This window comes from Azospirillum cavernae, from assembly GCF_003590795.1.
GTDB classification, from domain to species: Bacteria; Pseudomonadota; Alphaproteobacteria; order Azospirillales; family Azospirillaceae; genus Azospirillum; species Azospirillum cavernae.
The window spans coordinates 227,749-284,800 of record NZ_QYUL01000002.1; the positions used below are offsets into that span (position 1 = coordinate 227,749).

Annotated in this window: 50 protein-coding genes (2 of these 50 running past the window's edge); 27 read left to right on the plus strand and 23 right to left on the minus strand. The window is 67.9% G+C overall.

From position 1 onward, the window contains the following. From D3877_RS12465 to D3877_RS12490, 6 genes are all read left to right on the plus strand, one after another. Positions 1-692: the 3' portion of a hypothetical protein gene (locus tag D3877_RS12465; protein ID WP_119831128.1), read on the plus strand. 16 nt of this gene lie to the left of the window's left edge; only the last 692 of its 708 coding nucleotides appear in the window; its start codon lies beyond the left edge, outside the window; the stop codon is at positions 690-692. A gap of 76 nt (positions 693-768) precedes the next feature. Further along, positions 769-963 (plus strand): twin transmembrane helix small protein, encoded by a 195-nt coding sequence (locus D3877_RS12470; RefSeq protein ID WP_119831129.1) that lies wholly within the window; start codon positions 769-771, stop codon positions 961-963. Between the two features lie 7 nt (positions 964-970). After that, entirely contained in the window at positions 971-1,540 is a 570-nt protein-coding gene (locus tag D3877_RS12475; RefSeq protein WP_119831130.1) for a cob(I)yrinic acid a,c-diamide adenosyltransferase, read from the plus strand. Between the two features lie 130 nt (positions 1,541-1,670). Then, positions 1,671-2,420, plus strand: a complete 750-nt coding sequence (locus D3877_RS12480) for an electron transfer flavoprotein subunit beta/FixA family protein (RefSeq protein ID WP_119831131.1) — start codon at positions 1,671-1,673, stop codon at positions 2,418-2,420. A 2-nt stretch (positions 2,421-2,422) separates the two neighbouring features. Then, entirely contained in the window at positions 2,423-3,364 is a 942-nt protein-coding gene (locus D3877_RS12485; protein WP_119831132.1) for an electron transfer flavoprotein subunit alpha/FixB family protein, read from the plus strand. 58 nt (positions 3,365-3,422) lie between these two features. Next, on the plus strand, positions 3,423-4,301 hold the full coding sequence (locus D3877_RS12490; RefSeq protein ID WP_119831133.1) for a 3-hydroxybutyryl-CoA dehydrogenase: 879 nt from the start codon (positions 3,423-3,425) through the stop codon (positions 4,299-4,301). A 238-nt stretch (positions 4,302-4,539) separates the two neighbouring features. On the opposite strand, the gene D3877_RS12495 is transcribed toward D3877_RS12490, so the two are convergent. The 4 genes from D3877_RS12495 to D3877_RS12510 all read right to left on the minus strand — a co-directional run bounded on the left by D3877_RS12495 (position 4,540) and on the right by D3877_RS12510 (position 9,536). Continuing rightward, positions 4,540-5,682: a porin gene (locus D3877_RS12495; protein ID WP_119831134.1), complete on the minus strand. Its 1,143-nt coding sequence runs from the start codon at positions 5,680-5,682 to the stop codon at positions 4,540-4,542. A 262-nt stretch (positions 5,683-5,944) separates the two neighbouring features. After that, positions 5,945-7,540 (minus strand): aldehyde dehydrogenase (NADP(+)), encoded by a 1,596-nt coding sequence (locus tag D3877_RS12500; protein WP_119831135.1) that lies wholly within the window; start codon positions 7,538-7,540, stop codon positions 5,945-5,947. A 90-nt stretch (positions 7,541-7,630) separates the two neighbouring features. Continuing rightward, positions 7,631-8,620 (minus strand): AraD1 family protein, encoded by a 990-nt coding sequence (gene araD1, locus D3877_RS12505; RefSeq protein WP_119831136.1) that lies wholly within the window; start codon positions 8,618-8,620, stop codon positions 7,631-7,633. A 16-nt stretch (positions 8,621-8,636) separates the two neighbouring features. After that, entirely contained in the window at positions 8,637-9,536 is a 900-nt protein-coding gene (locus D3877_RS12510) for an SMP-30/gluconolactonase/LRE family protein (protein WP_238474869.1), read from the minus strand. 166 nt (positions 9,537-9,702) lie between these two features. Here D3877_RS12510 and D3877_RS12515 point away from each other — a divergent pair, with 166 nt between their 5' ends. The 3 genes from D3877_RS12515 to D3877_RS12525 all read left to right on the plus strand — a co-directional run bounded on the left by D3877_RS12515 (position 9,703) and on the right by D3877_RS12525 (position 14,557). Continuing rightward, positions 9,703-10,683, plus strand: a complete 981-nt coding sequence (locus tag D3877_RS12515) for a LysR family transcriptional regulator (RefSeq protein ID WP_119831137.1) — start codon at positions 9,703-9,705, stop codon at positions 10,681-10,683. A 243-nt stretch (positions 10,684-10,926) separates the two neighbouring features. Further along, on the plus strand, positions 10,927-13,986 hold the full coding sequence (locus D3877_RS12520) for a response regulator (protein WP_158599907.1): 3,060 nt from the start codon (positions 10,927-10,929) through the stop codon (positions 13,984-13,986). Between the two features lie 292 nt (positions 13,987-14,278). Then, positions 14,279-14,557, plus strand: a complete 279-nt coding sequence (locus D3877_RS12525) for a hypothetical protein (RefSeq protein ID WP_147395182.1) — start codon at positions 14,279-14,281, stop codon at positions 14,555-14,557. A 19-nt stretch (positions 14,558-14,576) separates the two neighbouring features. Here the strand turns inward: D3877_RS12525 and D3877_RS12530 are convergent, their stop codons facing one another. The 9 genes from D3877_RS12530 to D3877_RS12565 form a co-directional block, all read right to left on the minus strand. Then, a complete protein-coding gene (locus tag D3877_RS12530) occupies positions 14,577-15,554 on the minus strand; it encodes a DMT family transporter (RefSeq protein ID WP_119831140.1) in 978 nt (325 codons plus the stop codon). 140 nt (positions 15,555-15,694) lie between these two features. After that, entirely contained in the window at positions 15,695-17,539 is a 1,845-nt protein-coding gene (locus D3877_RS12535; RefSeq protein ID WP_119832412.1) for an IlvD/Edd family dehydratase, read from the minus strand. Between the two features lie 104 nt (positions 17,540-17,643). Beyond that, the gene (locus D3877_RS12540; RefSeq protein WP_119831141.1) at positions 17,644-19,653 is read right to left on the minus strand and encodes a methyl-accepting chemotaxis protein; all 2,010 of its coding nucleotides are present in this window, start codon (positions 19,651-19,653) and stop codon (positions 17,644-17,646) included. 33 nt (positions 19,654-19,686) lie between these two features. Then, positions 19,687-20,628, minus strand: coding sequence for a Gfo/Idh/MocA family protein (locus D3877_RS12545; protein ID WP_119831142.1), 942 nt, complete (start codon positions 20,626-20,628; stop codon positions 19,687-19,689). A gap of 66 nt (positions 20,629-20,694) precedes the next feature. Beyond that, positions 20,695-21,891: a multiple monosaccharide ABC transporter permease gene (mmsB, locus tag D3877_RS12550; RefSeq protein WP_119831143.1), complete on the minus strand. Its 1,197-nt coding sequence runs from the start codon at positions 21,889-21,891 to the stop codon at positions 20,695-20,697. Beyond that, on the minus strand, positions 21,888-23,453 hold the full coding sequence (mmsA, locus tag D3877_RS12555) for a multiple monosaccharide ABC transporter ATP-binding protein (RefSeq protein ID WP_119831144.1): 1,566 nt from the start codon (positions 23,451-23,453) through the stop codon (positions 21,888-21,890). Before mmsA ends, mmsB begins: the two co-directional genes overlap by 4 nt. A gap of 97 nt (positions 23,454-23,550) precedes the next feature. After that, complete coding sequence (gene chvE / locus D3877_RS12560) at positions 23,551-24,627, minus strand: multiple monosaccharide ABC transporter substrate-binding protein (RefSeq protein WP_119831145.1); 1,077 nt, start codon at positions 24,625-24,627, stop codon at positions 23,551-23,553. Between the two features lie 161 nt (positions 24,628-24,788). Continuing rightward, the gene (locus D3877_RS29410) at positions 24,789-24,992 is read right to left on the minus strand and encodes a hypothetical protein (protein WP_147395183.1); all 204 of its coding nucleotides are present in this window, start codon (positions 24,990-24,992) and stop codon (positions 24,789-24,791) included. 197 nt (positions 24,993-25,189) lie between these two features. Beyond that, positions 25,190-26,836: an electron transfer flavoprotein-ubiquinone oxidoreductase gene (locus tag D3877_RS12565; RefSeq protein WP_119831146.1), complete on the minus strand. Its 1,647-nt coding sequence runs from the start codon at positions 26,834-26,836 to the stop codon at positions 25,190-25,192. 156 nt (positions 26,837-26,992) lie between these two features. Between D3877_RS12565 and D3877_RS12570 the strand changes: the two genes are divergently transcribed. The 6 genes from D3877_RS12570 (at position 26,993) to D3877_RS12595 (ending at position 34,373) form a co-directional block, all read left to right on the plus strand. Further along, positions 26,993-27,871, plus strand: a complete 879-nt coding sequence (locus tag D3877_RS12570; protein ID WP_119831147.1) for a uracil-DNA glycosylase — start codon at positions 26,993-26,995, stop codon at positions 27,869-27,871. A 420-nt stretch (positions 27,872-28,291) separates the two neighbouring features. After that, entirely contained in the window at positions 28,292-30,148 is a 1,857-nt protein-coding gene (locus D3877_RS12575) for a lytic transglycosylase domain-containing protein (protein ID WP_238474870.1), read from the plus strand. Positions 30,149-30,194: 46 nt separating this feature from the next. Then, entirely contained in the window at positions 30,195-30,731 is a 537-nt protein-coding gene (moaB, locus tag D3877_RS12580; RefSeq protein WP_119831149.1) for a molybdenum cofactor biosynthesis protein B, read from the plus strand. 1 nt (position 30,732) lies between these two features. Beyond that, entirely contained in the window at positions 30,733-31,740 is a 1,008-nt protein-coding gene (locus D3877_RS12585) for a phosphotransferase family protein (protein WP_119831150.1), read from the plus strand. A gap of 73 nt (positions 31,741-31,813) precedes the next feature. Then, positions 31,814-33,520, plus strand: a complete 1,707-nt coding sequence (locus D3877_RS12590) for a tetratricopeptide repeat protein (protein WP_119831151.1) — start codon at positions 31,814-31,816, stop codon at positions 33,518-33,520. A gap of 31 nt (positions 33,521-33,551) precedes the next feature. Further along, positions 33,552-34,373 (plus strand): arginase family protein, encoded by an 822-nt coding sequence (locus D3877_RS12595; protein WP_119831152.1) that lies wholly within the window; start codon positions 33,552-33,554, stop codon positions 34,371-34,373. A gap of 4 nt (positions 34,374-34,377) precedes the next feature. On the opposite strand, the gene D3877_RS12600 is transcribed toward D3877_RS12595, so the two are convergent. Continuing rightward, entirely contained in the window at positions 34,378-35,121 is a 744-nt protein-coding gene (locus tag D3877_RS12600) for an AraC family transcriptional regulator (RefSeq protein WP_119831153.1), read from the minus strand. 159 nt (positions 35,122-35,280) lie between these two features. Between D3877_RS12600 and yddG the strand changes: the two genes are divergently transcribed. The 3 genes from yddG to D3877_RS12615 all read left to right on the plus strand — a co-directional run bounded on the left by yddG (position 35,281) and on the right by D3877_RS12615 (position 37,757). Next, on the plus strand, positions 35,281-36,255 hold the full coding sequence (yddG, locus tag D3877_RS12605) for an aromatic amino acid exporter YddG (RefSeq protein ID WP_420796896.1): 975 nt from the start codon (positions 35,281-35,283) through the stop codon (positions 36,253-36,255). An 82-nt stretch (positions 36,256-36,337) separates the two neighbouring features. Continuing rightward, positions 36,338-36,676: a hypothetical protein gene (locus tag D3877_RS12610; RefSeq protein WP_119832414.1), complete on the plus strand. Its 339-nt coding sequence runs from the start codon at positions 36,338-36,340 to the stop codon at positions 36,674-36,676. 166 nt (positions 36,677-36,842) lie between these two features. Beyond that, positions 36,843-37,757: a LysR family transcriptional regulator gene (locus D3877_RS12615; protein WP_119831154.1), complete on the plus strand. Its 915-nt coding sequence runs from the start codon at positions 36,843-36,845 to the stop codon at positions 37,755-37,757. A gap of 9 nt (positions 37,758-37,766) precedes the next feature. Here D3877_RS12615 and D3877_RS12620 read toward each other — a convergent pair whose 3' ends face one another. Next, positions 37,767-39,404, minus strand: a complete 1,638-nt coding sequence (locus D3877_RS12620; RefSeq protein WP_119831155.1) for a GMC family oxidoreductase — start codon at positions 39,402-39,404, stop codon at positions 37,767-37,769. Between the two features lie 108 nt (positions 39,405-39,512). Between D3877_RS12620 and D3877_RS12625 the strand changes: the two genes are divergently transcribed. Beyond that, a complete protein-coding gene (locus D3877_RS12625) occupies positions 39,513-40,433 on the plus strand; it encodes a LysR family transcriptional regulator (RefSeq protein WP_199720789.1) in 921 nt (306 codons plus the stop codon). 206 nt (positions 40,434-40,639) lie between these two features. Continuing rightward, on the plus strand, positions 40,640-41,152 hold the full coding sequence (locus D3877_RS12630; RefSeq protein WP_199720790.1) for a septal ring lytic transglycosylase RlpA family protein: 513 nt from the start codon (positions 40,640-40,642) through the stop codon (positions 41,150-41,152). A 116-nt stretch (positions 41,153-41,268) separates the two neighbouring features. On the opposite strand, the gene hutU is transcribed toward D3877_RS12630, so the two are convergent. From hutU to hutI, 3 genes are all read right to left on the minus strand, one after another. After that, a complete protein-coding gene (gene hutU / locus D3877_RS12635) occupies positions 41,269-42,954 on the minus strand; it encodes a urocanate hydratase (protein WP_119831158.1) in 1,686 nt (561 codons plus the stop codon). Between the two features lie 176 nt (positions 42,955-43,130). Beyond that, complete coding sequence (hutC, locus tag D3877_RS12640) at positions 43,131-43,856, minus strand: histidine utilization repressor (protein ID WP_119831159.1); 726 nt, start codon at positions 43,854-43,856, stop codon at positions 43,131-43,133. A gap of 11 nt (positions 43,857-43,867) precedes the next feature. Then, on the minus strand, positions 43,868-45,118 hold the full coding sequence (gene hutI, locus D3877_RS12645) for an imidazolonepropionase (RefSeq protein ID WP_119831160.1): 1,251 nt from the start codon (positions 45,116-45,118) through the stop codon (positions 43,868-43,870). Between the two features lie 104 nt (positions 45,119-45,222). Between hutI and D3877_RS12650 the strand changes: the two genes are divergently transcribed. From D3877_RS12650 to hutG, 3 genes are read left to right on the plus strand one after another with little or no spacing between them, the layout of a single operon-like run. Continuing rightward, positions 45,223-46,587, plus strand: coding sequence for a formimidoylglutamate deiminase (locus D3877_RS12650; RefSeq protein WP_119831161.1), 1,365 nt, complete (start codon positions 45,223-45,225; stop codon positions 46,585-46,587). After that, positions 46,584-48,137, plus strand: coding sequence for a histidine ammonia-lyase (hutH, locus tag D3877_RS12655; RefSeq protein ID WP_119831162.1), 1,554 nt, complete (start codon positions 46,584-46,586; stop codon positions 48,135-48,137). Before D3877_RS12650 ends, hutH begins: the two co-directional genes overlap by 4 nt. After that, positions 48,137-48,946: an N-formylglutamate deformylase gene (hutG, locus tag D3877_RS12660; protein ID WP_199720791.1), complete on the plus strand. Its 810-nt coding sequence runs from the start codon at positions 48,137-48,139 to the stop codon at positions 48,944-48,946. The genes hutH and hutG overlap by 1 nt, the downstream gene beginning before the upstream one ends. Here the strand turns inward: hutG and D3877_RS12665 are convergent. The 3 genes from D3877_RS12665 to D3877_RS12675 all read right to left on the minus strand — a co-directional run bounded on the left by D3877_RS12665 (position 48,943) and on the right by D3877_RS12675 (position 52,453). After that, the gene (locus tag D3877_RS12665) at positions 48,943-49,302 is read right to left on the minus strand and encodes a DOPA 4,5-dioxygenase family protein (protein WP_119831164.1); all 360 of its coding nucleotides are present in this window, start codon (positions 49,300-49,302) and stop codon (positions 48,943-48,945) included. The two genes, hutG and D3877_RS12665, sit on opposite strands and share 4 nt — an antisense overlap. Further along, a complete protein-coding gene (gene rbsK, locus D3877_RS12670) occupies positions 49,299-50,231 on the minus strand; it encodes a ribokinase (protein WP_119831165.1) in 933 nt (310 codons plus the stop codon). Before rbsK ends, D3877_RS12665 begins: the two co-directional genes overlap by 4 nt. 125 nt (positions 50,232-50,356) lie before the next feature. Further along, positions 50,357-52,453 (minus strand): PhoX family protein, encoded by a 2,097-nt coding sequence (locus tag D3877_RS12675; RefSeq protein ID WP_119831166.1) that lies wholly within the window; start codon positions 52,451-52,453, stop codon positions 50,357-50,359. A gap of 244 nt (positions 52,454-52,697) precedes the next feature. Between D3877_RS12675 and D3877_RS12680 the strand changes: the two genes are divergently transcribed. After that, positions 52,698-53,387 carry an outer membrane protein gene (locus tag D3877_RS12680; protein WP_119831167.1) on the plus strand — a complete coding sequence of 230 codons (690 nt, stop codon included), beginning with the start codon at positions 52,698-52,700 and terminating at the stop codon, positions 53,385-53,387. 185 nt (positions 53,388-53,572) lie between these two features. Then, on the plus strand, positions 53,573-54,058 hold the full coding sequence (locus D3877_RS12685) for an acyl-CoA thioesterase (protein WP_119831168.1): 486 nt from the start codon (positions 53,573-53,575) through the stop codon (positions 54,056-54,058). A 6-nt stretch (positions 54,059-54,064) separates the two neighbouring features. Here the strand turns inward: D3877_RS12685 and D3877_RS12690 are convergent, their stop codons facing one another. Together D3877_RS12690 and D3877_RS12695 are read right to left on the minus strand one after the other, a co-directional pair. After that, complete coding sequence (locus tag D3877_RS12690) at positions 54,065-54,748, minus strand: ChrR family anti-sigma-E factor (protein WP_119831169.1); 684 nt, start codon at positions 54,746-54,748, stop codon at positions 54,065-54,067. Then, positions 54,745-55,296 carry a sigma-70 family RNA polymerase sigma factor gene (locus D3877_RS12695; protein WP_238474871.1) on the minus strand — a complete coding sequence of 184 codons (552 nt, stop codon included), beginning with the start codon at positions 55,294-55,296 and terminating at the stop codon, positions 54,745-54,747. Before D3877_RS12695 ends, D3877_RS12690 begins: the two co-directional genes overlap by 4 nt. Positions 55,297-55,505: 209 nt before the next feature. Between D3877_RS12695 and D3877_RS12700 the strand changes: the two genes are divergently transcribed. Both D3877_RS12700 and D3877_RS12705 read left to right on the plus strand, forming a co-directional pair. Continuing rightward, positions 55,506-56,900 (plus strand): NAD(P)/FAD-dependent oxidoreductase, encoded by a 1,395-nt coding sequence (locus tag D3877_RS12700; protein WP_119831171.1) that lies wholly within the window; start codon positions 55,506-55,508, stop codon positions 56,898-56,900. Next, positions 56,900-57,052, plus strand: partial view of a DUF1365 domain-containing protein gene (locus D3877_RS12705; protein ID WP_119831172.1) — the beginning only. The gene runs 711 nt beyond the window's last position; the window shows 153 of its 864 coding nt (coding positions 1-153); the start codon lies at positions 56,900-56,902; the stop codon falls past the right edge of the window. The genes D3877_RS12700 and D3877_RS12705 overlap by 1 nt, the downstream gene beginning before the upstream one ends.

The window sequence follows — 57,052 nt, forward strand, 5'->3', positions numbered from 1 at the left end:
TCAGCCAGCTTCCCACCAGCGCCGCCCTGACCGGCGTTGAACTGCTTCCCGCCGTGCAGGACGGCGCCACCGTGCGCGCCACCGTGGCGCAACTGCGCGCCGGTCTGGCCGAGGTCGCCCACGGCCACGCGCTGGCCGACGTCAGCGGCCTGCCCGCCGCGCTGGCCAGCAAACGCGCGGTCGGTCGGCGCAGCCTGTGGCTTCCCGCCGCCACGCTCAACGCCCCGGCCAGCGGCGGCGCGGTCGCCGGATCGACGGACAGCCCGTCCCACGGAGTGGTCCTGCGCACGCTCGACTTCGCCGCCGACGCGGTGACGACGGCCCAGGCTCTGATCGCTCTGCCAAAAGCCTGGAACCGGGGAAGCCTCACCGTTCAACCCCTGTGGACCGCCAGCGGCGGCGGTGGGTCCGTGGTCTGGTCAGTCGGCGGCGTGGCGCTTGGCGACGGCGACGGGTTGGACGCGGCGGGCGGCGCGCCTGTGACGTTGACCGACGCGCTGACCACCGCCGACGCCCTGCACGCCGCCCCGGAAAGCCCGGCGATCACGCTGGCCGGAACCCCGACGGCGGACGGGTTGACGCTGTTGACCATCGCCCGCGCGGCCGAGGACGCCGCCGACACGCTGGACGCCCCGGCCCGGCTGCTGGGGCTGCGCGTTTTCTACCTGGTGGACGCGGCCAGCGACGATTGAACCGTGTGATGATGATCGACGCCGACGCTCGCCGTCGCCATAGGCGGCGTCCGTCCGCTGCGGTATAGTCGCGTTCATGAACGGACTTTTCCCTATCCTCATGATCGTGGCGATGCTGGCGGTGGTCGGCTCGCTCTTCGTCGGTCTCTTCTTTATGGCGCGCGGCGGCGGGGGCGACCCGCAACGCTCCAACAAGGTCATGCGCGTGCGCGTGGCCTTGCAGGGGCTGGCCCTGCTGCTGTTCGTCATCGCCATGCTGACCCAAGGATAAACCAACCATGGTCAGTCTGACCCGCATCTACACACGCGGCGGCGACGCCGGGGAAACCTCGCTCGGCGACGGCTCCCGCGTGCCCAAACACGACCGCCGCGTCGCCGCCTATGGCACGGTGGACGAGGCGAACGCCGCCATCGGCCTCGCCCGCCTCCACACCAAGGACCAACCCGCCATCGACGCGATGCTGGGCCGCATCCAGAACGACCTGTTCGACCTGGGCGCCGACCTCTGCACCCCGGAGGAGCCGGAGCCGAAATACCCCCCCTTGCGCGTCCTTCAGTCGCAGGTGGATCGGCTGGAGGCGGAGATCGACGCGATGAACGCCGATCTCGCCCCGCTGAAATCCTTCATCCTGCCCGGAGGCTCTCCCGCCGCCGCGCATCTGCATCTGGCCCGCACCATCGCCCGCCGGGCCGAGCGGCTGATGACCGATCTGGCGCGGCACGAGCCGGTGACGCCCGCCGCCCTGAAATACGTCAACCGGCTGTCCGACCACCTGTTCGTGCTGGGGCGGGTGGTGAACGACAACGGCGCCAGCGACGTGCTGTGGGTTCCCGGCGCCAACCGTTGAGGCGGCGCGCGCCCAACGCTTGGGCGACATTGACAGTGGAAACGGCAAATCCTATGGTCCGTTCGCAACCACAGCAATTTTTCGCGGTGTTCGCCCCAAAAGGCGCGCGCATAACCAGTCAGGGTGGGTTATGAAAGTTCTCGTTCCCGTCAAGCGAGTGGTCGATTACAACGTCAAGATCCGCGTCAAGGCGGACGGCAGCGGCGTTGAAACCGCCAACGTGAAGATGAGCATGAACCCCTTCGACGAAATCGCCGTCGAAGAAGCCGTTCGTCTGAAGGAAGCCGGGAAGGCGACCGAAATCATTGCTGTGTCGGTCGGCCCCACCACCGCCCAGGAAACCCTGCGCACCGCGCTGGCCATGGGCGCGGACCGCGCCATTCTGGTCCAGACCGACGCGGAAACCCAGCCGCTGGGCGTCGCCAAGGTGCTGAAGGCTTTGGTTGATCGGGAAGGCCCGACGCTGGTCATCCTCGGCAAGCAGGCCATCGACGATGATTGCAACCAGACCGGCCAGATGCTGGCCGCGCTGCTCGGTTGGGGCCAGGGCACCTTCGCCTCCAAAATCGTTCCCGGCGAGGGCAGCGTCGCCGTCACCCGCGAGATCGACGGCGGTCTGGAAACGGTGGACCTCAAGCTTCCGGCCATCGTCACCGCCGATTTGCGCCTGAACGAGCCGCGCTACGCCTCGCTGCCCAACATCATGAAGGCGAAGAAGAAGCCGCTGGAAACCGTCACGCCGGACGCCCTGGGCGTGGACGTGACGCCGCGACTGACCACGCTGAAGGTGGTGGAACCGGCCAAGCGCAGCGCCGGCGTGAAGGTGGCTGACGTCGCCGCCCTGGTTGACAAGTTGAAGAACGAAGCGCGGGTGATCTGATCATGGCCATTCTCGTCATTGCCGACCACGACAACGCGGTCCTCAAGCCCGCAACCCTCAACGCCGTCACCGCCGCCGCCAAAATCGGTGGAGACGTCCACATCCTGGTCGCAGGTCATGGGGCGCAGAGCGTCGCGGACGCCGCCGCCGCCGTCGCCGGGGTGAGCAAGGTCCTGCTGGCCGACGACGCGGCCTATGCGCACCAGTTGCCCGAAGACGTCGCCCCGCTGGTCGTCTCGCTCGCCAAAGCTGGGTACGGCCATGTGCTGGCCGCCGCGACCTCGGTCGGCAAGAACCTGCTGCCGCGCGTCGCCGCCTTGCTGGACGTCGCCGCCATCTCCGACATCACCGGCGTGGTTTCGGCGGACAGCTTTGAACGCCCGATCTACGCGGGCAACGCCATCGCCACCGTCCAGTCCAAGGATTCGGTGAAGATCATCACCGTGCGCGGCACGGCCTTTGACAGCGCCGCCGCCACCGGCGGTTCGGCGTCGGTCGAATCCGTCGCCTCGGTCGGGGCCGTCGGTCTCTCCAGCTTCGTCTCGGCGGAGTTGACCAAGTCGGAGCGTCCCGAACTGACCGCCGCCCGCGTGGTGGTGTCGGGTGGTCGCGGCATGCAGTCGGGCGAGAATTTCCCGCTGCTGGAGGCGCTGGCCGACACGTTGGGCGCCGCCGTCGGCGCCAGCCGCGCCGCCGTGGACGCCGGGTTCGTTCCCAACGACTATCAGGTCGGCCAGACCGGCAAGATCGTCGCGCCGGATCTCTACATCGCCGTCGGCATTTCCGGCGCGATCCAGCATTTGGCCGGGATGAAGGACAGCAAGGTCATCGTCGCGATCAACAAGGATGAGGAAGCGCCGATCTTCCAGGTCGCCGATTACGGTCTGGTCGCCGACCTGTTCAAGGCGGTGCCGGAGCTGACGGCGGCGCTGAAAGCGTCCTAACCGGCGCGGTCTCCGTCGATCCTCGGTCCACCCACCCTCATCCCTTCGGGAAAGCCCAATGTCCACGATCAAGAAGATTGGTATCATCGGCGCCGGCCAGATGGGCAGCGGCATCGCCCAAGTCTGCGCGCAGGCGGGCTATGATGTGAGCGTTTCCGATCTGAACGAACAGGTTCTGGAAAAATCCCTCGCCGGGATCGCCCGCAACCTCGACCGTCAGGTTCAGAAGGGCAAGATCAGCGAGGCCGACAAGGCTGCCGCGCTGGGCCACATCAAAACCGCCACCGACCTGTCGATCTTCGCCGATTCCGATCTGGTGATCGAGGCCGCGACCGAAAATGAAGCGCTCAAGCGCGACATTCTCAAGAAGCTGGTGCCCCACCTGAAGCCCGAGGCGCTGATCGCGACGAACACCTCGTCGATCTCGATCACGCGGTTGGCCGCGTCCACCGACCGTCCGGCCAAGTTCATCGGCATGCATTTCATGAACCCGGTGCCGGTCATGCAGTTGGTCGAACTCATCCGTGGCATCGCCACGGATGAGCCGACCTTCAACGCGGTGATGGAACTGACCGAAGCCATCGGCAAAACCGCCGCCGTGGCCGAAGATTTCCCCGCCTTCATCGTCAACCGCATCCTGCTGCCGATGATCAACGAGGCCGTCTACACCCTGTATGAGGGCGTTGGCGGCGTCGAGGCCATCGACACCGCGCTGAAGCTGGGGGCCAACCACCCGATGGGACCGCTGGAACTGGCGGATTTCATTGGTCTGGACACCTGCCTGGCCGTCATGCAGGTGCTCTATGAAGGTTTGGCCGACAGCAAATACCGCCCCTGCCCGCTGCTGGTGAAGTATGTCGAGGCGGGTTGGATCGGCAAGAAGTTCGGTCGTGGGTTCTACGACTACTCGCAGACCCCGCCGGTTCCGACGCGCTGATCGGACGAGAACCAACAAAAGCCCGCTCCGGCATCTCCGGAGCGGGCTTTTTTATTTGGAGTCCCCAAAAATAAGGAAGCGGCCAAGCGGGGAGCCGCTTGGCCGCGAGTTAGCCTCTGCCAGGAGAGCATAAGAGGCGGACGCACTCGGGGGAACGAGCACGCCGGGACGCCCCATCGCGGCGGGATGGACGAACGCCGCGACGGAGCGAAGTCAAACCACCAGGAAAAACCGCCGCTTAGAAAGCGAGATCGGTGCGGGCGATGAAGATGTTGCCCTTGTCGTTGGCGCCAGCGACGTCGGACGTGATCTTGAAATGGTTGAATTCCGGCCCGACCGAGAAGCCGGGGGCGATGACGTAACGGGCGCCCAGCGTGATGAGTTCGGTCTTGGCCTTGCCCGCCGCCGTCAAGCTGCCCGCGTCCTGGGCGTCGAGGTAAGCCGCGCCGATCGTGGTCGCGCCGAAGGTGTATTGCGCGCCGACGGTCCAGACGCTCTGCTTCTCGCGGCTGGTCGCCGTGGCGAGGCTGGAACGCTTGACGTAGCCGCTGTCGCCCGACCAGGCGTAGCTGCCCGCCACCTTCAAGCCGCCATAGCCGACCGACAGACCGGCCATGGTCGAGGACAGATCCTCGTAGGTCGCCGTCGAGGTCGAGGAGTTCTTCGACTTGCCGCCCGAATAATAGAGGCTGGCGCCCAGCGTCACGTCGCCGAAGGCCCCGGCGTAGTTGCCGCCCACCTCATAGATGTCGCGGTAGGCGCCCGTGATGTTGCCGTTCGGGGCGGCGGTCTTCAGACGGTTGATGTCGGTGTTCACGCTGTCGGAGTTCGGCTGATAGGTCACGCCGAACTGGAAGCCGGAGAATTTCGGCGTCAGATAGGTGAGGCGGGTCGAGCTGTTGCCGGAAATCAGCGTGCGCAGATTGCCGGTGGTGCCGGGCGAGGAGGTGTTGCCGAAATAGGCCGGGAAGGAGCCGTCGACACCGCCGGTGCCCCAATCGGACGGGGCGATGATGGCGTATTCGTCGGACAGGCCGTTCTGCATGCCGGCGCTGACGGTGCCGAAGCTGCCGTTGGCGAAGATGTACGCGCGGTCGGCGACGGTGGCGCGGTTGGCGTTCGGCGTGTCGGTGCCGAACCGGATGCGGGCGCCATATTCCAGACCGTTGTCGGCCTTGGCGATCGGGGTGACGACCAGACGCAGACGGTTGCGGAAGTCGGTGGAGCGCAGACCGGCGTCGCGGTCCTGGCCGACGAAACCGGCTTCAAAATAGGCGTCGCCGCCGACGGTGATGTCGAACTTCGACTTGGATTGCGCCATGGCCGAACCGGACGCGAGCGCGACCGTGGCTGCGCCGAGCAGCAGTGCAAAACGTGACATGTGCGTGTCCTCACTGATGATGAAGAGGTTGTTGTTCTTCTTGGGTGATGGGTGCCCGCACCGGCGACAAGACGGTGCGGGCGGTGGAAAGCCAAGCGCGTGACGCCGGTCGGATCGGTTTCGGGGTGATCGGCCCCAGCCTGACCCGTCGGCGCTCGTCGTCAGTCCGTTTCGTCGCAGCAAGCCGCCCGAACCGCGTTCTCTTCGAACAATCTTGCACACGAACTATAGGCGGTCAATAAATAAGTCACAGTGATGTATTTTATCCGCCAACTCCGCCAGCCGCCGCCAGAACGCCGTCAACGCGCCGCCACAAACCCAGCGGGTTGCCGTCGCGCAACGCCTCGGGCAGCAGGGAATCGGGGATGTCCTGGTAACAAACCGGGCGCAGAAAGCGGCGAATCGCCAGCGTGCCGACCGACGTCGTCCGGCTGTCGGAGGTCGCCGGGAAGGGACCGCCATGCACCATCGCGTCGCACACCTCGACGCCCGTTGGCCACCCGTTCGCCAGGATCCGCCCGGCCTTGCGCTCCAGCACCGGCAGCAGGGCGCGGACGGCGTCGGCGTCGGCGGCATCCATATGCAGGGTGGCGGTCAACTGGCCCTCAAGCCGCTCCAGCACCGCGCGCAGCGCCGCCACATCCGGGCAGCGGATCACCAGCGACGCCGCGCCGAAAATCTCCTCATGCAAGGCCGGGTCGCTCAGGAACGCCTCAGCGCTGCTGGTGAACAGACCGGGGCGGCACTGGTGCGGCCCAACGGTCTGTTGACCGCGCGCCAGCACCTCAACCGCCGGGTTGGCGGCGATCCGCGCCACCCCCTCGACATAGGCGGCGTGAATGCCCGGCGTCAGCATGGTGGAGGGGGCAGCCCCGCCCAACGTCTCCGCCGCCGCCGTGAGAAACCGCTCCAAATCCGGTCCATCAAGCGCCAGCACCAGACCGGGGTTGGTGCAGAACTGCCCCGCCCCCATGGTCAGCGAGCCGACGAAGCCCGCGCCCAACGCCTCGGCCCGCGCCGCCAGCGCGGCCGACAACAGGATCACCGGGTTGATGCTGCTCATCTCGGCGTAAACCGGGATGGGTTCGGCCCGCGCCGCCGCCACCTGCGTCAACGACACCCCGCCCCGGCGCGATCCGGTGAAGCCCACCGCCTTGACGCGCGGATCGGCGACCAGAGCCGCGCCGATGCGGCTGCCCGAGCCGAACAGCAGCGAAAACACCCCCTCCGGCAAGCCGCAGGAGGCCACCGCCGCCTGCACCGCCCGCCCGATCAGTTCGGACGTGCCGGGATGGGCGGAATGCGCCTTGACCACCACCGGGCAACCGGCGGCCAGCGCCGACGCGGTGTCGCCGCCAGCGACCGAGAAGGCCAAGGGAAAATTGCTGGCCCCGAACACGGCGACCGGCCCCAGCGCGATGTGGCGTTGGCGCAAATCGGCGCGCGGCAGCGGCGCGCGGGTCGGTTGCGCCGGGTCGATGCGGGCCTCCAGCCAACTTCCCTCACGCACCGTGCGGGCGAACAGGCGAAGCTGGCCGACAGTGCGCCCACGCTCCCCCTCCAATCGGGGGCGCGGCAGGCCGCTTTCCGCCATGGCGCGGACGATCAACTCATCGCCGATGGCCAGAATGTTGGCGGCGATGGTTTCCAGGAAGACGGCGCGCGCCTCCAACCCGGTTTCGCGGTAGAGGTCGAACGCCTCCCAGGCCAGCGCGCAGGCGCGCTCCACCTCGGCGGCCCCGCCGCCGCCAAAGCCCGGCTCCAACGCCGCTCCGGTCGCCGGATCGATGGCGTGGAATTCAGTCTCGGCGCCGCGCAAGGCGGTCGCGCCGATCAGCATCTCGCCACGGATGGTCATGGTCGCAATCCCAAAGCTGTCCCGTGGCGCGAGCCGGGGACCAACTCCCCAGCGCGCGCGAACGGGTGAAACAGAGTGAAACAAACGGTCTTAAAGCGGTTTGACGGCCCGGTAAGGCGTGTCCGCCGTTCCCAACGGGTTGCGCAGAGGCCGACCGAAATCGGCGACCTCGATCTCCATCACGTCGCCCTCGGCGATGCGCAGCCCGTCGCTGAAGCTGAGCGTCGCGGTGCCGAAGCAATGGACATGCACGTCGCCCGGACGGCAGAACAGCGGGTATTTGAAGTGGTGGGCTTCCAGATTGGCGATGCTGTGGCACATGTTGGATTCGCCCGACAGGAAGGGCTTCTCCCAGATCACCGCGCCATCCCGCAGCACCCGCGAGGCCCCGCGCAGATCGGTCGGCAGCGCCCCGGTCAGCAGCTCCGGCCCGACCGCGCAGGCGCGCAGCTTGGAATGGGCGAGGTAGAGGTAGTTCTGCCGCTCCGTCACATGATCGGAAAACTCGTTGGCGAGCGCGAAGCCCAGCCGGTGCGGCGTGCCATCCGGGCCGATCACATAGATGCCCGCGATCTCCGGCTCCTCGCCGCCGTCCAGCGCGAAGGAGGGCGAGGCCAGCGCCGCGCCCGGCGCGGTCAGGATGGAGCCGTCGCCCTTGTAGAACCATTCCGGCTGAACGCCAAACTCGCCGGGTTCCGGGCGACCGCCCTCCACGCCCAGGCGGAACATCTTCATCGAATCGGTCTGCTTGGCCGGGTCGGCCAGATCCTTGTGCATCTTGTCGCGCCCTTCGGCGCTGCCCAGATGGGTCAGACCTGTGCCGGTGACGAACAGATGCGCCGGATCGGGATGGTCGATGGGCGACAAGAGACGACCATCGGCCTCGACCGCCGCCAGATCCACGACGTCGCCCAAGCCGTGACGCTCCACGACCACCGCCAGCCCGACGCCGTCGGCGATGGCCTCTTGCGCCAAGGCGAAGGTGGACGCGGCGTCGTTGACCAAGCGGGCCACGCCGTCATCCCCAGTTGCGGCCACCACGCGCGCGCCAGCGGCGTCGAGACATTGCACCAGCCTCATCAATCCTGTCCTCTTCTCAAACGATGCTCGGCGCCCCGAAACGACCCGGGGGCAAGCCCGTGACGCCGGGGGAGCAGACAAACACGCCACCGGCCAACGGCTCATGCGTCCGTTCATGGGCGGCGGTGGTGATGACCAATTGGTCCAGAGCCGGACCGGCGAAAACGCAGGAGGTGACGCGCGAGGCCGCCACGCGAACGACGCGGTCCAGCGTTCCATTGGGCTGGAAGCGGCTGACCCGTCCGCCGTCCCAATGGGCGACCCACAACCCGCCCTCGGCGTCGCAGGTCATGCCGTCGGGGTAGCCGTCGGCCTCGGTGAAGCGGATGTGGACGCGCTTGCCGGTCAGGCCGCCGTCGGCGGCGACGTCGAAGGCGTAGATCCGCCGGGCGGCGCTGTCGGTGTGGTACAGAACGCGCCCGTCCGGCGACAGGGCGGGGCCGTTGGCCACAACATAGCCCTCGTCCACCCGCGTGACGTCACCGTTGGGATCCAGACGGAACAGGGAGCCGGTCGCCACGCTTTCGGCATCGTCCATGCTGCCGATCCACAGGCGGCCCAGCGAATCGGCCTTGGCGTCGTTCAGGCGGTTGCCCGGCGCGTCGGGATCGAGCCGCGCCAACTCCGCGACGATCTCCACCTGCGGGCCATTGAGGCGCAGATGGACGACCCGGCGGGAGCGCAGACCGGCGACGAAACCATCGCCGTCAGCGCGCTGAACCAGCCAGCAGGCCGCGTCCTCCAGCGCCCAATCCCGACCCGTTTCGCCGACCATGTCCCAACGCAAGATGCGGGCGCCGCGAATGTCCACCGCGTAGACCGCGTTCTCGTCGGGCGCCCACAGCGGTCCTTCGCCCAACACGGCGCGGGCGGGCCAAACGCAGCGCGCCTCAATCGTCATCCCGCCGATGGTCATCCGCTCGCGCCCTCCCCCGCCTTGCGCCGCCTTTTGCAGGCCGCGTTGCTTTGTTTACGAGACAAACGATAAAGCCCGATCCGATAACCGTCCAATATGAATGTTTGCTATAACGATACCTGTTTGGCTATCATGACGCCGCCTTCCCCGACCGGAGTCTCCGCCCTTGGCCCCGCCGCGTTTCCCCGCCGACTGGTTCCAACGGGTGCGGCTGAAGCTGCGCCATCTCCAGCTTTTCATGGCGCTGGAGGAGCACCGCAACCTGCACCGCGCCGCCGCCAGCCTGAACATGTCGCAACCCGCCGCGTCCAAGCTGCTGGGCGATCTGGAAGACATGTTGGGGATCGAGCTGTTCGACCGCCATGGCCGGGGAATTGAGCCGAACTGGTACGGCAGTTTGATGATCCGCCACGCCCGAATGATCCTCAGCGAGCTGAAGGAAGCCGGGGAGGAGTTGAACGCGCTCCAGGCCGGGCACAGCGGACGGGTGTCGATCGGCACGGTGATGGCCCCCGCCGTCGAGCTGGTGGTGCCGGTCGTCAGCGCGATGACGCAGGAGCATCCCGGTCTGAAAATCGCCGTCGGCGTCGAATCGAGCGACGTGCTGGCCGAGCGGGTCCATCAAGGCACCATGGATTTCGCCATCGGCCGCCTGCCCGGCGGCATGGATCCGCTGACCTTCGTCTATGAGGAGATCGGCGACGAGGAGCTGTGCTTCGTCTGCCGCGACGATCACCCGCTGCTGGATCTGGGCCGCGACGTGGTGGTCGAGGATCTGGTCGGGGCCACCTGGATGCTGCAACCCGTCGGCACGCTGCTGCGCGAACGGGTGGACGCTCTGTTCCGCTCGCGCGGCCTGCCGCCGCCGCAACGGGTGATCGAAAGCGCCTCTCCGGTCATGTCGATGGCGATGATCGCGCAAACCGACTCGCTGACCGTCTTCGCCCGCGCTTTGGCCGAGCTGTACTCCACGCCGGGCCGCTACGCCATCGTGCCCTTTTACAAGCGCTTCAGCGTTGAACCTTATGGGATTTTTCGACTGCGCGAACGCCCGCTGTCGCCCGGCGCGCAAACCCTGCTGACCGCGCTGCGCGCCGCCGCCATCGGCAAGGGGCTGGGCCGGGGGCCGACGCCGACGGATCTGTGACGCTCTTTTCCCGACTGTGAAAAGACGCGAGCGCTCGCTTTGATTTTCATGGGCATCACCTTCGCCCTGACTGGCTTTGCCCGCGTCGATTCTTGCCCGCCGCCAGAGCGGAGCCATCTCCTCTTATTATAAGGAACTGTTTTACCGCCTGGGGTTCCCACGTTAATCTTTGTCCGCAGAGACGCAACCCGCGCCCTTCGGCGCGCGTTCACCAGCCTGGCGCGGATGAGCGAAGCATTGGGAATGTCGATGGACACAGGCCCCTACGCCCTGATGGCCGACCTGCTCGACAGCGTCAATGTCGGGCTGTGTCTGTTCGACGACGGCGATCACGCCCTGCTGTGGAATCGCACCTTCCTCGCCCTCTTTCCCGAACATGATGGGCACATTCGGGTGGGCGAGCATTATTCGGCCAATCTGCGCCGCTTCTACATGGGGCGACTCGACGCCGACGAGTTGCCGATGATCGACCGATACATCGCCGAAGGGATCGCCCGCCACCGCAGCCAGAGCCAACCCTTCGTCTTCGTCCATCGCGGGCAATGGGTGCGGGTCGCCTCGCTCCCCATCGACGGGCAGGGCCGCATCCGGGTGTGGACGCCGTTGGCCTCGCCCACCGGCGGCACGCAATGGGAACGCCCGACCGGCGGTCAAGCCGCCAGCCCCGAAAACAGCTTTATGGAGCATGTCGCCGATGGCGTCATGCTGTTGGACAGTCAGGGTCTCATCACGGCGGTGAACGAGCCGATTCTGTTTCTCTACAACCTGCCGCACAAGGCCGACGCCATCGGGCTGCGGTACGAGGAGTTGCTGAGCCGGGTGTGGAACGGCGACGCGGCCCGACTGTCGGCGACGCTGGTGGAGCGCCAACGCTTCCCCGGCGCTCCGTTCGAGGTGGAGTTGCCGCACAATCGGTGGCTGCGCGTGGTCGAGCAGCGAGGGGTGGAGGGCCGCGCCTACAGCAGCCATGTCGACATCACCGAGATGAAGCGGCTGCAAAGCGCGGCGAACGCCGCCCGCGAAGAGGCGGATCGGGCCAACGCGGCGAAATCGCATTTCCTGGCGATGATAAGCCATGAAATCCGCACGCCGATGAACGCCATCATCGGCATTGGTCGAATCGCTCTGAAATCCGCCCAGGAGCCGGCCCAGCGCGGCTATTTGGAAACCATCAACAATTCCGCCGGGCGGCTGTTGGGCATCATCAGCGATCTGCTCGATTTCTCGAAGATCGAAGCGGGCAAGGTGCAGATCCTCACCCAACCCTTCGCCTTGGACGAAGCGCTGGAACCGCTGTGCGATCTGATCCTGGGCAGCCCTGGAGCCGAACACGTCGAGGTGACGATTCGCGTCAAGCCGGGAACGCCCGACCGGCTGATTGGCGACCCGCTGCGCCTCAGCCAGATTTTGGCGAATCTGACCAGCAACGCGCTGAAATTCACCGAACGCGGCGACATTCTGATCGAGGTGGAAGAGATCGCGCGGAGCGGCGACCGCGCCACACTGCGCTTTTCCGTCACCGACACCGGCATTGGCGTCGATCCGGCCCAACAGGCCACCCTGTTCCAACCCTTCGTCCAGGCCGATGATTCAACCACCCGCCGCTATGGCGGCACCGGGCTTGGCCTGTCGATCTGCAAACAACTGGTCGATCTGATGGGCGGCTCCATCGCCCTGTCCAGCGCGCCGGGCAAGGGCAGCCGCTTTTCCTTCGAGGTGACGTTGGGGGTCGACGCCGCCGCCAACGTCCCCACCCCCGACCGGGGAGCCGCGCGGATTTTGGTGGTCGACGATCACCCCGCCGCGCGCGCCGCGCTGGTCGAGATGGTCAACGCGCTGGGCTATCAGGCGACCGCCGCCAATTCCGGCCCGGCGGCGTTGCTGGCGGTCGATCAAGCCGCCAGACAGAACGCGCCCATTCACGCCGTTCTGCTGGATTGGACGATGCCCGGTTGGGACGGCGCGTTGACCGCCGAACGGCTGCGCACCAGCCGCCGGGCGGCGGGGGTTCCCGTCATCCCGATGATCGCCGCCACCGCCCGCCACACCCTGTTTTGGCCCGCGCGCGGCGGTGGGCAGACCGACGTCCTGTTCAAGCCGGTTGTTCCGGGGCGGCTGCGCGCCCGCTTGGCGGAGATTTTGCGCCCGCTGGGCGGCCCCGCTCCTGACGCCGTTTCCCCCATCCGTCCCGATCTCAGCCGCCTGCACGGCGCCCGCGTGCTGTTGGTGGACGACAACGCCCTGAACCGCGAGGTCGCCCTGCATCTGCTGGCCGAGGCCAAGGTCACGGTCGATGTCGCGGAAGACGGCGTTCAGGCGGTGGAACGCGTGTCCGGCGGCGATTATGATCTGGTCCTGATGGACATCCAGATGCCGGAAATGGACGGGCTGGAAGCCACGCGGCGCATCCGCCAGATGGAGCGTCACCGTCATCTGCCCATCGTCGCCATGACCGCGCACGCCATGTCCGACCATCGACAGGCCAGCCATCAGGCCGGGATGAACGACCATCTGACCAAACCAATCGACCCGGATCTGCTGCACAAAACGATGATCCGCCTGATCGACCCGACGCGATTGGCGAGCCGCCAAAAATTCGGCGCGGCGTCGGGAACTGACGCCCAGCCCCAAGAGCGGGCCTTGGCGCCGACGTCCAGCGACGACTCGGGCCAAGCACAACCGCCGTCGTTGGACGTCGGCGCCAAGGCCCGCCGGATAGGGCTGGATTGGGACGCGGCTTTGCGGCGGGTGGATGGCGACGTCGCCATCTTACAAAAGCTGATTCGCAGCTTCTGCAAGGACATGGCCAGCTATGGTCAGGAGTTGAAGGCGGCGGCGGCGGCGGACCAAACCGAACGGATTCGCTTTCTATCGCACGCCCTGCGCTCGTCCGCCGCCTACATCGGGGCGATGGCGCTCTCTTCGCTGGCAAGCCGGACCGACGAAACGGCTCGGACCGGACATCGCCCGCTGGCGAACAGTCTTGCCGACGAATTGGCGACGGAACTGGAACAGGCGCTGGCCACGCTGCCAACTCTGTTCGCCGCCCCCACGCAGACGGAAACCGGCGACGGCGCCAATCTGGAACCGGCGATTCGCCACTTGGTCGACCGGCTTGAAAACGCCGATCTGCGGGCCGAGGATGCGTGGAACAAACTGCGCGCGCTGCTCACCCCCGCGCACCGGGATTTCGCCGAGGCGTTTCCCGTGCTGCTTGACGATCTGCGCTACGCCGAGGCGCTGGACCGCCTGCGCCGTTTCGCCGCCAGCCAGGGCGTTGATTTGCTCTCCCACCCCCAATGATGGCAACGCTCCATCACAACACGACTTTCTTGGGCGATTTTTCTGGAAAACCGCGCCCGAACACCCGACCTTGGCGGGAAGCGGACTCAAGCGCGCAGGGGACATCATGAAAGCGGCGGACATCCGAACGACATCCAAACCCTGGTTGCGATCCAGCGCGCTGGCCTTGGTCTTGACCGCCGGGATGCTGGGACACGCCCTCGCCCAAACGCCGGTCCCCCCGCCTGCCCCAACACCGGCTGAACCATCCAGCGAAGCGCCCGCCGCAGCCCCCGGCTCCCTGATGGCCCCGATGTCCGAGACCGAGACCGCCAGCATGGGATGCGCGCTGGCGGCGGGCGCCGTCGGTCTGGCGACCTTGACGGCGGGCGGCGTCGCCTTCATCGCGGCGGAGGCCGGAGCCGGGGCCGGCGTCACCAGCACGGCGGTGGCGGTTCCCGTCGTCGTCGCGACCATGGCCGCCGGGTGCAATCTGGGCGCCTTGGCGACCCCCGCCTTTTTGTGGCTGAAGCACCAGGGCCACACGCTGGGCAGCGCGGCGACGGCCCTATGGACGGGCGGCGGCCCCTAACCGAAATTGCGACGCGGCGTCAGCCCTTGCTCTTCCACAGGGTGATGATCATCACACCGGCGACGGTCAGCGCCGCGCCCACCACTTGCAGCCATCCCAACGGTTCGGCCAGCACCAGATAGCCGAAGATCGCGGCGCTGACCGGCCCCAAGGCCCCGGACAGCGCCACCAGCGTCGCGCCCACCCGGCGCAACGCCTCGGCGGTCAGGAACACCGGCAGGACGGTGCACAGCGCCGCCATCACCGCCGACAGCCCAAACACCTCCTGCGGCAAGGCCAGCGCCGACAACGGGCGCAGGACCAGAAACTGCGCGATGCAGCACAGGCACGCCGCCGTCATGGCGTAAGCGGTGAAACGCATCGACCCGACCCGCTGCACCACCTGCGAACTGCCGACCAAATAAACCGAATAGAGAAAGGCCCCGCCGAAGACCAGGGCCGCGCCGACGGCGAAATCGGGATTGCCGGTTCCCACCTCCGACCAGACGACCAACCCGACGCCCGCATAGGACACCAGCAGCGAAACGACCTCGCGCAAACCGATTCGTTTGCCGAGGAACAGCGCCGACAGAAGGACGACGATGGTCGGGTAGAGGAACAGCAGCAGCCGTCCCATTCCGGCGCTGACGTAACGCAAGCCGAGAAAATCGCAGAAACTCGCCGCGTAATAGCCGGTGACGCCCAAGCCGATGGTCAAGGCCAGATCACGGCCCGACACCCGCCCCCGCCCGCCGCGCCAGCTCTGCCACGCCGCCACCCCGAGGAAAAAGGGCAAGGCGAAGACCATGCGCAGCATAATCAGCGTCACCGGATCGACGCCGTAACCATAGGCCAGCTTGATGATGACCGGGCGCAGGGAAAAGGACAGCACCCCGCCGACGGCGAAGGCCACCCCGATCCATTGGTGCAGCGACAGAGCCGACCTTGCGGCGACGGCGGACGGCAAGGCGGAGGAGGACGACACGGCTTTCAGCGCTCCAGAAACAGGGAGGGCCATTCAACCACCCCACGACGCGCTTGGCTTGCGCCATGAGCGTCGCGGGGCATGACGCCACCCGGTCCCTGGATTGCGTGGGCCGCGTGTTGGGGCGGTCGCCCCAACACGTCAATGCCCAACCCCATCAATGCCCAACCTGGTCAATGATTGTCGCGCGGGATCCCCATGGTCTGGGCGACGCGCTGGTACTTGACCGCCGGTTTCAGCACCATGCCCTCGTCGAGCTGATCGACGATGCCGCGCTGGATCTCCTGCCACGGCGTTTGCGAGGCCGGAACCTTGTAGCCGCCCGCCGCGTCGAGCGCGGCGCGACGTTCCGCCAGCTCCTCATCGCTCACCAGAATGTCGGCGCTGCCGCGCCGCAGATCCAGCCGCACGATGTCGCCGCTGCGCAGGATCCCCAGATTGCCGCCCGCCGCCGCTTCCGGCGAGGCGTTCAGCACCGACGGCGACCCCGACGTTCCGGACTGCCGCCCGTCGCCGATGCAGGGCAACGAATGGATCCCCTGCTTGATGAGGTAGGCGGGGGGCCGCATGTTCACCACTTCAGCCGCGCCCGGATAGCCAAGCGGCCCGGTCCCGCGAATGACCAGGATGGTGTAGGCGTCGATCGCCAGCGCCGGATCGTCGATGCGGTGGTGGTAATCCTCCGGCCCGTCGAACACCACGACCTTGGCCTCGAAGGCTTCCGGGTCGGCGGGGTTGGACAGGTAGCGGTCGCGGAATTCCGGCGAAATGACGCTGGTCTTCATGATGGCGCTGCCGAACAGATTGCCGCGCAGCACGACAAACCCGGCGTTGTCCTTCAACGGCGCGTCGAACGGCCAGATCACCCGGCTGTCCAGGATCTCTTGATCGCGGCAATTGTCGCCGATGGTCTTGCCGTTGACGGTCATCGCGTCTTCGCGAATCAAGCCCTTGGTCATCAACTGGGCGACGACGGCGGGAACGCCGCCCGCCCGGTGGAAATCCTCGCCCAGATATTCGCCAGCGGGCTGGAGATTGACCAGCAGCGGGATTTCATGCCCCTCCGTCTGCCAATCATCGACGTTCAGCTCCACGCCGATGTGCTTGGCGATGGCGTTGATGTGGATCGGCGCGTTGGTGGAGCCGCCAATCGCCGAATTGACGACGATGGCGTTGTGAAAGGCGTCGCGGGTCAGAATGTCCGACGGCTTGATGTCCTGGCGGACCATCTCGACGATGCGCTTGCCGGTTTCATAGGCCGCCTGCTGGCGTTCGCGGTAGGGGGCGGGGATCGCCGCCGAACCGGGAAGCTGCATGCCCAGCACCTCCGCCAACGAGTTCATCGTCGAGGCGGTGCCCATGGTGTTGCAATAGCCGGTGGAGGGGGCCGACGAGGCGACCAGCTCCAGAAAACCCTTATAGTCGATCTCGCCCGCCGCCATCATCTGGCGGGCCTTCCACACGATGGTGCCGGACCCCGTGCGCTCGCCCCGGAACCAGCCGTTCAGCATCGGGCCGACCGACAGCGCGATGGCCGGGATGTTGACGGTGGCCGCCGCCATCAGACAGGCGGGGGTGGTCTTGTCGCAGCCGATGGTCAGCACCACGCCGTCGAGCGGGTAGCCGTACAGCACCTCGACCAGCCCGAGATAGGCCAGATTGCGGTCCAGCGAGGCGGTGGGGCGCTTGCCGGTTTCCTGAATCGGGTGGACGGGAAACTCAATGGCGATGCCGCCCGCCGTGCGGATGCCCTCGCGCAGCCGTTCGGCCAGAACCAGATGATGACGGTTGCAGGGGCTGAGGTCGGAACCCGTCTGGGCGATGCCGATGATCGGCGCGCCCGATTGCAGCTCTTCCCGCGTCAGGCCGAAATTCAGATAGCGTTCGAGGTAGAGCGCCGTCATGTCGGGGTTGTCGGGGTTGTCGAACCACGCGCGGGACCGCAGCCGCTTTCCCTCGGTCGCCGTGGACCCGTCGCCAAAGGCGGATGCGGGGTTGGCGTTGGTGGGGTGGGACATGGGGTGCTCCTTGTCGGACATCGCGAATTGCCAGTGTCGTCGTTGTTGGGCGTCGCTCTTGGGAGCAAGCGCCGATGGATGGGAAACAGGCCGGATGCCGGGCGTCAGGCCGCCCGCATCTCGGCCAGGAAATGGGACACGCGGCCCCGCAGTTCGGTCGCCTCGCTCGACAGCCCGTCCGCCGCCTGCCACACCCGTTGCGAGGCGTCGCCGGTGGCGGAAAAGGCGCCGGTCACACCGGCAATGTTGTCGCGGACGTCCTGGGTGCCGCGCGCGGCGCGCTGGATGTTGCTGCTGATCTCCTGCGTCGCCGCGCGCTGTTCGTTGATCGCGGCGGCGATGCTGGTGGAGATGTCGTTGACCTGGGCGATGACCCGGCCAATTTCGGTGATCGCCCCCGCCGCCTCAGCGCTGACGCGCTGGATGGCGCCGATCTGGCTGCTGATGTCTTCGGTCGCCTTGGCGGTCTGGGCGGCCAAGCTTTTGACCTCGCCCGCCACCACGGCGAATCCCTTGCCCGCGTCGCCCGCCCGCGCCGCCTCGATGGTGGCGTTCAGCGCCAGCAGGTTGGTTTGCGCGGCGATGCCGCTGATGAGCTGCACCACGTCGCCGATCTGGCGGGCGGCGTCGGTCAGGCCGCGCACCGTGTTGTCAGTGACGCGGGCGATGGACACCGCCTGTTCGGCCACCTGCGTGCTCTGGGCGACCTGCTGGCCGATCTGGGCGATGGAGACGGACAATTCCTCGGCGGCGGCGGCGACGGTTTCGACGTTGCCGGTCGCCTCGCTCGACGCCTTGGCCACCGCGTCGGCCTGTTGGGTGGTCTGGCGGGTTGCGGTGAGGATGCCGTCCGCCGTCGCCTGCAACTGACCGGCGGCGTCCGACACGCGGCCCAGCGATTCCACCGCCAGCCGGTCGAACTCCTGCGCCAAACGGTCGATCCGCTCGCCCCGGCGGCGGCTGGCCTCGTGCTGGCTTTCCTGTTCGGCGGCCAGACGGTCGGCCTCGATCAGCTTGGCCTTGAAGACCGCCACCGCCTTGGCCATGCCGCCGATCTCGTCGCCGCGCTCCAGGCCGGGCACGGGGATGGCCCGGTCGCCGTCGGCCAAGCGGGTCATCGCGTCGGTCATCGCCACCACCGGGCGGGACAAGCTGCGCCCGATCAGCAGCGCCGCCAGAAAGCCCAGCAGCAAGCCGCCCGCCGAGGCCCCGATCAGCGTCCGCCGCGACGCCGCGATGAATTCCATGGTGTCGTCGCGCAGCGTGCGCACCCGCTCCACCCCCTGGTCGGTCAGCGCGCGCGCCTGTTCGCCCACCGAGGATCCCAGCGGCAGCAGGGCGGTTTCCACCAGCTCGTCGCGCCGGGTGGTCGCCGCCACCACCTTGTCGAACTCCACGCCATAGCTGGCCAGCGCCTTCAGAAAGACGGTGGCCAGACCGCGCCGACCGGGATCGGTCAGGGTCGCCACCATCGCCTCTCCCTTCTGGGTGGCGTTCTTCAGCTCCGCGCGGGTGGCCGAGGCCAGCCCGGACGAGCCTTCGCCCAGATAGCGCGCGCCAACGATGCGGGCCGACAGGAAATGCCCCATCGACAGGCTGGCCAAATGCAGCGCCTCAAGATCGCCGCTGGTCTTGGCCCCGTTGACGATGGTGTTGAGCGTGGTTTGCAGGCGCGAGCCGATCTTGGCCACCTCCGCCGCCGCCGCGACCCGTTCGGCGTGCGCCTCTTGGACCGAGGCGAAGGCGGCGCGGTAGCGCGTCATCTCGTCGTTCATCTTGGCCGCCGTCTCGCGCAACGCCGGATCGCCGCCCGTCGCGACCGACTGGCCGATGAGGTCCGTCGCCTCCGTCGCCAGCGCCTGGACCGCCGTCGCGTCCTCCTCCCGCCCGTTCAGAAGGAAGGCGGTGGCCTTCAACCGCATGTCGAGCATCAGCGTCTGCATCCGACCCAGATCGTTGGTGCGCTTGCCCAGCGCGCTGTAGGTGTCCACGACCTCCCCGGTTTCCGACAGGCTGGAAATCCCGATCCCGGCGACCACCACCAGGAACAGCAGGATTCCAGCGCTACCGGCGGCGATCCGAGGACCAACCCGCAATCCGTTGACGAGGTTCATGGCTCCGCTTCCTTATCCTCAGAACATCCCGCTCTACCAGTCGAACGCCGCGACCGACCGGCGGCGGCCGACCGAATAGGCGTCGGCGATCAAATGCAGCGGCGTCGCGTCCACGTCGCTGACGCCCCGGTCGATCAGGTCGCGGAAATGGCGGTAGATGCGGCGGTATTCGGTGTCGGGTTCGGCGACCGTCACCACCCCGTCCACCGCCAGACTGGCCCCGCCGCGCGTCAGATCCAGCCGACGCCCGTCGGCCATCTCCACGACGATGCTCCAGGTCTGTTCGCCCAGTTGGAGAAAATCAAAATGCGCCGTCACCGGGCCGCTCACCGCGTCCGAAGCCGGGCGGAAATCCAACCGCGCCTCAATCGGCGTGTCGCGGTTCTCCGGGACCAGCAGCTCGGCGGCCTGGACGAAGACCGGAACCGGCAGGATGCGGGTCAGGATCGACAGGGCGTTGATGCCGGGGTCGAAGACGCCGAAGCCGCCCGCCGCGAAGATCCAATCCTGCCCCGGATGCCAGCGCCGCACATCCTCCCGCCACGTCACCGCGACCGAACGGATCCCGCCCCCGGCCAGCAGCGCCCGCGTCGCGTCCACGGCGGGGTTGAACTGGGAATGCCACGCGGTGAACAGCGTGCGCCCGGCCCGTTCGGCCTCGCCCGCCAGATCATGCAGCTCCGACACCGTGGCGGCGGGGGGCTTTTCGATCAGCGCGTGCTTGCCCGCCCGCAGCGCCTCGACCGTCAGGCCGTGGCGGACGCCAGGCGGCGTGCAGATCGCCACCGCGTCCAGGTCCGGCAGGGCCGCCAGCATCTCGGCCTGGCTGCGGAAGGTCGGCACGCCCGGCAGAGTGACGCCTTCCGGGCTGACCAGCGCGGCCAGATCGAAGCGCGCGGTTTCGGCGATGGAGGGCAAATGCTGGTCGCGGGCGATCTTGCCCACGCCAACAAGGCCGAGGGTCGGGTTGCTCATGTGGCGTATCCTGGAAACGGCGCGCGGGAATGGAACGGGGCGGCGGCGAGGCCGCCCGTCCCGCTTTTACGACTTGCTCTTGTTGTAGACGTCGAAGAACACGGCGGCGAGCAGCACCAGACCCTTGATGACCTGCTGCCAATCAATGCCGATGCCGATGATCGACATGCCGTTGTTCATCACGCCCATGATGAAGGCGCCGATCACCGCGCCCGTCACCCGACCGACGCCGCCCGAGGCCGAGGCACCGCCGATGAAGCAGGCGGCGATGACGTCCAGCTCGAAGGAGACGCCCGCCTTGGGCGTGGCGGTGTTGAGACGCGCGGCGAAGATCAAACCGGCCAGCGCCGCCAAAACGCCCATGTTCACAAAGGTGTAGAAGGTCAACCGACGGGTGTCGATGCCCGACAGCTTGGCCGCCTTCTCGTTGCCGCCCAGCGCGTAGACGCGCCGCCCGATGGTGGTGTCGCGGGTGACGAAGGCGTAAAGGCCGATCAACACGACCATGATGATGAGGACGTTGGGCAAGCCCTTGTAGGTCGCCAGCAGCGAGCCGATGTAGGCCATCGCCGCGAACAGGCCGAGATTCTTGACGATGAAGAGCGGCAACGGCTCCTGATCGATGGCGAAGCGGTGGCGGCGGATTCGGGCGGCGACGTTCAGACCGATCATCGCCAGCGGGGTGACGACGCACAGCAGCAGCGTCGTCAGGTGATAGCCCTCCATCCCGAAAACGTCGGGGATGAAGCCGGAGCTGAGGCGCTGGAACTCCACCGGGAAGGGACCGACCGACTGACCGGCCAACAGGGCGAGGCTCAGGCCCCGGAAGACCAGCATGCCCGCCAGCGTCACGATGAAGGACGGAATGCGGAAATAGGCCACCCAATAGCCTTGGGCCGCGCCAATCGCGCCGCCCGCCAGCAGACAAATGATGGTGGTGGGGATGAAATGCAGATGGTACTGCACCATCAAGATGGCGGCGAGCGCGCCGATGAAGCCGACGATGGACCCCACCGACAAATCAATGTGCCCGGCGACGATGACCAGCAGCATGCCCAGCGCCATGATGACGATGTAGCTGTTCTGAAGCACCAGGTTGGTCAGGTTCAGCGGGCGCAGCAGCGTGCCGTCGGTCATGTATTGGAAGAATGCGACGATGGCCAGCAGCGAAATCAGCATGCCGTAATCGCGCATGTGACTTTTGAAGAACTGCGCCATCGAGGCGTGCTTGGCCGGAGCCGGCAGGTTCACTTCTGCGCTCATTGCAACTTCTCCCGAGACGGCGTGCTGGCGGAGGGTCTGCCCGTCGAGGACATGATCGCTCCCATGATCTTTTCCTGGCTGGCGTCGGAGGCGGGCATTTCGGCCACCATCGCGCCCTCGTTCATCACATAGATGCGGTCGGCGATGCCCAGCAGTTCGGGCATTTCCGACGAAATCAGGATGACGCCGCGCCCTTCGGCGACCAGTTGGTTGACGATGGTGTAGATTTCATACTTCGCGCCGACGTCGATGCCGCGCGTCGGCTCGTCCAGGATCAACACCTGCGGGTCAGAGAACAGCCATTTGCTGAGCACGACCTTTTGCTGGTTGCCGCCGGACAGGTTCACGGTTTCCTGAAACACGCTGGAACAGCGGATGCGCAGGCGCCGCCGGTATTCGTTGGCGACCTCGATCTCGCGCTCGTGATGGATCACGCCCTTTTTCGAGACTCCGGTCAGATTGGCCAGCGAGACGTTGTGGCGGATGTCGTTGTCGAGCACGAGGCCGTAATGCTTGCGGTCTTCGGTGGCGTAGGCCAACCCGCTGTTCATCGCCCGGCGGATGGTGGAAACGTCGATCTCCCGCCCATGCAGATAGGCCTTGCCGCTGATGTTCTGGCCATAGGCGCCGCCGAACAGGCTCATGGCGAATTCGGTGCGCCCGGCCCCCATCAACCCGGCGATGCCGACCACCTCGCCCCGGCGAACGCTGATGCTGACGTCCTTGACCATGCGGCGTCCGGCGTGGATCGGGTGATCGGCGTTCCAGCCCTTCACCTCGAACAGCAATTCGCCCGGCGTGGTGGTGCGTTTGGGGTAGCGGTCGGCGATCTCGCGCCCGACCATGCCCTTGATGATGCGTTCTTGACGAATCGGCGCTTCGTGGCAATCCAGCGTTTCCACGGTGGAGCCGTCGCGCAGGATGGTGACGCGGTCGGCGACCTTGGCGATTTCGTTCAGCTTGTGGGAAATCAGGATGGAGGCGATGCCCCGCGCCTTGAACTCCAGCAGCAGCGCCAGCAGGGCGTCGCTGTCGCTTTCGTTCAGGCTGGCGGTCGGCTCGTCGAGAATCAGGAGCTTGACCTCCTTCGACAGCGCCTTGGCGATTTCGACAAGCTGTTGCTTGCCGACGCCGATGTTGGTGACGAGGGTTTCCGGCGAATCGGACAGGCCGACCATGCGCAGCAACTCGCGCGCCTTCACCGTGGCCGCCGACCAGTCGATGACGCCCTTTTTCGCCCGCTCGTTGCCGAGAAACAGATTCTCGGTGATCGACAGCAGGGGAACCAGCGCCAGTTCCTGGTGAATGATGATGATGCCCAGCTTTTCGCTGTCGGTGATGCCGCGAAACGTCGCCTCTTGATCCTGGAAGCGGATTTCGCCGCTGTAGGAGCCGTGCGGATAGACGCCGCTCAACACCTTCATCAGGGTGGATTTCCCGGCCCCGTTCTCGCCGATCAGAGCGTGGATTTCACCGGCGCGAACCGACAGGTTGACGTTGTCCAGAGCCTTCACGCCCGGAAACGTCTTGGTGATGCCGCGCATTTCGAGAAGTGGTTTCATCGGATGACCTTGATCCGGCGGGTCGTCAGCGACCCGGCGTTCACCAGCAGACCAGCGGCGGGGCCGCGTCGGAACGACGCGGCCCCGCCCCCGTCACTCAACGAATCTGGCTTTCCTTGTAATAGCCGCCGCCAACCAGAATGTCCTTCCAGTTGGACGCGTCCACGCTGACCGGCTTCAGCAGAAAGGCCGGGACGACCTTCTTGCCGTTGTCGTAGGTCTTGGTGTCGTTGATCTGCGGCGTGCCGCCCGCCAGCAGGGCGTCGACCATGCCGACCGTGACCTTGGCCAGCTCACGGGTGTCCTTGTAGACGGTGGAGCGCTGCTCGCCCGCCAGGATCGACTTGACCGACTGGACTTCGGCGTCCTGGCCCGTCACCACCGGCATCGGCAGCGACGCCGAGCCATAGCCCACGCCCTTCAGCGAGGAGATGATGCCGATGCTCAGACCGTCATAGGGGGAGAGAACAGCGTCGACGCGGGCCTTGGTGTAGTAGGCGCTCAGCAGATTGTCCATGCGGGCCTGGGCCACGGCGCCGTCCCAACGCAGGGTGGCCACCTTGTCCATGCCCATCTGGCCGCTGCCGACCTTCAGCTTGCCGCTGTCGATGTAGGGCTGAAGCACCGACATGGCGCCGTTGTAGAAGAAGAAGGCGTTGTTGTCGTCGGCGGAGCCGCCGAACAGCTCGATGTTGAACGGACCCTTGCCCTCTTTCAGGCCCAGCGCCTTTTCGATGTAGGAGGCCTGGAGCACGCCGACCTGGAAATTGTCGAAGGTGGCGTAATAGCTGACGTCGGCCGACCCACGGATCAGACGGTCATAGGCGATGACCTTCACGCCCTTTTCCGCCGCCTTGTGCAGCACGTCGGTCAGCGTCGTGCCGTCGATCGCCGCGATCACCAGAACCTTGGCGTTCTTCGTGACCATGTTCTCGATCTGGGCGAGCTGGTTGGGGATGTCGTCATCGGCGTATTGCAGATCGGTCTTGTAGCCCTTTTCCTGGGCGTATTTGACCATGTTGGCGCCGTCGTCGATCCAGCGGGCCGACGATTTGGTCGGCATCGAAATGCCGATGGTGCCCTTGTCCTGCGCCACCGCCGTGGTCGCGAAGGGGGCGGCCAGCGCGAACAGGCCAACGGCGACACCGGCCAGTGCGGACGTGAACGACTTCATCAGTTTCTTCCTCCCAGTTGCTTGACGCCGCCTCTCGCCGATGGAGAGGGGGGTGTGTTCCCATATCGAAACCGCCACGCCGGGCGCTCAATTGATCGTCAGACGGACTGTCCGTTGAGCGCCGGATTGTCGCCGTAGATTCGGTTTGTTTGAGATAACTGTCAAATGCGTATATTGCTTTTTTCGATATCTATTTTGATATCGAACAGACCGCAGAGGGGGACTGTCTCCGTCAAAGGGAAATCATCAGCGCCACGAACAAAATGAACGCTACCGGAGTTTCGGCAAGCCTTCCAGCCATTGATTTTTTCGCCGGATCCCACCGGGCCGGGCCGCAACGAAAAACGGCGGATGGTAAGGTCCATCCGCCGTTTTTCGTTCGGTGTGATCGTTAAGAAGGGACGTCAAGGCTCAACCCGCGCGCCCCCTCCCCGACCCTCCCCCGCGTTGCGGGAGAGGGGGCCTGGAACTTTGGCGATTTGCAGCGGAGTTCCCTCTCCCGCGCCAGCGGGGGAGGGTTAGGGAGGGGGCAAGACTCCGCAACCCACACGCAAGCTACTGCTTACATCCCGCCGGGGTAGTTCGGCCCGCCGCTGCCTTCCGGCACCACCCAGTTGATGTTTTGGGTCGGATCCTTGATGTCGCAGGTCTTGCAGTGCAGGCAGTTCTGCGCGTTGATCTGCAAGCGCGGGCTGGTTCCGTCCTCGTTGCGGACGATTTCATAGACGCCCGCCGGGCAATAGCGGGTTTCCGGCGCGTCGTAGAGCGCCAGATTGACGCTGATCGGCACCAAGGAATCCTTCAGCGTCAGATGCGCCGGTTGGTTTTCCTCGTGGTTGGTGTTGGACAGATAGACCGACGACAGGCGGTCGAAGCTGATTTTCCCGTCCGGCTTGGGATAGGCGATCTTCGGCGCCTCGCTGGCGCGGACCAGCGACAGATTGTCGGCGTGGTGCTTGAGCGTCCAGGGGGCCTTGCCCTTGGTGACGGTCTCGAACCCGGCGTTGAGCAGGCCGAACCACAGGCCCTTCTGGAAGCCCGGACGGATGTTGCGCACCGCCTGGAGTTCCGGCCACACCCAGGACTCCTTCAGGCGCAGCGGGTATTCCGTCGCCTCGCGCGAGGTCGCGCCGCTGGTCAGATGCTCGAACACCGCTTCCGCCGCGACCATGCCCGACTTCATGGCGGTGTGGTTGCCCTTGATCTTCGGCACGTTCAGGAAGCCCGCCGCGTCGCCGATGATGACGCCGCCGGGGAAGGTCAGCTTCGGGATCGACTGGAAACCGCCCTCGCTGAGCGCGCGCGCGCCATAGGACAGGCGCCGCCCGCCCTCGAAGGTCGGGCGGATCGCCGGGTGGGTCTTGTAGCGCTGGAACTCTTCGAACGGGCTGAGATGCGGGTTGGCGTAATCCAGGCCGACGACGAAGCCGACCGACACCAGATTGCCTTCCATATGGTAGAGCCACGACCCGCCATAGGTCTTGGGATCCATCGGCCAGCCGATGGTGTGGACGATCAGGCCGGGCTTGGATTTGGCCGGGTCGATCTCCCACAATTCCTTGATGCCCAGGCCATAGGTCTGGTGGTCGCAATCGCGGCGCAGGTCGAACCGCTCGAACAACGTCTTGGTCAGCGAGCCACGACAGCCTTCGGCGAAGATGGTCTGCTTGGCGTGCAACTCCATGCCGGCTGTGTAGTTGCCGGTCTTTTCACCGTCCTTGCCGATGCCCATGTCGCCGGTGGCCACGCCCTTGACGGCGCCATCCTCGTCATACAGCACTTCAGCGGCGGCGAAGCCGGGGTAAATCTCCACGCCCAGCTCTTCGGCTTGGGCGCCCATCCAACGGGCGAGGTTGCCGAGAGAGATGATGTAGTTGCCGTGATTGTTCATCTGCGGCGGGGCGACGGGCGACTTGAACGCCTTCGTCTCGGTCAGGAACAGGAAATGATCTTCCCGCGCCGGGGTGGTCAGCGGCGCGCCCTTCTCTTTCCAGTCGGGGATCAGTTCGGCCAGCGCGTGCGGCTCGAACACGGCGCCGGACAGCAGATGCGCGCCGACCTCCGAGCCTTTTTCGATGACGCAGACGCTGATGTCCTGCCCGGTTTCGGCGGCGCGCTGCCTCAGGCGGATCGCCGCGCTGAGACCGGCCGGCCCGGCGCCGACGATCAGGACATCATATTCCATGACTTCGCGCGGTTCGCGTTCCATGTCCTAAACTCCCCCACCTTCTTGTTTTGGCGCTTGCGCTGTTCTCGTCTGTCCCCCCCGCCTCTCCTGCGGGTCGCTGCTTGTAGCACAGGATGCGGTGCAACCAAATCCGGCAAGGATCATGTAAGACCACACGATCTGTGGTAAGGTCAAACGATGATTGACGTATGCGACATCCTCGACGCGCTGCGCTGGCACGCCGACATCGGCTGCGACGAAGCCATCGGCGACACGCCAACCGATTGGGCCGCCTTGACGGCCCGCGCGCCCATGCGCCCGGCGACGCAAACGGGTTTCGCCCCGAACGGCGGCGCGACTCGGGACGGCGGAACGCGGGCCGCGCCCGCGACCGGCATGCCCCGCCCGGCCCCGCGCCCGGCGGCGGCAATGGTCAGCGCCGACCAGCCGCTGGGGGCGAGCGAGGCCGGAATCAGCGCCCGCGCGCGCGCCGCCGAGGCGAAGACTCTGGCCGAACTGGAAGCCGCCTTGCGCGATTTCGACGGCTGCCCGCTGAAGGCCACGGCGATGAACACGGTCTTCGCCGACGGCGCCGACGACGCCCCGATCCTGCTGATCGGCGAAGCCCCCGGCGAGGACGAGGACCGGCAGGGCAAGCCCTTCGTCGGGGTCAGCGGCAAGCTGCTGGACCGCATGTTGGCGCAGGTCGGGCTGGACCGCAGCCATGTGCGCATCACCAACATCCTGCCCTGGCGCCCGCCCGGCAACCGCAGCCCGACCGCCGCCGAGGTCGCCGCCTGCCTGCCCTTTCTGGAGCGTCACGTCGCCTTGGTGAAGCCCAAGATCCTGGTGGCGCTGGGCGGCGTGTCGGCCAAGACCCTGCTGGACCGGCCCGACGGCATCACCCGCCTGCGCGGTCAATGGCGCGACTACCCGACGGCGGACGGCCCGCTGCCGCTTCTGCCGATGCTCCACCCCGCCTATCTGCTGCGCAACCCCATCGCCAAGCGCGAGGCGTGGCGCGACATGCTGGCCTTGCGGCAAAGAATCGACGAAGTCGGCATCACATTTCAGTAAATAAATATGAACCAAAACCAACACCGACAAATTGTTTCCAGGCTGATGGAGCAAACAGGCCGTTTTCACCGATGACGTCGCGTCCGGCCCATCTTCCGCACGATCTAATCCCATTGTCCAGATCCGCATAACCCGTTGGCCGCGCAGCCGATTACCCGACGGGGCGCAGGGCGCGTGAATCCTTTGCTTGCGGTTCGGTCCAAACTGGGTTAATTGGATCGAATGCTCTGGAAATTGTGCAGTGCAGCATACAGGGCCGCGCACGCGGTCCGGCTGCGACGCAACCTTCTGGGCGTTCTGGGAACAACGGCGGTCGTCGCTGTGGTTCTCGCCGGATCGGGCGCTCCGCGCCCGGCTCGCGCCGCCCTTGTCATTCACGCCCCGGATGGGCAAACCGTCGTTCCGTCCGGCGCCGAGACCATGCCCGAACCGCTGCTTTTGGCCTCGGACCTAGAGGCGCGCGCCGTCCAACTGACGCAAGACGACGCGGCCCGCTACGTCCGCGTTTTCACCTTGCAGGAACGCGCCGACTGGGACGCCGCCGACGCCGAAATGCAGGGGCTGAAGGACCGGCGGCTGCTCGGCTACGTTCTGCGCCAACGCTATCTGCACCCCGACCGCAAGGCCAACTTTGACGAGTTGGCGCTGTGGATGCAGAAATACGGCGATCTCGCCGGGGCCGAGCGCGTCCACAGCCTCGCCCAGCGCCGCCAGCCCTCGGGCGACCGCAGCCTGAAGCCGCCGCGCGGCGACGACGCGGTGCGGCTGAACGGCTCGCTGGAGCAGTTGGGCGGCCTGCGCACCGTGTCGGCCAAGGCCGAATCGTTGGCCGAGGAAACCGGCGCCGCCGACGGCCCGGACAGCGTCACCGTCGCCCCGCGCAGCCGCACCGTCACCCGCGCCCGCGCCGACCGCGCCGCCGTGGCGCGGGTGGAGGACCTGTTGCGGGCGGGCCGCGCCGGGGCGGCGCTGGCCCTGCTGGGGCAGGACGACTTCTCGCGCAATCTGGATTCGGTCCAGTATGACGACGCCCGCGCCCGCATCGCCGCCTCTCTCTATTACAATGGCGAAATCACCCAGGCCCTGGCGCTCGCCTCGGCCAGCGCCGCAAGGTCGGGCGACGCCCTGCCGGAAGCCCATTGGATCGCCGGGTTGGCCGCGTGGCGGCTGAAGCAGGTGGACCGCGCCTCGCGCCATTTCGACGGCATGGCGGCGTCCGGACCGCGTTCGCCCTGGCTGGCCGCCGCCGCCGATTACTGGGCCGCCCGCGCCCACACCCGCCGGGGCCACGCCGCCGAGGCGTTGACCCACCTCGCCGCCGCCGCCCGTTACCCGCACACGTTTTACGGCCTGCTCGCCCGCCGGGCGTTGGGCGGGGTCGATCAGGTGGAATGGCGGGCGCCCGAACTGACCGGGGTGCAGTTGGCATCTCTGGCCCGCAAACCGGCGGGCGCCCGCGCCATCGCCCTGCTGCAAACCGGCCAGCGCGATCTCGCCGAGTTGGAGTTGCAGCGCGTTCACCCGCAGGGCAACCCGCTGGTCGAACAGGCCCTTGTGAGTCTGGCCGACCGGGCCGGGCTGCCGACGCTGTCGCTGCGCCTGGGCAACGCGGTCGCCGGGCCGGATGGCTCGGCCTACGCCGCCGCGCTCTACCCGCTGCCCTATTGGAAGCCGCGCGACGGCTTCACCCTCGACCCCGCGCTGGTCTTCGCGGTGATGCGGCAGGAATCGCGCTTCGACACTCGGCTGGTCAGTTCCGCCGGGGCCACCGGGCTGATGCAGATCCTGCCCAGCACCGCCCAGCATGTGCAGGAGCGCAACCCCGACCTGACCAGCGCCGACGCCGACCGCGCCGCGCTTGTCGATCCCGCCCGCAACATGGAGCTGGGGCAGCGCTATCTGAACGAGCTGTTGGCGATGCCCGACGTCGGCGGCAACCTGTTCCTCGCCACCGCCGCCTACAACGCCGGGCCGGGCACGCTGTCGCGCTGGCGGCGCGAGATGAGCGACGTCGCCGACCCCCTGCTGTTCATCGAAAGCCTTCCCTTCGCCGAGACTCGCGACTATGTGGAGAAGGTGATGGCGAATTACTGGATTTACCGTCTGCGGATGGGCCAGGAAAGCGCCTCGCTGGCTGCCGTCGCCGCTGGCAAATGGCCGGTCTACACCGCTCCGGCCTATGCCGAGGGCGCTCCCGCCCCGGCGCAGGTCGCTTCGCGGCCCGCGCCGATGGTCGAACAGGTCGCCGAACAATCGTCGGGCAGCCCGATCCAGTGATGGAGCGGGTGGCCCGCTGGCCGCCCATCCCTTGATCGGAACCCGCATGCCGAAGATTGACGAAAACCGCCCCTTCCTGCCCGTCAACATCGCGGTCGTCACCGTGTCCGACACCCGCGTCGCCGCCGACGACCGATCCGGCGACGCGCTGGTCGAACGGCTGACCGCCGCCGGGCATCGGCCGGCGGCGCGCGCCATCGTCAAGGACGACGTCGCCGCCATCCGGGCGCTGGTCCAGGCCCACATCGCCGACCCGCAGATCGACGTCGTGCTGACCACCGGCGGCACCGGCGTGACCGGGCGCGACGTCACCCCCGAAGCGGTCGAAGCGCTCTATGAAAAAGCGATCCCCGGCTTTGGCGAATTGTTCCGCCAGCTCAGCTACGCCAAGGTCGGCACCTCGACCATCCAGAGCCGGGCGACCGGCGGCGTCGCCAACGGCACTTACATCTTCGCCCTGCCCGGCTCGCCCAGCGCCTGCCGCGACGCCTGGGACGACATTCTGGTCTGGCAGCTCGACAACCGGCACCGCCCCTGCAATCTGGTCGAGCTGATGCCCCGCCTGCGCGAGCATCAGATCTGACATGACCGACCTGCGCCTTCTGTTGGAAAGCGGAGCGGTGATCGACGCCCTGCGGCGGCTGCCAAACCTCGACGCGCTCAATCTCGACGCGCTGGAGCCGCTGCCGCTGAAGGGCGTCGCCCACGACCATGTCCGCCTGCGCGACTGCGCCCTGGTCCTGCGGATTCCGCGCTGGAGCCAGATGGGGCTGGTTCCCGCCGCCGCGCTCGCCCATCAGGCCGCCGCCTTTCAACGGGCCGAAGCCTCGGGCCACACCCCCCGGCTGGTCGCCACGTTGCCGCCGGGGGAGGCGTTGCCGATGGGCGCGCTGCTGGTGACGGAAATCGTCGGGCGCACCCCACTCCTGCCCGCCGACATGGCGAGCATCGCCCGCGCGCTGGCCGCCTTGCACCGCATGCCGCCGCCCGCCGATCCGGCCCCGCTGCCCTGCCCCGCCGACCCCGCCGCCGCCCTGCTGGCGCAGGTCGAACGGCAAGCCGCCTGGTTCGACGCCGCCCGCCTGACGCCGGAGGCCCGAGGGCTGATCGCCGAGGAGCTGGACGCCGCCCGCCGCGACCGGGTGGCGTCGCCGATGCCCATCGCCACGGTCGGGGTGGACGTCCACCCCGGCAATTTCCTGATCGACGACACAGGCAAGGCGTGGTTCACCGATCTGGAAAAGCTGCAATACGGCCATCCCGCCATGGATCTGGCCCACGCCAGCCTCTACAGCTCGACCAAATGGGATCCGGCGGTCAACGCGGCGCTGAGCGCCGCCGAAATCGCCGCCTTTCACGCCGCGTGGGTTGCGGCGGTCCCGCCCGCCTTGGCCGAGGCGACGCGCCCGGCGTTGGGGCCGCTGCGCCGTCTGACGTGGCTGCGCACCCTGTCCTGGATGGCCCGCTGGTCCACCGAGGGCGCGGCGCTGTCGCCCGGCATGCCCGACGCGCTGCGCGCCCATATGGACGCCCACGCCGCCGACATCCTGCGGGCCGAGCGGATCGAACGGATTCGCCGCGATTGGCTCTAGACCTTTGCCGCCGATTGCGCGGTTAATAGGGATGGTTGAGACAAACATGACAGCGCGCAAGGCGAGGCACAGCATGACGAGATTCCAAAACAGGGCGCGTCTGGGATCGGCCCTGCTGTTGTCCGGCCTGCTGTTCGCGCTTCCCCCCAGCCCAGCCCAAGCGGTCGAACCGCCCGGCCCGGCGATCGGCAGCTATCTGGCCGGGCGCTTCGCCCAGCATCAGGATGATTGGACCGCCGCCGCGCTCTACATGGCCCAGGCGCTCGCCGCCGACCCCGGCGACCTCGCCCTGCTGCGCCGCACCTTCCTGCTGAAGCTGGGGGAGGGCAAGATCGACAGCGCGCTGGAACTGGCCCAACGGGTTCTGCAATCGGACAGCGACCCGCAAATGGCCTTGGCCCTGCTCGCCGCCGACGGGTTGGCCAACGGGCGGTTGGGCGACGCCGAGGCGCTGGCCGCCCGCATCCCCGCCGACGGGTTGGGAAAATTCATCGGTCCGCTCACCAAGGCGTGGCTGGCCCAGGCGCGCGGCCAAACCGACAACGCGCTCGCCGCGCTGGAGCCGTTGACCCAAATCAGCGGTTTCGCCGCCCTGCACAATCTGCACGCCGCGTTGATCCTTGATCTGGCTGGGCGCACCGAACAGGCGGCGGCGCGTTACGCCAGCGTGACGGAAAGCGCCGCGCCGTTGCGCGTGGTGCAGATCGTCGGCAATTTCATGGAGCGCACCGGGCGCGTGGCCGAAGCCCGCAAACTCTACGAAACCTTCCGGGCGGGGGCCGCCGACAGCCTGCTGGTCGAACCGGCGGTCGACGCGCTGGGCGGCGGCGCGACCACGGCCCGCACCGTCCGCGATTCCCGCGATGGTCTGGCCGAGGCGATGTTCGATCTGGCCAGCGCCCTGCACCACGAGAACGCCGACGAAACCGCCCTGCTGTTCGGGCGGCTCGCCCTGCATCTGCGGGCCGATCTGCCGCTGGCCCGCCTGATGATCGGCGACATCATGACCATGCGCGACCATCACGAGGAGGCGTTGGCCGAATACGGCTTTTTGGCCAAGAACCCAATTCTCGGTTGGTCGGCCCGGCTGCGCGCCGCCGACAGCCTCGCCCGGCTCGACCGCGCCGACGAGGCCATCGCCAGCCTGACGGCGCTGACCGCCGAACACCCGGAGCGCACCGACGCGCTGATCCGGTTGGGCGATCTCCAGCGCTTCGCCAAACGCTACGCCGAGGCCGCCGAATCCTACAGCGCCGCCCTGACCCGGATGGCCCCGCCGGACGAGCGGCAATGGCCCCTGCTCTACGCCCGCGCCATGGCCTATGAGAAGGTCGGGCGCTGGCCCGAGACGGAAGCCGATCTGAAAGCGGCGCTGGCGGTGAAGCCCGACGAACCCAGCCTGTTGAACCATCTGGGCTACAGTTGGATCGAGCGCGGCGAGAATCTGACCGTCGCCAAGGGCATGGTCGAACGGGCGGTCGCGCTGCGTCCGCGCGACGGCTACATCATGGACAGTCTGGGCTGGGCGCTGTTCAGCCTGGGCGATTTCAACGGCGCGGTCGACAAGCTGGAACGGGCGGTGGAGATGAAGCCGGTCGATCCGACGATCAACGACCATCTTGGCGACGCCTATTGGCGGGTCGGTCGCCGCAACGAGGCGCGCTTCCAATGGACCCGCGCGCTCCGCATCGCCGACGAGGACGAGCAGAAGGAGGCCATCCAGGCCAAGCTGGACAAGGGCCTGCCCGACAACCCCCACGCGGCCACCGTGAAACGCTGACCGGCCCCATCTCCCAAGGCCCATCCCCCGCATGACCACCGCCAGCCTGACCATCTTCCGGGGCCGCAGCGGCGACCGCAACCCGCGCGCCATGGCCGGGGCAGAGCGGCTGGGATCCGACCTCGCCCGCCGCCTGGGGCGGACGATCACCGCCATCGGCGCGGCGGAACCGCCGATCCCCGGCCTGTGGGACGTTCAATTGGCCGCCGCCCGTCCGGCGCTGCGCGGCCTTGCCGACGCGGTGGCTCTGGCGCTGACCGAACCATCGCCGACCGTAACGGTGATGGGCCGTTGCGCCGCCGCCCTGGCGACGCTTCCCGTGATTGCTCGCCAACGACCCGACGCCTGCGTGGTCTGGTTCGACGCCCATGGCGACGTGAACACGCCCGGGGCGTCGGACAGCGGCTATCTCGGCGGGCTGGTGGTCAGCGCGGCTTGCGGCCTGTGGGACAGCGGGCTTGGCGCCGGACTGGCGTTGGGCAAAATCGTTCTGGTCGCCGCGCGCGATCTCGATCCGGCGGAATGGGCGCTGATCGAATCCGGGGCCTTGCGCCATGTCCCGGTCGGCCCCGATCTGGCGGCGCGGCTGGCCGAGGCGGTGGCCGGTCGCCCGGTCTACATCCATCTCGACGTGGACGCGCTCGACGCCGGCCTTGTCCCCAGCGAGTATCAGGTGGCCGACGGCCTGTCCTTCGCCGATCTGCGCGCCGCCTGCGCGGTTCTGGCGGAACGTTCGATCATCGGCCTGGAAATCACCGAGTTTGAGGAGTCCTGGCCGGACGGTCGCCCCGGCGAGACCGGCCCGTTGATCGACGCGCTTGATCCGCTGCTGCGCGTTCTGACCGCGCCGTAGCGGGTCAGCGCCCGCGCAAGGCCCCCGGCGTCACGCCACGGCGGCGTTTCAGGCTGCGGGTCAGGGCGCTCTGGTCGGAAAAACCAACGGCCAGCGCCACTTCGGCGGGCGGCAAATCGCCGCTGCGCAACAGCGCCTCCGCCCGGTCCAGCCGCAGATCATTGAGGAAGCGGGCGGGCGTCGTCCCGGCGCGGGCGCGGAAACGCTCGTGAAACTGGCTGGGGGACAAGCCGACGGCGTGGGCCAGATCGACGACGCTCAGCGCCTCCCCGCAGCGCGCGCGCATCAGCGCCTGCGCCCGCGCGATGGGATCGCCCGCCGCGCCGTCCGGCGACGGCGCGCGCCGCCGTTCCAGCGCGCGCAGCAGCAGGGCCGCCGCGTGGTGGGCGGTGGGGTCGTCGAGCGGCGCGTCCGCCGCCTCGCTCGCCAGATAGCGGATGAGCGAATCCAACGCCGCGTCCACTGCGAAAAAGGCGTCGGCCTGACGCAGCGCCGCGTCGGGCAACAGCGCGTGCGGCGGCAGGTCCAGCACGACGAAACGGTTGCTGCCGCGCGCCAGAAAGCTGTGCGGCGTGCCGTCAGCGACGATCACCCCTTGCCCGTCGCCGACGCGGCCCTGTTCGGCGTCCACCGCCATCTCCAGCGATCCGGCGACCGGCAAGACGATCTGGTGAAAGCGGTGCGCGTGCCGCCGCTCCCGCCCGTCATAGCTGCGGGTGGCGACGGTCAGGCGGTGGGGCTGGGCCACGCGGGCAGGCTCCTGTCACGACGATGCGAGCCGCCATGCTACGCCGGGGAGGACCAAGCCGTACAGGCGGGATGCGCGCCACCGACCGGAGTTCACCGACCGGAGTTTCGGTCAAAGCAGCCCGGAGTTCGGGACAAGACCACGGCGGCGCGTCCGGCTATGGTCCAGCTTCCGCGCAAGCCCGCGCCCTCTCTGGATTTCGCCATGACCGCCGCCGCCGCAACCGCCCGCCCATCCGTGTCCCGCGCCACCGCCATCGGGGCCACCGCGATTCTGATGTGGTCCACTCTGGCCCCGCTGGCGACGTTGGCCGGGCGGGTGCCGCCCTTCCAACTGGTGGCGACCTCCTTCCTGCTGGCCTTTCTGGTCGGCAGCGGTTGGACGGCGGCGCGCGGCGGCAACCCCTTTTCCTATTTCCGCCAATCCCTCCCCGCCTGGGCCTTGGGGGTGGGCGGCCTGTTCGGCTTTCACTTCCTCTATTTCATGGCCCTGCGCGCCGCGCCGCCGGTGGAGGCCAACCTCATCAACTATCTGTGGCCTCTGTTCATCGTGCTGTTCTCCGCCCTGCTGCCGGGGGAGCGGTTGCGCTCCTGGCACGTCGCTGGGGCGGTCGGCGGTTTGGCCGGAACGGTTTTGCTGATTTTGCGCGGCGGTTCGGGCGATTCCGCGCAAGGCTGGCTGACAATCGAGGCGGCGCATCTGCCGGGCTACGCCGCCGCGCTGGGCAGCGCCGTCACCTGGGCCGGTTATTCGGTGCTGCGCCGCCGCCTGGGCCAGATCGGCGACGCGCCGACCGACGCGGTCAGCGCCTTTTGCCTCGTCACCGCCATCCTGTCGCTGCTCTGCCATCTGGGCTTGGAAGAAACGGTGTGGCCGACCGACGCCCTCGGCTGGGCGGCCCTGCTGCTGCTGGGGCTGGGGCCGGTGGGCGCGGCCTTTTTCGTCTGGGACCATGGCGTGCGGCACGGCGACATCCGGGCGCTGGGGGCGCTGTCCTATCTGGCCCCGCTGCTCTCCACCCTGCTGCTGGTCGCCTGCGGATTGGCCCCCAACAACGGAGTCATCTGGGTGGCCTGCGCGCTGATCGCCGGCGGCTCCCTGCTGGCCAGCAAGGATTTGCTGAAACGGGGCTGAGGGACGCGAGACGCCCTCTTTTCAGCCAAGGGCGATCTTGGCAATATGCCGACCTCCTTGACCTCTTTCCTTGGGTATGTCCATGAAAAAAATAGCGCTTTTCTGTGTCGCCGCCCTTTTGGGCGGCATGGCCGCCACCGCGCAGGCCGCCGACAGCTACAAGTTCAACCTGCACAACAAATCGTCGGATTCGGTCATCAACGGCTTCCGCACTTACGAAAAAGGCGCCTGGAGCAAGAACTGGATCGACTTCACCCTGAAGCCCGGCGAATCCGCCGAAATGGATTGGGGCAGCAGCGATGGCAATTGCGTCGTGCCCTTCAAGGTGAGCTGGATCGGCTATGACGCCGAAGAGTTCAAGGTGGATTGGTGCAAGGTCCGCAACGTCTACATGCTGGACAAGGGCTTCCGCTTCGACTGAGCCGGACGGCCTTGACCGGAGCCGGAACGGGGCGCCGCCGCCCAAACGGCGCCGAACGCCCCGTCCGGCCTCCGACAGTGCTTCCGCGCCCGCGCGCCATATTGACACGCGATCCGCCCATCCCCTCTCATAGCGGTCTGTTATCGTTGTGGGAGGCTCGGGCGCCATGGATCTGCGGCAGTTGCGCTATTTCCTGGGCATTGTCGAGCATGGCTCGATCTCCCGCGCCGCCGAGGCGTTGCGGGTGGCGCAACCGGCGCTCAGCCTGCATTTGAAGCGGCTGGAGGAGGATTTCGGCTGCCAACTGGTGTTGCGCACGGCGCGCGGCGTCGTGCCGACGGAAAGCGGGCGGCGGCTGGCCCAGCGCGCCATCGGCCTGATCGAATCGATGGACAGCCTGCGCGACGACGTGCGCGCGGTGGAATCCGTGCCGTCGGGACCGGCGACCGTCGGCATCCCAACCTCTCTGGGGCCGGTGCTGACCGTGCCGCTGGCGCTGGCGGTGCGCCGCGCCCACCCGTTGATCCGGCTGCGCGTGGTCGAAGGGCTGTCGGGCCACATGCTGGAATGGGTGCTGTCCGGGCAACTCGACCTCGCCTTGATTTTCGGGGCCAAGGACATGGGCGGGCTGAACACCGAATTCGTGGCGCGCGAACAGCTCCATCTGGTCGGCCCCGCCGACGATCCCCTGTTGCGCGGGCGCGCCGCCATTCCCTTCGCCGAAGCGCTCGCCCTGCCGCTGATCTTGCCCGGCCGCCCGCACGGCCTGCGCGAGGAGGTGGAGCACGCCGCCCTGCTGGCGCGCGGGTCGGTCAATGTGGCGATGGAGATCGACGCGCTGGAGCAGATCAAGGCGCTGGTCGCCGAGGGCTGCGGCTACACCGTGCTGTCGGAACGGGTGGCGCGCTACGGCGCGGCGGCGGAACGCCTGACCGGCCTGCCCATCGCCGACCCGCAGATCGACCGGACCATCCTTTTGGCCCACGCCACCGGACGCCCGATGCCGGTCGCCGCCCGCGCCGCCCACGCCATCCTGCGCGGCCTGCTGGCCGATCTGACGCAGGATGGCGCGTGGAAGTGACGCATCCCCTCAGGCGAGCGTTCCCGCCTTGCGCGCCGCCCGCATCAGCGCCGCCCCCCGTTCCGCGATCATCACGGTGGGCGTGTTGGTGTTGCCCGACGTGATGGTCGGCATGATCGAGGCGTCGATCACCCGCAGGCCGCGCAAGCCCTTGAAACGCAATTCGGTGTCGGTGACGGCGGTCGGATCGTCGGCGCGGCCCATCTTGCAGGTGCCGATGGGGTGGAAGATTGTCGTGCCGATGTCGCCCGCCGCCTTGGCCAACTCCTCCTCGCTCTGATAGGACGGGCCGGGCAGATGTTCGCGCGGGTGGAAGGGGGCCAGCGCCGGTTGCCCGACGATGCGCCGGGTCAGCGCCAGCGCCTTGGCCGCCTTGGCCCGGTCGGCGGGATCGGTCAGATAGCGCGGGGCGATGGCCGGGGGGGCGAGCGGGTCGCGCGAGACGATGCGGGTCCAACCGCGCGAGGCCGGGCGCAGGTCGCAGACGCTGGCGGTGAAGGCGGCGAAGGGGTGCAGCGGCTCGCCGAACTTGTCGAGCGACAGCGGTTGCACATGATACTCCAGATCCGGCGTCGCCACCTCCGGCCCCGACGCGACGAAGGCGCCGAGCTGGCTGGGGGCCATGGTCAGCGGCCCGCGCCGGAACAGCGCGTATTCCAGCCCCATCATCGCCTTGCCGATCAAGCTGTTCGCCCGCTTGTTCAGTGTGGTCACGCCATCGACCTTGAAGATCATCCGCATTTGCAGATGGTCCTGCAAATTGCCGCCCACCGCCGGGGCGTCCAGCGCCACGGGAATGCCCAAATCCTTGAGATGCGCCGCCGGGCCGACGCCGGAGCGGTGCAGAATGGCGGGCGAGCCGATGGCCCCGGCGGACAGCACGGTTTCCAGCCGGGCGTCCGCCCGCGCCGCCTGCCCCTTCACCGAGAACTCCACGCCGGTGACGCGCCCGTCGGCGATGGTCAGCCGGTCGATGACGGCGTTGACGACGACGGTCAGGTTGGGCCGCATCAACACCGGGCGCAGAAAGGCTTTCGACGCGCTCCAACGCACGCCGCCGCGCTGGTTCACCTCGAACGCGCCGACGCCCGCGTTGGTGCCCCGGTTGAAATCGTCGCTCGGTAGAACGCCCGCCTGCTGCGCCGCCTCGGCGAAACGGTCGAGCAGGTCCCAGCGCAGCCGTTGCCGCTCCACCCGCCATTCGCCCCCCACCCCGTGCAGGTCGCTGGCCCCGCGCCAATAATCCTCGCTGTCCTTGAAGACCGGCAGAACCTGGTCCCAGCCCCAACGCGAATCGCCGGTCAGCGCGGCCCATTCGTCGTAATCGCGCACTTGGCCCCGCATGGCGATCATGCCGTTGATCGAGGAGCAGCCGCCCAGCACCTTGCCGCGCGCGTAATGGATGCTGCGCCCGTTCAGTCCCGGCTCCGCCTCGGTGCGGTAACACCAATCGGTGCGCGGGTTGCCGATGCAGAACAGATAACCGGCGGGGATGTGCAGCCAGATCCAATCATCCTTGCCGCCCGCCTCCAGCAGCAGCACCCGCATGTCGGGGTCCAGCGACAGCCGGTTCGCCAGAACGCAGCCCGCCGTGCCGCCGCCGACGATGACGTAATCGAAACCGCCGAAATCCTGCCTGTCGCTCATCGGACGCGTCCCCCGGTCGTTCTTGCTGTTTCGCCGGGGTCATTAGATTGCTGACCGAACGGATGATCCAATGATTTATCGCAAAGCCTGATATTGGATTTGCTTATAATGCGGGGCATGGACCACCAGCTTCTCCGCGCCTTCGTCACCATCGCCCGCGAAGGCAACCTGACCCGCGCCGCCGAACGGCTGTGCGTCAGCCAGCCCGCGCTCAGTCTCCAACTGAAGAAGCTGCACGAACAGATCGGCCACGCCCTGTTCGAGCGCACGGCCCATGGCATGCGGCTGAGCGAGGCGGGGCGCCAATTGCTGCCCGCCGCCGAACGGGCCTTGAGCGCGCTGGCCGAGTTTCGCGGGGTGGCCGACGGCTTGTCCGGCGCCGTCGCCGGGCGGCTGCGCATCGGCACCATCGTCGATCCCGAATTCCTGCGCCTCGGCCCCTTCCTGAAACGGCTGGTCGAGCGTCACCCGCGCCTGACCACCGACCTGTCGCACGGCATGTCCGGCGCCGTGGCGCGCGAGATCGTCGCCGGACGGCTGGACGTCGGCTACACGCTGGGCGCCCCCGGCCTGCCGGAACACGCGGAGCGCTGCGCGGTGACGCCGCTGGCGGTCTTCGCCTACCGCGTCGTCGCCCCGCCCGGTTGGGGGGAGCGGGTGCGCGGGCGCGGCTGGCGCGAACTGGCCGCCCTGCCCTGGATCGGCACGCCGCCGGATTCCGCCCATCACCGCCTGACCACCCGCGCGTTCGAGCGCGAGGGCGTCCGCCCGCAGATCGTCGCCCAGGTCGATCTGGAGGCGTCGATGCTGGATCTGGTGCGGTCGGGCATCGGCCTGTCGCTGGCGCGCGACAGTCTGGCCCTGCGCGCGGCCCACGCCGACGGCGTCGCCCTGGCCGACGCGGTGTCGGTCGAGGCCAGCCTCGGCTTCCTCTGCCTGAAGGAGCGCCGCCACGAATCCGCCATCGCCGCCGCCCACGCCGTGATGGCCGACGTGTGGAGCGACGGCCCGTGGAAAACCCTCGATTGACGGAAGAATCGTCTTAAAAATTCGGCTGGTGATCGGGCAAGAGGGCTGCCCAATTCCGGTGTGAAATCAGACGCTTGGTTTGGGTCATAGCCGGTTCGTATTGTGCATGGCGCTGCAACAATAAAGGGGCATGATCGCGAAAATGTTGACTCATGCGTTCAAATAGCCAACAGTGGTCTTTGTTGCGCCACAGCATGCCCTCATGCGTGGCCATTTTGGATGAACAACATTGTGAGGCCGACGTGCCGGGAACAGCCATCAGGCATCCCTCTGCGCCGCAAAACGGCAAGACCAGGAAGCCGGACTTTTCTCGTGTCGTGCGGATCGCGGCGCTTTCCATTCTCCTCGGGGGCCTCTCTCTGTCGGCGTCCGCCGCTGAGCCGCACCGTGCAAAACCCAAACACAAGCCGACCGGGCAGGTCGGTCAAGCGTCCTGGTACGACTACAAGGACGGCAGCAAAACCGCGAGCGGACAGAAAATCAGCGCCAAGGCCTTGACGGCGGCGCACCGGACCATGCCATTCGGCTCCAAGCTGCGCGTGACCAACATCCGCACCGGCAAATCGGTGATCGTCGTCGTGAATGATCGCGGCCCGTTCCACGGCAAGCGCATCATCGACGTCAACCGCCGAGCCGCGCAAAAGCTGGGCCTGATCCAGATCGGCGTCGCCCAGGTCCGGGTGGAGCGCGTCGTTCAGGTCGCCGAAGCGAGCGACTGACCGGCCCCACAACCCGGTGAACGCAAAAAGCCCCTCGTCCCGAACGGACGCAGGGGCTTTTTCGTTTTGAACGCCCTCTCCCGCCGCGCGGGAGAGGGTGTTCATCAGCGTTCCGCTTACTTCAGGAACGGCAGGTTCAAGCCCTGCTCCTTCGCGCAATCAATGGCGATGTCATAGCCCGCGTCGGCGTGGCGCATGACGCCGGTCGCCGGATCGTTCCACAGCACGCGGCCAACCCGGCGCGCCGCCTCGTCGGTGCCGTCGCAGACCACGACCATGCCGGAATGCTGGGAAAAGCCCATGCCGACGCCGCCGCCATGGTGCAGGCTGACCCAGGTCGCCCCGCTGGCGGTGTTCAGCAGCGCGTTCAACAGCGGCCAGTCGGACACGGCGTCCGAGCCGTCCTTCATCGCTTCGGTTTCGCGGTTCGGGCTGGCGACGGAGCCGCTGTCCAGATGGTCGCGACCAATGACGATGGGGGCCTTCAACTCGCCCGACTTCACCATCTCGTTGAAGGCCAGCCCCAGCCGGTGGCGTTGCCCCAGACCGACCCAGCAGATGCGCGCGGGCAGGCCCTGGAAGTGGATGCGCTCGCGCGCCATGTCCAGCCAGTTGTGCAGATGCGCGTCGTCGGGGATCAGCTCCTTCACCTTGGCGTCGGTCTTGTAGATGTCCTCGGGATCGCCCGACAGCGCCGCCCAGCGGAAGGGGCCGACGCCCCGGCAGAACAGCGGACGGATGTAGGCGGGGACGAAGCCGGGGAAGTCGAAGGCGTTCTCCAGCCCCTCTTCCTTGGCCATCTGGCGGATGTTGTTGCCGTAATCGACCGTCGGCACGCCCATGGCGTGGAAGGCCAGCATGGCTTCGACATGGACGCGCATCGACTTGCGGGCGGCGACGGCGACCGACGCCGGGTCGCTTTCCCGCGCGGCGTCCCACTGGGCCAGAGTCCAGCCCTGCGGCAGATAGCCGTTGACCGGATCATGGGCGGAGGTTTGATCGGTGACGATGTGCGGACGAACCGACGGATCGACGGCGGCGCGGCGCGCCAGTTCGGGGAAGACGTCGGCGGCGTTGCCCAGCAGGCCGACCGAAATCGCCGCGCCTTTCGCGCAAGCCTCCTGAATCCAGGCCAGCGCCTCGTCCAGGCTGGCGGTGTGGCGGTCGAGATAGCCGGTGCGCAGGCGCATCTCGATGCTGCTCGGGCGGCATTCGACGGCCAGCATGCAGGCCCCGGCCATAGTCGCAGCCAGCGGCTGCGCGCCGCCCATGCCGCCCAAGCCGCCGGTCAGGATCCATTTGCCCGTCAGGCTGCCGTCGTAATGCTGACGCCCGGCCTCGACGAAGGTTTCGTAGGTGCCTTGGACGATGCCCTGGCTGCCGATGTAGATCCAGGACCCGGCGGTCATCTGGCCGTACATCGCCAGCCCCTTGCGGTCCAGCTCGTGGAAATGCTCCCAGGTCGCCCAGCGCGGCACGAGGTTGGAGTTGGCGATCAGCACGCGCGGCGCGTCGGCGTGGGTGCGGAAGACGCCGACCGGCTTGCCCGACTGCACCAGCAGCGTTTCATCGTCGTTCAGATCGCGCAGCGCCGCGACGATGCGGTCGTAGCTGTCCCAGTCGCGCGCCGCCCGACCGATGCCGCCATAGACCACCAGCTCTTGCGGGCGTTCGGCGACGTCGGGGTCGAGGTTGTTCATCAGCATGCGCAACGGCGCCTCGGCGAGCCAGCTTTTGCAGCTCAACGCGGCGCCATGCGGCGCGCGGATGACGCGATGGTTGTCGAGACGGGACGACGACATGGGGCGTGCTCCTGGTGGGAGGGGGAGGGGTGGGAGGGGTGGATGTGGATGATGGCGGTTGCCCCCTCCCCGACCCTCCCCCGCTCACGCGGGAGAGGGGGCCTGATGGGAAGGCGGCGGCAGTTCCCTCTCCCGCTGACCAGCGGGGGAGGGTTAGGGAGGGGGCCGCGAGAGGCTTACGGCGGCGGCGCCTGGAAACGCGCGCCCAAACGGTAACGGCTGCCGGGATGCACCAGCATCGCCACCGTCACGACCTGACCATTGACCCAGGTGCGGCGGGTGACGCGCAAACAGGGTTCGGTCGGCGGGATTTCCAACAGGCGGGCGATGTCGGGGGTCGGGGCCACCGCCTCGATCACATGCTCGACCTGGGGGGAGGATTCCAGCCGCATCAGATAGGCGCCGGGGGTCTGTTGGGTGAAATCCTGGTCCAGATAGTCGGGCGCGACCTCTGGGTTGACCCAGCGCTCTTCCAACTGCACCGGCACGTCGCTTTCGCGATGGACGACGATGGAATGGAACAGGGCCGACCCGACCGGCCGGTTGAAGCGGCGGGCCAGACCGGAATCGGCGGTGACGGCGAACAGGCTTTCGACCGCGCAGGAATGGCGGTTGCCGCGCGCCGCGATCTCGTCGGCGATGCTGCGCAGCTCCACCACGTCCATGCTGGTCGGGCGTTCGGCGACGAAGGTGCCCAACCCCTGCACGCGGGTCAGCAGCCCTTCGTCGGTCAGGTCGCGCAAGGCGCGGTGGACCGTCATCCGGCTGACCGAGAACTCCTCCAGCAGCTTGTGTTCGGACGGGATTTGAAAGCCCTCGCGCCAGTGGCCGGACTGGATGCGGCGGCGGATCGTCTCCTTGATCTGGGCGTAGCGCGGTTGCGCGGCGGACACGGCGCTCATGATCGGCTCTTTCAGGACAAAATGCGGGGCGCGCGGACGATTCCCGCGTTCACCACCGCCCGGCAGGGGTTGAGGCCGATGGCGTAGGACAATTCCGCCGGATGGTCGATCCCCCACAGAACCAGATCGGCCCGCATCCCCGGCGCGATGACGCCCCGGTCGCTCAAACCCAACGCGCGGGCAGCGCAGCGCGTCACCCCGGCCAGCGCCTCCGCCGGGGTCAACCGGAAGAAGGTGCAGCCCATCGACAGCATCAGCAGCAGCGAGCAGACCGGCGAGGTGCCGGGGTTGTTGTCGGTGGACAGCGCCATCGGCACGCCGTGGCGGCGCAGCAGATCAATCGGCGGCAGCTTGGTTTCGCGCAGGGCGTAGAAGGCGCCGGGCAGCAGCACCGCTGCCGTTCCGGCCCGCGCCATGGCGACGACGCCCTCCTCATCCAGATGCTCAATGTGGTCGGCGGACAGGCCGCCGAACGCGGCGACCAGCTTGGCCCCGCCCAGATTGCTGAGCTGTTCGGCGTGCAGCTTCACCGGCAGGCCATGCGCCCGCGCCGCCTCGAACACGCGGCGGGTCTGGTCGATGGAAAAGCCGATGCCCTCGCAAAAAGCGTCCACCGCGTCTGCCAACCCGGCCTGGGCGACGGCGGGCAGAGTTTCGGCGCAAAGCTGGTCGATGTAGCCGTCGGGGTCGCCGCGCCGTTCCGGCGGGACCGCGTGGGCGCCCAGGAAGGTGGCGCGGACATCGACCGGACGAACCTCCGCCAGACGCCGGGCGACGCGCAGCATCTTCATCTCGCTGGCGGTGTCCAACCCATAGCCGGATTTGATTTCGACCGTCGTCACCCCTTCGGCCAGCAGGCTGTCCAGGCGCGGCAGCGCGACGGCCAGCAAGGCGTCTTCGTCCGCCGCGCGGGTCGCCGCGACGGTGGAGACGATGCCGCCCCCCGCCCGCGCGATCTCCTCATAGCTCGCGCCCTGGAGCCGCATCTCGAACTCGCGCGCCCGGTTGCCGCCATAGACAAGGTGGGTGTGGGCGTCGATCAGCCCCGGCGTCATCCAGCCGCCGCCGCCCGAATGGACATGCGCGGCCAAAGACTCCATAGGCCCCGGCAGGGCCGCGCGCGGACCGGCGAAGACGATTTTGCCGTCCTTCACCCCCACCGCCGCGTCCGGAACCGCGCCATAAGCGTCCGCCGCCCCATCAACCATGGTGGCGAGCGACAGGTCGATCCACAGGGAATCCCACAGCGCGGCGGTCGGCATCGGTTGTCCTCCGGTGGTCCTCCGCCGGGCGCCCTTGCGAAAGGCGCTTGGCATCGGGTTGCCTATACTTGTATAGTGTTGTCTATAATAACGAGGCCGCTTGCATGAGCAACCTGTTTTTTGCCGCCGCGCTGTTGCCCCAGGGATGGGCGGACAACGTCGTCGTCGCGCTGGACGACCGGGGCCGCATCGCCGCCATCGCCGCCGACGCCCCTTGCCCGCCGGGCGCGGAGCGGTTCGACGGGGCCGCCGTCGCGGGAATCGCCAATCTGCATTCGCACGCCCACCAGCGGGCCATCGCCGGGATGGGCGAAGCCTCGGGCGAGGGCGCCGACAGTTTTTGGAGCTGGCGCGACGTCATGTACCGCGCGCTCGACCGCATGACGCCGGAGGATTTTGAGGCGGTCGCCGCTCAGCTTTATATAGAGACGCTGAAGGCGGGCTTCACGGCGGTCGCCGAATTCCATTATCTGCACCATGACCGCGACGGCAGCCCCTACGCCGATCCGGCGGAGATGAGCCACCGCGCCGTCGCCGCCGCCCGCGCGGTCGGCCTGCCGATCACCCTGCTGCCGGTGCTCTACGCCGCCTCGGGCTTCGGCGGAACCGCCCCCACCCACGGCCAGCGCCGCTTCATCCATGACGGCGACGGGTTCCAGCGGCTGACCGGAGCGTTGCGGCGGGCCTACGGCGCGGACGACGACGTTCGGTTGGGCATCGCCCCCCATTCGCTGCGCGCCGTGCCGGAAAGCCTGTTGGCCGAGACGCTCGCCGCCCACCCGACCGGCCCGATCCACATCCACATCGCCGAACAGCGCAAGGAGGTGGAGGATTCCCTCGCCTACAGCGGACGCCGCCCGGTGGAATGGCTGTTGGAGCGCTGCGCGGTGGACGCCCGTTGGTGCCTGATCCACGCTACCCACATGACCGACGCGGAAACGCGCGGCGTGGCGGCGAGTGGCGCGGTGGCCGGTCTGTGCCCGACGACGGAGGCCAACCTTGGCGACGGTTTTTTCCCCGCCGAATCCTACATGGCGCAGGGCGGGCGCTGGGGCGTCGGCTCCGACAGCCACATTTCGGTCAGCCCGGTCGAGGATCTGCGCTGGCTGGAGTATGGCGCGCGGCTGACCAGCGGGCGGCGCACCGTGCTGGCGGGCGGCCCGCGCCGCGCCACCGCGCGGCGGCTGGTGGAGGACGCGCAGGCGGGGGGCGCGCAGGCCACCGGCTTTGACGCCGGGCGGATCGCCGTCGGCTCGCGCGCCGACATCGTGGTTCTGGATTCCGATCACCCGCTGCTCGCCGCCCGCCGGGGCGACGCGTGGCTCGACAGTTGGATTTTCTCCGGCAACGCCGGGCTGGCGCGCGACGTGATCGTCGGCGGGCGGGCCATCATCCGCGACCGCCGCCACCCGCGCGAAGATGAAATCGCCGAACGCTTCAAAAACACCTTGGGGAGACTTTTGGGATGAGCGACACCGTGCCGACCACCGACACCACCATCACCCTGGTTCCGGGCGCGCTGTCGCTCGACACGCTGCGCGCGATTTATCACGGGCGGCCCACCCTGACGTTCGATCCGGCGGCCTACCCGCGCATGGCCCAATCGCGCGCCCTGATCGACAAGATCGCCGGCGGGACGGAGGCGGTGTATGGCGTGAACACGGGCTTCGGCAAGCTGGCCCACACCCACATCGCCGCCAGCGATCTGGAAAAGCTTCAGCGCAACCTGATCCTGTCGCACGCCACCGGCGTCGGCCAGCCCTTGGCCGACGAGGTCGTCCGCCTGATCCTGGTCATCAAGGCGGTCAGTCTGGCCGTCGGCGCCTCGGGCATCCGGCCCGAACTGGTCGACGCCCTGCTGAAACTGCACGCCGCCGACGTCCTGCCGCTCATCCCCGGCAAGGGATCGGTCGGCGCCTCGGGCGATCTGGCTCCGCTGGCCCATCTGTGCGGCGTGCTGCTTGGCATCGGTCATGTCCGCGTCAACGGCCAAATCCTTCCCGCCGAAGAGGGCCTGCGCGTCGCCGGTCTGCCGCAGTTCGAGTTGAAAGCCAAGGAGGGCTTGGCGCTCATCAACGGCACCCAGGTCTCCACCGGGCTGGCGCTGGCCGGGCTGTTCCAGATCGAGCGTGATTTCAACGCCGCCCTGGTCGCGGGCGCGCTGTCGGTCGAGGCGGTCAAGGGCAGCCATCGCCCGTTCGACGCCCGCATCAGCGCCCTGCGCGGCCAGCCGGGCCAGATCGCCGTCGCCGCCCTGTTCCGCGACGCGCTGACCGGCAGCCCGCTGAACGCCAGCCATCAGGGGCCGGATTGCCACCGCGTGCAGGATCCCTATTCGCTGCGCTGCCAGCCGCAGGTGATGGGCGCGGTGCTCGACCAGATGCGCCAGGCCGCCCGCACCCTGGTGATCGAGGCGAACGGCGTCACCGACAACCCGCTGGTGCTGGTGGACACCGGCGAGGTGCTGTCCGGCGGCAATTTCCACGCGGAGCCGGTGGCGATGGCCGCCGACCAGCTCGCCATCGCCGCGTCGGAGATCGGCGCGCTGTCGGAACGCCGCATCGCCATGCTGATCGACACCACCATCAGCGGCCTGCCGCCCTTCCTGGTGGCCGAGCCGGGGCTGAATTCCGGCTTCATGATCGCCCATGTGACGGCGGCGGCGCTGGCCTCGGAAAACAAGACCCACGCCCACCCGGCCAGCGTGGACAGCCTGCCGACCTCCGCCAACCAGGAGGATCATGTCAGCATGGCGACCTTCGCGGCGCGGCGGCTGGGCGACATCGCGGGCAACGTCGCCGACATCGTCGGCATAGAGCTTTTGGCCGCGATTCAAGGGTTGGAGTTCCACCGCCCGCTCGCCACCTCGCCCACGCTGGAGCGCGCCATCGCCACGGTGCGCGCCGTCGTGCCGCGTTACGAGGTGGATCGCTACTTCGCCCCCGATCTGGCGGCCATCGGCGCCATGGTGCGCGACGGCGCGTTGGACGGCGTGATGCCCGCGTCGCTGGAGGCGTGATGGAGCCGATGTTCGACCTGATCCGGGGCGATGGGCCGCTGGTCATCAGCATGCCCCATTGCGGCACGGCGCTGTCGCCGGGGCTGGCGGAGCGGCTGACGCCGGAGGCGCTGACCCTGCGGGACACCGATTGGCACATCCCCCAGCTTTACGCCTTCGCCGAAAGGCTGGGAGCGACGCGGCTCAGCGCGCGCTTTTCGCGCTGCGTCGTCGATCTCAACCGCCCGCCGGACGGGGCCAGCCTCTACCCCGGACAGGCGACCACCGGCCTGTGCCCCGACACGCTGTTCGACGGGCAACCGCTCTACAAGGACGGACAGGCCCCGGACGCGGCGGAGATCGCCGAGCGGGTCGCGCGTTATTGGCGGCCCTATCACGACGCGCTGGCGGCGGAGCTGGCGCAGGCGAAGGCCCGCCACGGCTTCGCCCTGCTCTACGACGCCCATTCGATCCGCAGCCGCGTGCCGCGCCTGTTCGACGGGCGTCTGCCCGACCTCAACCTCGGCACGGCGCGCGGAACCAGCGCCGCGCCCGACCTGATCGCCGCCGTGGTGGCGACGATGGAGCGGGCGACGGCGGCGGAGGGTTTGACCTGCGTCGCCGACGGGCGGTTCGTCGGCGGCCACATCACCCGTTTCTACGGACGACCGGCGGACGACGTCCACGCCCTGCAAATGGAGCTGGCGCAAGACCAATATATGGACGAGGACGCCCCGCCCTTCGCCTACCGCCCCGACCGGGCGGAACGGCTGCAACGGGTGTTGCGCCCGCTTTTGGAAACGCTGGCGGGGTGGCGGCCCGACGCCTAAACCAACGCCTCCAACCGCAAGGGCAGGCGTTGGCCGAGCCACGCCGCGTGGGTGGTGTGGTCGGCCAGATCGTCGCCAGTCGCCGGGTGAATCAGCACGTCGAGACCGCCGTGGTTCAGCATCAGCCACGGCGTCACCCGCGCGAACTCCTCGGGCGCGAAGGAGACTTGATACATGCTGGCGGTGTGGGGGCCGACCAGCGCGTCGTGCCAGCGGCCCAACCGCACGGCGAAGCGCGCCCCCAGCCCCTCCCGTAAGGCGGCGGCCTCCGCCTTCGTCTCGGGCCGGTAATAGACGTGGGCGTGGTATTCGGCGATCCGCGCGGGATCGGCGCTTGGCGGCGGCGTCACGGTCATTCCCCAACCCGCGCGAGGAAGGCGGCGAACTCCTCCGCCGTGGCGTAAGCCGCTTGCGCGCCGCGCTTGGTGATCGAATCGGCGGCGTAGCGCGCCGCTGTGCGCAGGGCCGCCGGAACGTCGCCGCTCTCGGCGAAGACCCGCGCGAAGGCGCCGATGAAGGCGTCGCCCGCCCCGGTGGTGTCCACCGGCGTCACCGGCACGGGGTCGATCAGGGTCGCCGTCTGCGCCGTCACCAGCAGCGCGCCGCGCGCGCCCAGCGTGACGATGACACAGCGCACGCCGCGCGCGATCAACAGCCGGGCCGCCGCCTCCGCGTCCGCCGGGCTGTTGACCGAACAGCCGGTCAAGCTGGCCAACTCGGTTTCGTTCGGCACAAAGAAGCGGACGCCCGCCAGACGCGCCGGGTCCAGATCGCTGCGGGCGGGGGCCGGGTTCAGCAGAACCGGAACGCCATGGGCCACGCCAAAGGCGATGGCGTGATAGACGGTGTCCAGCGGCACTTCCAATTGCAGGACGATCAGGCGGCAGTCCTTCAGATCCGCCGCCGCCGCGTCGATGTCGGCGGGGCGCAGATGGTCGTTCGCCCCCTTGGCGATGACGATGCGGTTTTCCCCCGACGGCTCCACCAGGATCGTCGCCACGCCGCTCGCCACGCCCGCCACGCGCCCGACATGACGCGTGTCCACCCCGGCGCGGGCGAGCGCCGCGAGCGTCGCGTCGCCGAATCCGTCATCCCCCAGCTTGGCGACGAACAGCGCGTGCGCCCCCAGCTTGGCCGCCGCCACCGCCTGGTTGGCCCCCTTGCCGCCGCCGCCCTGGCTGAAGGACACCCCCTCCACCGTTTCGCCGCGTTCCGGCACGCGGGACACATAGGCGACGAGGTCGGTCATGCTGCTGCCGATGACGGCGATCTTGGGCCGGGTCATGCTCTCTCCTCAAACACGCGGGCAGGACGACGACGATAGCAAGCGCGCGCGCCGAGCCAAACGAAAAGGCTCCGCCCCTTGCGGGACGGAGCCATTCCATGTCGAGAACGCTTGCTGATTCGGCGTTAGCTGCCGATGCGGCCGCCGTCGGTGCGGCGCACGGCGACGACCGCCGGGCGCGGAACGCTGCCGGTCGGCCACACGCTGGTCCGGCGCAGCTTGCTGTTGGTGGCGGAACGGTCAACCACCGCGCCATCTTCGCCCGGATGCTGGACGGCGCAGAAGAAAGTGGTGTCGTCCGGCGACAGCAGCGGGCCGCAGATCTCGCATTCCGCCGGACCGACGAGGAAGCGCTTGACCTGACGCGGGAAGCCCCCGGCGGTGGACGTCACCAGAACCTGATCGTTGCAGGTCGGCGTCGTCGGCGCGGTGCCGTCGGTGGCGATGAACAGGTTGCCGGTGCTGTCAAAGGCGATGTTGTCGGGCGCGCCAAAGGCCGGACCCTGGAAGGTCGGCACGCCGTTCCACACCACGCTGGTGTTGGTCCCCGCCGCCGCCGACGGGTTGCCCGCCAGCAGGAAGATGGTCCAGGCGAAGCGCGTGGCCGCCATGTCGTTGTCGGCCTCGGTGATCTCCAGAATATGACCCGAAATGTTGCTGGCGCGCGGGTTCGCCGCGTTCGGCGCGGTGGTCCCGGTCGCCGTGCGGTTGCTGTTGTTGGTCATCACCATGTAGACTTTGCCGTTGCCCTGCCAATTGGCGTCGCGCGGGGCCTCGATGTCCTCCGGGCGGTCCATCGGGGTGGCGCCCAGGACGGCGGCGGCCTCGCGGGCGCGGATCAGCACGTCGGCCTGGTTGCGGAATTTGCCCGGCGACAGCAGGTTGAGCGTGGCGAAATCCAGCGGCAACCAAGTTCCCGTGCCGTTGTCGCTGAATTTGGCGACGTACAGCACGCCCTCGTCGAGCAACGTGTCGTTGGCGGCGCGGTTGGCGGCGTTGTAACGACCGTTCGAGACATACTTGTAGGCGTATTGGAAACGCTCGTCGTCGCCGGTGTAGACGACCAGACGATTGCTGGCGTTCAGCACGCTCTGGGCGGCCTCATGCTTGAAGCGGCCCAGCGCCGTGCGCTTCTTCGGGCGGGCGCCAGGGGTGTAGGGATCGATTTCGACGACCCAACCAAAGCGGAATGGCTCCTTGACGCCTTCGGCCTTCGACAGGTCGAAGCGGCTGTCATAAGCCTCCCAGAACAAGGTGAAATCGGTCGAGGTCGCGGGCGTCGCCGCGTTGTTCATCGACGACCAGGACGCGTGCAGCGTCTTCAAGGTCGCGTCGGTGACGGCGGAGCGGTTGTTGAAATAGCCGTCCCAATTCTCTTCGCAGGTCAGATAGGTGCCCCACGGGGTCAGGCCGCCCGCGCAATTGGCGAAGGTGCCCTTGATCAGCACGCCCGTCGGATCGGCGGGGGTCTGCAACAGCGTGTCGCCGCGCGCCGGGCCGGTGACGTCCATCAGGGTGGTGGCGGTGACGCGGCGGTTGTAGGCCGAATTGACGTTCGGCACCCAATTGCCGTTGATCATGTTGATCTCGACCACCGAGACGCCGACCGACTCCATCTGCGTTTCGACATGGTTGCGCGTCGGCAGGGTGCGCGGGGCCAGCGTGGCGTCGCGGCTGACCGGGATCGGGTAATCGGCGAACTGGCCGACGCCGGTCGCGTATTCGTGGTTGACCGCCATCAGATAGGACGGGTGCGAGAAGCGGCCGCCAAGCTTCGGCTGCGCGCCGTAGGGCAGCGGGAACAGGGCGACCATGTCGTTGTTGAAGCCAAAGCGGCGGGCCTGTTCCGCCGGGGTCTGGGCGTTCAGGTCAAACGGCGCCATGCCGGCAAACAGCGGGTCGCCCCACTGGATCACCACCTGCGACTTGTAGCCCGGCGGAACCGTGACGGTGTCGGCCTTGGTCACGCCCAACGACTCGAAGGTCAGGGCGGCGGGCGCGGCCTTGGCCTCGCCCGAGAAGCCGGTCAGCGTCGCCGGAACCGAGGCGGCGGCCCCCGCCAGCGCCAGCCCCTTCAACAGCGAACGGCGCTCCAGATGGCGTTCGGCGATGCGGGCGAAGGTCAGGCTTTCATCAACGCCGCGCGCGGCCAGCGACGCCTGGTCATAAGCGTCGGTGTCGGCGTCTTGCGGCAGAGCTTGCGGCGTGTCGTGCGACGTCATGGAACAATACCCCTGTGGAGGCAACCGATCAGGTTGCGCTTTGATGCCGTGTCTGCGCCGTACCTGCCTGATTGTCTTTAAAGTTTTATGTCAAACCGATGAAATTGTTCGTCGGCGCATCTTTCCAATTTCCGCAACAAAATACTCACGTTTGCGTCATCACCCTCGCCTATAAGCCAGTCGAATTTCCGCCCGCCGTCCGATCGGTCGCCGGGCGACACGACAGACAAAAGAGAGACGGGTCATGACGACGAACGCGGGCCGCAACACGGCCATTTCGGCGGCGCTGGGCGCCCTTCTGGCCTTGGCCGCGCCGGTCGAATCGGGCGCGGCGGAAGCCCAAGGCGCCTATGTCCGCGCCGACATCGGCGGTTCCTTCGCCCGCTCGCCCGGTGGCAGCGTCGCCGGCGGCAATGGTTTTTCCGGCGATCTCGGCAAGTCGGCGGTGTTCGAACTGGGCGCGGGCTACCAGCTCCCCTACAATCTGCGGGCCGAGCTGACCGCCGGGTATCGCCCCAACTTCGCCGTCCGGTCGCGCGAGTCGCTGAGCGGGATCCCGCTGTCCGCCGACGCCAAGCTGCGGACCTGGACCGTGATGGCCAACGCCTATTACGACATCGACACCGGAACCGCCTTCACCCCCTATGTCGGGGCGGGCGCCGGGGTGGCCTTCAACCGGCTGAACACCGTCACCTATCGGCTGGGCGCGGCGGAATTCCAGGAAAGCGGCAAGAACACCAGCCGCTTCGCCTGGTCGGTGATGGCGGGCGGCGCCTACGCCGTCACCAGCGCGATCAAGCTCGATCTTGGCTACCGCTATCTCGACGCCGGGCGCTTTGAAACCAGCGGAAACACCACCAACGGCCCGGTCACGCCGGTGAAGGGCGACGTCCGCAGCCATGAAATCAAACTCGGCCTGCGCTACGCCTTCTGACGCGGTGCAGCATTTTGGCAACATCCGGGAAGCCTGATTGTGTCAGGAATTCCCGGACAGCGCAGGAAGCCGTTGAACGGAAGGTGCTTTTCCCGGATTGTTGGGTATCGCCGCAACTGTTTTGACGGCGGCGCCCGACCGGCCTTGACGACAAGGCCGTCGCGGAGAAAAGGATCGACCACGAGATGCATGACGCCAGCGAGCGGCCGCGCCGCCCCGACGACCACCCCAGCCACCGGCCTTTGCCGACCGGCTGTTTCCGGGTGCAGCGGCCCATTCGCTTTTCCCACAGCGACCCCGCCGGAATCGTCTATTTTCCGGTCTATTTCGACATGTTCAACGGCGCGGTGGAAGACTGGTTCACCCAAGGGCTGAACATCGACTACGCCAGCATGATCCTGGACCGGCGGCTGGGGTTGCCCATCGTCCACGCCGAATGCGATTTTCTGGCCCCCAGCCGGATGGGCGACACGCTGACGCTGGGCGTTTTGATCGAGCGGCTGGGGCGCAGTTCCCTGCAACTGCGCATCAACGGCGAGGTGGACGGGCAAGTCCGCCTGTCGGGCAGCCTGACGGTGGTGACGACCTCGTTGGATGATTTCGCCTCGATGCCGATCCCCGACGACATCCGCAGCGCGATGGAACTCTATCAGGCCCGCTGCGAGTCGTAGCCCGCGTCACAAGCCGATGAAGGGCTGCATCAGCCGCCCCATCAGGCCGGTGAAGCGCAGCGGCGCGTCGGTGGCGATCAGGCACAGGCACTCCTCATGGCCGTCGGCGATGGGCTGGTGACGCACCTCGTCGTCGGCCTCAGCGACGTCGCCCGCGACGTAGCGGCCCAGCTCGTCGGTGAAGGATCCCGACAGAACCACCGTCAATTCCAGCCCGCCATGCCCATGATGGGGCAAGGCGGTTCCCGGCGCGATGCGCAGCAGTTGCGCCGACCCGCCGCGCGGCGTGCGCGGCAGCAGCTCCACCCGCCGCACGCCCGGCGCCAACCGCTGCCAGGGCGCCGCCGCCAGCGAGCCGACGTAGGGGCGCAACAGACTTGGCGTCCTGGATTCGCCCGGCGGGACAAAGTGGCGGCTGGGCGGACGGCGCTCTGGGCGCGCCGCGTCCAGGCAGGCCAGGGTGTCGGCCAGCGTCAAGCGTTCCAGCGGTTCCGGCGGCAACGCCTCCAGCAGCGCTCCGCCGACGGCGTCGATGTCGGCCAGCGCCGCGCGGCACTCCGGGCATGAGGCGAGATGGAGCGCCAGCGCCAGCGACAGGCCTTCGCCCAAACTGCCCGCCCCATAGCCGACCAGCAGCGCGTCGCTGGGGTGATGCTTCGGGTGGTGTCCGGTCTTGCAGGCTCCGGTCATGGCTCGTCTCCCAGCGCCTTGCGGATCTTGCCCATGGCAAGGCGCAGGCGCGACTTCACAGTGCCCAAGGGCAGGTTCAGGCGCTCGGCGATCACCGGATGCGCCAAATCGGCGAAAAAGGACAAATGCACCACCTGCGCCTGCTCCGGCGTCAGGTCGCTGAGCGCGCCGCGCAGGCGCTTGGCCCGCTGGGCGCCGTCCAACAGCGCGTCGGCGCGGGGGCGGTCATCCTCATGTTCGGCCAGCGCGTCGTCCGACACTTCGGGGTGGCGTTCGCGGCGCAGGGCGTCGATCCGCAAATTGCGGGCGATGGTGAAGACCCAGGTCGCGGCTTCGGCCTTGGCCGGGTCGAACAGTTCGGCCTTGCGCCAGACCGCCAGCATCGTGTCCTGCGCCAGATCCTTCGCCCGCTGCGGCGGCGCGCCCAGCTTCAGCATGTAGGATTTCACCCGTGGGGCGAAATGGGCGAACAGGCGGGCGAAGGCGGCGCGGTCACGCACAGTCGCCACCGCCAGCAGGGCGCGCGACATCTCATCGGTCGGTTCCAACGGATCCCGCTCGGTCATGGACGGTGAAGAAAGGGGGGCAAGGCCACGCATAGCCCCCTTTACGCGACGACCGCCGCGTCGGATCACCGTCCGAACGCCCGATCAGGGTGTTTCCCTATTGGAGCAGGAAAGCGCCGTCGGCGGTGATCCAGCCGCCGCCCTTGGGCGTAAACCTAATTGTTCCGCACCCGAACAGGGGCTTATCGCCAATGACCAGCGCCGACATTCTGCCGATCCGTTCTGTCCACACCTCTCCATCCCAACCCCAATCCGTCGCCGTCATTGGTTCCGGAATCGCCGGGCTGTCGGCGGCGTGGCTGCTGTCCAAGGCGCACCGCGTCACCCTGTTCGAGAAGGAAGACCGCCCCGGCGGCCACGCCAACACGGTGGACACCGACCTCTGCGGCCCGGTGGACACCGGATTCATCGTCTACAACGCGCCGAGTTACCCGAATCTGGTCGCCCTGTTCGATCATCTGGGCGTGGCGACGCGCCCCACCGACATGAGCTTCGCCGCTTCGCTCGACGGCGGGCGGATCGAGTATGCGGGAAGCTCGCTTGGCACCCTGTTCGCGCAGAAAAGCAACCTTCTGCGCCCGCGCTTCTGGCGGATGCTGCGCGATTTGGTGCGCTTTTACCGCGACGCGCCCAAGCAGTTGAGCGCGCCGGACGCCGAAAACCTGACCTTGGGCGAATTGCTGGACCGGGGCGGCTATTCCGACGCCTTCGTCCGCGACCATCTGTTGCCGATGGCCGCCGCGATCTGGTCCACCCCGGCGGAATCGATGCGCGATCACCCAGCCGCCGCCTTCGTCCGCTTCTGCGAGAATCACGGGCTGCTGAAGATCACCGACCGCCCGATCTGGCGCACGGTGGAGGGCGGCAGCCGCGCCTATGTCAACCGCATCCTGGCCGACATGCCGAACGCCCTGCGCCTGAACAGCGCGGTGGAGTCCGTGTCGCGCGAGGGGGGCCGAGTGCGGATCCGCGACCGGCGCGGGGCGCTGCACGAGTTCGACCATGTGGTGATCGCCGCCCACGCCGATCAGGCGCTGGCCCTGCTCGACGACCCCAGCGGCGAGGAGCGCCGCCTGCTCGGCGCCTTCGGGTACGAGCGCAACCTCGCCATCCTGCACGAAGACGACACGCTGATGCCCAAGCGCCGGGCGGTGTGGTCAAGCTGGAATTACCTGTCGCAACCGCGTGTTCCGGGCGCGGGGCCAGAGGGCGACGCGGTGTGCGTCACCTATTGGATGAACCGGCTGCAAAGCTTCCTGCCGCCCGAACGCGACCTGTTCGTGACCCTGAATCCGATCCGCCCGCCGCGCGAGGGCAGCATTCTGCGCAGCTTCCTCTACGACCACCCGGTCTTCGGGATGGGGGCGCTCGCCGCGCAAAAGCAATTGTGGAGCCTGCAAGGCCAGCGCAACACCTGGTTCGCCGGATCCTATTTCGGCGCGGGCTTTCACGAGGACGGGGCGCAAGCCGGGCTGGCGGTGGCCGAGGCGCTGGGCGGGGTCCGCCGCCCCTGGTCGGTGGGGAATGAATCCGGTCGCATCCATCTCGGCCCCCATCCGCGCGCCGCCGCGCGCGAGGCCGCGTGATGGAACCGTTCGCCTCCGGCCTCTATGTCGGCGCGGTGACGCACCGCCGGGTCAAGCCGGTGGCGCACCGGCTGTCCTACCGGGTGTTCAGCCTGTTGATCGACCTGGACGAGTTGCCCCGCCTCGACGCCGCCTTTCGCCTGTTCGCCCAC

What these genes read in the sequence shown, in the direction of transcription:
- D3877_RS12540 (WP_119831141.1), bottom strand. Translation starts at nt 19,653, where the DNA reads ATGAACCTCGTCAACGGATTGCGGGTTGGTCCTCGGATCGCCGCCGGT.
- D3877_RS12490 (WP_119831133.1), top strand. Translation starts at nt 3,423, where the DNA reads ATGTCCACGATCAAGAAGATTGGTATCATCGGCGCCGGCCAGATGGGC.
- hutI (WP_119831160.1), bottom strand. Translation starts at nt 45,118, where the DNA reads ATGCCGACCGCCGCGCTGTGGGATTCCCTGTGGATCGACCTGTCGCTC.
- D3877_RS12685 (WP_119831168.1), top strand. Translation starts at nt 53,573, where the DNA reads ATGCATGACGCCAGCGAGCGGCCGCGCCGCCCCGACGACCACCCCAGC.
- D3877_RS12500 (WP_119831135.1), bottom strand. Translation starts at nt 7,540, where the DNA reads ATGACCATCCGTGGCGAGATGCTGATCGGCGCGACCGCCTTGCGCGGC.
- D3877_RS12485 (WP_119831132.1), top strand. Translation starts at nt 2,423, where the DNA reads ATGGCCATTCTCGTCATTGCCGACCACGACAACGCGGTCCTCAAGCCC.
- D3877_RS12575 (WP_238474870.1), top strand. Translation starts at nt 28,292, where the DNA reads ATGCCCGAACCGCTGCTTTTGGCCTCGGACCTAGAGGCGCGCGCCGTC.
- hutU (WP_119831158.1), bottom strand. Translation starts at nt 42,954, where the DNA reads ATGTCGTCGTCCCGTCTCGACAACCATCGCGTCATCCGCGCGCCGCAT.
- D3877_RS12545 (WP_119831142.1), bottom strand. Translation starts at nt 20,628, where the DNA reads ATGAGCAACCCGACCCTCGGCCTTGTTGGCGTGGGCAAGATCGCCCGC.
- D3877_RS12680 (WP_119831167.1), top strand. Translation starts at nt 52,698, where the DNA reads ATGACGACGAACGCGGGCCGCAACACGGCCATTTCGGCGGCGCTGGGC.
- D3877_RS29410 (WP_147395183.1), bottom strand. Translation starts at nt 24,992, where the DNA reads ATGGACCTTACCATCCGCCGTTTTTCGTTGCGGCCCGGCCCGGTGGGA.
- D3877_RS12665 (WP_119831164.1), bottom strand. Translation starts at nt 49,302, where the DNA reads ATGACCGTGACGCCGCCGCCAAGCGCCGATCCCGCGCGGATCGCCGAA.
- D3877_RS12510 (WP_238474869.1), bottom strand. Translation starts at nt 9,536, where the DNA reads ATGACCATCGGCGGGATGACGATTGAGGCGCGCTGCGTTTGGCCCGCC.
- rbsK (WP_119831165.1), bottom strand. Translation starts at nt 50,231, where the DNA reads ATGACCCGGCCCAAGATCGCCGTCATCGGCAGCAGCATGACCGACCTC.
- D3877_RS12525 (WP_147395182.1), top strand. Translation starts at nt 14,279, where the DNA reads ATGTCCGAGACCGAGACCGCCAGCATGGGATGCGCGCTGGCGGCGGGC.
- yddG (WP_420796896.1), top strand. Translation starts at nt 35,281, where the DNA reads ATGGTCCAGCTTCCGCGCAAGCCCGCGCCCTCTCTGGATTTCGCCATG.
- D3877_RS12530 (WP_119831140.1), bottom strand. Translation starts at nt 15,554, where the DNA reads ATGGCCCTCCCTGTTTCTGGAGCGCTGAAAGCCGTGTCGTCCTCCTCC.
- araD1 (WP_119831136.1), bottom strand. Translation starts at nt 8,620, where the DNA reads ATGAGGCTGGTGCAATGTCTCGACGCCGCTGGCGCGCGCGTGGTGGCC.
- D3877_RS12675 (WP_119831166.1), bottom strand. Translation starts at nt 52,453, where the DNA reads ATGACGTCGCACGACACGCCGCAAGCTCTGCCGCAAGACGCCGACACC.
- D3877_RS12700 (WP_119831171.1), top strand. Translation starts at nt 55,506, where the DNA reads ATGACCAGCGCCGACATTCTGCCGATCCGTTCTGTCCACACCTCTCCA.
- hutG (WP_199720791.1), top strand. Translation starts at nt 48,137, where the DNA reads ATGGAGCCGATGTTCGACCTGATCCGGGGCGATGGGCCGCTGGTCATC.
- D3877_RS12620 (WP_119831155.1), bottom strand. Translation starts at nt 39,404, where the DNA reads ATGAGCGACAGGCAGGATTTCGGCGGTTTCGATTACGTCATCGTCGGC.
- mmsA (WP_119831144.1), bottom strand. Translation starts at nt 23,453, where the DNA reads ATGAAACCACTTCTCGAAATGCGCGGCATCACCAAGACGTTTCCGGGC.
- D3877_RS12650 (WP_119831161.1), top strand. Translation starts at nt 45,223, where the DNA reads ATGAGCAACCTGTTTTTTGCCGCCGCGCTGTTGCCCCAGGGATGGGCG.
- D3877_RS12535 (WP_119832412.1), bottom strand. Translation starts at nt 17,539, where the DNA reads ATGTCCCACCCCACCAACGCCAACCCCGCATCCGCCTTTGGCGACGGG.
- hutH (WP_119831162.1), top strand. Translation starts at nt 46,584, where the DNA reads ATGAGCGACACCGTGCCGACCACCGACACCACCATCACCCTGGTTCCG.
- D3877_RS12480 (WP_119831131.1), top strand. Translation starts at nt 1,671, where the DNA reads ATGAAAGTTCTCGTTCCCGTCAAGCGAGTGGTCGATTACAACGTCAAG.
- D3877_RS12595 (WP_119831152.1), top strand. Translation starts at nt 33,552, where the DNA reads ATGACCACCGCCAGCCTGACCATCTTCCGGGGCCGCAGCGGCGACCGC.
- D3877_RS12590 (WP_119831151.1), top strand. Translation starts at nt 31,814, where the DNA reads ATGACGAGATTCCAAAACAGGGCGCGTCTGGGATCGGCCCTGCTGTTG.
- D3877_RS12690 (WP_119831169.1), bottom strand. Translation starts at nt 54,748, where the DNA reads ATGACCGGAGCCTGCAAGACCGGACACCACCCGAAGCATCACCCCAGC.
- D3877_RS12610 (WP_119832414.1), top strand. Translation starts at nt 36,338, where the DNA reads ATGAAAAAAATAGCGCTTTTCTGTGTCGCCGCCCTTTTGGGCGGCATG.
- D3877_RS12585 (WP_119831150.1), top strand. Translation starts at nt 30,733, where the DNA reads ATGACCGACCTGCGCCTTCTGTTGGAAAGCGGAGCGGTGATCGACGCC.
- D3877_RS12570 (WP_119831147.1), top strand. Translation starts at nt 26,993, where the DNA reads ATGATTGACGTATGCGACATCCTCGACGCGCTGCGCTGGCACGCCGAC.
- chvE (WP_119831145.1), bottom strand. Translation starts at nt 24,627, where the DNA reads ATGAAGTCGTTCACGTCCGCACTGGCCGGTGTCGCCGTTGGCCTGTTC.
- hutC (WP_119831159.1), bottom strand. Translation starts at nt 43,856, where the DNA reads ATGAGCGCCGTGTCCGCCGCGCAACCGCGCTACGCCCAGATCAAGGAG.
- D3877_RS12565 (WP_119831146.1), bottom strand. Translation starts at nt 26,836, where the DNA reads ATGGAACGCGAACCGCGCGAAGTCATGGAATATGATGTCCTGATCGTC.
- D3877_RS12615 (WP_119831154.1), top strand. Translation starts at nt 36,843, where the DNA reads ATGGATCTGCGGCAGTTGCGCTATTTCCTGGGCATTGTCGAGCATGGC.
- D3877_RS12495 (WP_119831134.1), bottom strand. Translation starts at nt 5,682, where the DNA reads ATGTCACGTTTTGCACTGCTGCTCGGCGCAGCCACGGTCGCGCTCGCG.
- D3877_RS12475 (WP_119831130.1), top strand. Translation starts at nt 971, where the DNA reads ATGGTCAGTCTGACCCGCATCTACACACGCGGCGGCGACGCCGGGGAA.
- mmsB (WP_119831143.1), bottom strand. Translation starts at nt 21,891, where the DNA reads ATGAGCGCAGAAGTGAACCTGCCGGCTCCGGCCAAGCACGCCTCGATG.
- D3877_RS12625 (WP_199720789.1), top strand. Translation starts at nt 39,513, where the DNA reads ATGCGGGGCATGGACCACCAGCTTCTCCGCGCCTTCGTCACCATCGCC.
- moaB (WP_119831149.1), top strand. Translation starts at nt 30,195, where the DNA reads ATGCCGAAGATTGACGAAAACCGCCCCTTCCTGCCCGTCAACATCGCG.
- D3877_RS12520 (WP_158599907.1), top strand. Translation starts at nt 10,927, where the DNA reads ATGTCGATGGACACAGGCCCCTACGCCCTGATGGCCGACCTGCTCGAC.
- D3877_RS12470 (WP_119831129.1), top strand. Translation starts at nt 769, where the DNA reads ATGAACGGACTTTTCCCTATCCTCATGATCGTGGCGATGCTGGCGGTG.